The sequence below is a fragment of the Ciceribacter azotifigens genome (assembly GCF_048159625.1).
Lineage (GTDB): Bacteria > Pseudomonadota > Alphaproteobacteria > Rhizobiales > Rhizobiaceae > Allorhizobium > Allorhizobium azotifigens.
In genome coordinates this window covers 56,476-113,514 of record NZ_JBLQTA010000003.1, presented here as the reverse complement: position 1 = coordinate 113,514, position 57,039 = coordinate 56,476, and the positions used below count along the sequence as shown (strand labels likewise).

At 62.3% G+C, this 57,039-nt stretch carries 50 protein-coding genes, 2 tRNA genes and 1 riboswitch (2 of these 53 cut by a window edge); of the genes, 28 read left to right on the top strand and 24 right to left on the bottom strand.

The genetic code is table 11. The features are described 5' to 3' along the window. The 7 genes from ACM6UT_RS05645 to ACM6UT_RS05615 all read left to right on the top strand — a co-directional run. Positions 1-977 carry the 3' portion of an ATP-binding protein gene (locus ACM6UT_RS05645; protein WP_416796382.1) on the top strand. Its footprint begins 1,252 nt before the window's first position, so 977 of the gene's 2,229 nt are visible here — the last part of the coding sequence; its start codon lies beyond the left edge, outside the window; the stop codon is at positions 975-977. Positions 978-994: 17 nt separating this feature from the next. Beyond that, a complete protein-coding gene (locus ACM6UT_RS05640; protein ID WP_416796381.1) occupies positions 995-2,065 on the top strand; it encodes a response regulator in 1,071 nt (356 codons plus the stop codon). 74 nt (positions 2,066-2,139) lie between these two features. Continuing rightward, a complete protein-coding gene (gene pyrC / locus ACM6UT_RS05635) occupies positions 2,140-3,177 on the top strand; it encodes a dihydroorotase (protein ID WP_416796380.1) in 1,038 nt (345 codons plus the stop codon). 116 nt (positions 3,178-3,293) lie between these two features. Beyond that, positions 3,294-3,647 carry a DUF805 domain-containing protein gene (locus ACM6UT_RS05630; protein WP_416796379.1) on the top strand — a complete coding sequence of 118 codons (354 nt, stop codon included), beginning with the start codon at positions 3,294-3,296 and terminating at the stop codon, positions 3,645-3,647. A gap of 140 nt (positions 3,648-3,787) precedes the next feature. Beyond that, complete coding sequence (locus ACM6UT_RS05625) at positions 3,788-4,480, top strand: orotate phosphoribosyltransferase (RefSeq protein ID WP_416796378.1); 693 nt, start codon at positions 3,788-3,790, stop codon at positions 4,478-4,480. Between the two features lie 70 nt (positions 4,481-4,550). Next, positions 4,551-5,477, top strand: coding sequence for a carbohydrate kinase family protein (locus tag ACM6UT_RS05620; protein WP_416796377.1), 927 nt, complete (start codon positions 4,551-4,553; stop codon positions 5,475-5,477). Positions 5,478-5,655: 178 nt separating this feature from the next. Beyond that, on the top strand, positions 5,656-6,411 hold the full coding sequence (locus ACM6UT_RS05615; protein WP_416796376.1) for an SDR family NAD(P)-dependent oxidoreductase: 756 nt from the start codon (positions 5,656-5,658) through the stop codon (positions 6,409-6,411). A 42-nt stretch (positions 6,412-6,453) separates the two neighbouring features. On the opposite strand, the gene pgi is transcribed toward ACM6UT_RS05615, so the two are convergent. Together pgi and ACM6UT_RS05605 are read right to left on the bottom strand one after the other, a co-directional pair. Further along, a complete protein-coding gene (pgi, locus tag ACM6UT_RS05610) occupies positions 6,454-8,079 on the bottom strand; it encodes a glucose-6-phosphate isomerase (protein WP_416796375.1) in 1,626 nt (541 codons plus the stop codon). Between the two features lie 291 nt (positions 8,080-8,370). Then, positions 8,371-10,077 carry a long-chain fatty acid--CoA ligase gene (locus tag ACM6UT_RS05605; RefSeq protein ID WP_416796374.1) on the bottom strand — a complete coding sequence of 569 codons (1,707 nt, stop codon included), beginning with the start codon at positions 10,075-10,077 and terminating at the stop codon, positions 8,371-8,373. A 564-nt stretch (positions 10,078-10,641) separates the two neighbouring features. Between ACM6UT_RS05605 and ACM6UT_RS05600 the strand changes: the two genes are divergently transcribed. Then, positions 10,642-11,958, top strand: coding sequence for a UDP-glucose dehydrogenase family protein (locus ACM6UT_RS05600; protein WP_416796373.1), 1,317 nt, complete (start codon positions 10,642-10,644; stop codon positions 11,956-11,958). Positions 11,959-12,025: 67 nt separating this feature from the next. On the opposite strand, the gene ACM6UT_RS05595 is transcribed toward ACM6UT_RS05600, so the two are convergent. The 9 genes from ACM6UT_RS05595 to ACM6UT_RS05555 form a co-directional block, all read right to left on the bottom strand. Then, the gene (locus ACM6UT_RS05595; RefSeq protein WP_416796372.1) at positions 12,026-14,341 is read right to left on the bottom strand and encodes a polysaccharide biosynthesis tyrosine autokinase; all 2,316 of its coding nucleotides are present in this window, start codon (positions 14,339-14,341) and stop codon (positions 12,026-12,028) included. A gap of 93 nt (positions 14,342-14,434) precedes the next feature. Further along, positions 14,435-15,340, bottom strand: a complete 906-nt coding sequence (locus tag ACM6UT_RS05590; RefSeq protein ID WP_416796371.1) for a UTP--glucose-1-phosphate uridylyltransferase — start codon at positions 15,338-15,340, stop codon at positions 14,435-14,437. A 4-nt stretch (positions 15,341-15,344) separates the two neighbouring features. After that, complete coding sequence (locus ACM6UT_RS05585) at positions 15,345-16,340, bottom strand: glycosyltransferase family 2 protein (protein ID WP_416796370.1); 996 nt, start codon at positions 16,338-16,340, stop codon at positions 15,345-15,347. After that, positions 16,337-17,287 (bottom strand): glycosyltransferase family 2 protein, encoded by a 951-nt coding sequence (locus ACM6UT_RS05580; RefSeq protein ID WP_416796369.1) that lies wholly within the window; start codon positions 17,285-17,287, stop codon positions 16,337-16,339. Before ACM6UT_RS05580 ends, ACM6UT_RS05585 begins: the two co-directional genes overlap by 4 nt. Next, positions 17,284-18,306, bottom strand: coding sequence for a glycosyltransferase family 2 protein (locus ACM6UT_RS05575; protein WP_416796368.1), 1,023 nt, complete (start codon positions 18,304-18,306; stop codon positions 17,284-17,286). The genes ACM6UT_RS05580 and ACM6UT_RS05575 overlap by 4 nt, the downstream gene beginning before the upstream one ends. Then, complete coding sequence (locus ACM6UT_RS05570) at positions 18,303-19,514, bottom strand: glycosyltransferase family protein (protein ID WP_416796367.1); 1,212 nt, start codon at positions 19,512-19,514, stop codon at positions 18,303-18,305. The genes ACM6UT_RS05575 and ACM6UT_RS05570 overlap by 4 nt, the downstream gene beginning before the upstream one ends. A 28-nt stretch (positions 19,515-19,542) precedes the next feature. Then, positions 19,543-20,331 carry an endo-1,3-1,4-beta-glycanase ExoK gene (exoK, locus tag ACM6UT_RS05565; protein ID WP_416796366.1) on the bottom strand — a complete coding sequence of 263 codons (789 nt, stop codon included), beginning with the start codon at positions 20,329-20,331 and terminating at the stop codon, positions 19,543-19,545. 16 nt (positions 20,332-20,347) lie between these two features. Next, positions 20,348-21,478 carry an acyltransferase family protein gene (locus tag ACM6UT_RS05560; RefSeq protein WP_416796365.1) on the bottom strand — a complete coding sequence of 377 codons (1,131 nt, stop codon included), beginning with the start codon at positions 21,476-21,478 and terminating at the stop codon, positions 20,348-20,350. Positions 21,479-21,849: 371 nt separating this feature from the next. Beyond that, complete coding sequence (locus ACM6UT_RS05555; protein ID WP_416796364.1) at positions 21,850-23,337, bottom strand: lipopolysaccharide biosynthesis protein; 1,488 nt, start codon at positions 23,335-23,337, stop codon at positions 21,850-21,852. Between the two features lie 124 nt (positions 23,338-23,461). Here ACM6UT_RS05555 and ACM6UT_RS05550 point away from each other — a divergent pair, with 124 nt between their 5' ends. Further along, a complete protein-coding gene (locus ACM6UT_RS05550) occupies positions 23,462-24,436 on the top strand; it encodes a glycosyltransferase family 2 protein (RefSeq protein ID WP_416796363.1) in 975 nt (324 codons plus the stop codon). Positions 24,437-24,510: 74 nt separating this feature from the next. Beyond that, positions 24,511-25,458 (top strand): polysaccharide pyruvyl transferase family protein, encoded by a 948-nt coding sequence (locus ACM6UT_RS05545; RefSeq protein WP_416796362.1) that lies wholly within the window; start codon positions 24,511-24,513, stop codon positions 25,456-25,458. Here ACM6UT_RS05545 and ACM6UT_RS05540 read toward each other — a convergent pair. Then, positions 25,449-26,468, bottom strand: a complete 1,020-nt coding sequence (locus ACM6UT_RS05540) for a glycosyltransferase family 2 protein (RefSeq protein WP_416796361.1) — start codon at positions 26,466-26,468, stop codon at positions 25,449-25,451. The genes ACM6UT_RS05545 and ACM6UT_RS05540 overlap by 10 nt on opposite strands. Positions 26,469-26,594: 126 nt before the next feature. After that, positions 26,595-26,867, bottom strand: coding sequence for an exopolysaccharide production repressor protein (locus ACM6UT_RS05535; RefSeq protein ID WP_416796360.1), 273 nt, complete (start codon positions 26,865-26,867; stop codon positions 26,595-26,597). Positions 26,868-27,638: 771 nt separating this feature from the next. Between ACM6UT_RS05535 and ACM6UT_RS05530 the strand changes: the two genes are divergently transcribed. Genes ACM6UT_RS05530 through ACM6UT_RS05515 form a run of 4 tightly spaced genes read left to right on the top strand, consistent with a single transcriptional unit; the run spans position 27,639 to position 31,922 of the window. Beyond that, a complete protein-coding gene (locus tag ACM6UT_RS05530; RefSeq protein ID WP_416796359.1) occupies positions 27,639-28,316 on the top strand; it encodes a sugar transferase in 678 nt (225 codons plus the stop codon). Between the two features lie 54 nt (positions 28,317-28,370). After that, the gene (locus ACM6UT_RS05525; RefSeq protein ID WP_416796358.1) at positions 28,371-29,636 is read left to right on the top strand and encodes a polysaccharide biosynthesis/export family protein; all 1,266 of its coding nucleotides are present in this window, start codon (positions 28,371-28,373) and stop codon (positions 29,634-29,636) included. A gap of 7 nt (positions 29,637-29,643) precedes the next feature. Continuing rightward, complete coding sequence (locus ACM6UT_RS05520) at positions 29,644-30,933, top strand: O-antigen ligase family protein (RefSeq protein WP_416796357.1); 1,290 nt, start codon at positions 29,644-29,646, stop codon at positions 30,931-30,933. 11 nt (positions 30,934-30,944) lie between these two features. Next, positions 30,945-31,922, top strand: a complete 978-nt coding sequence (locus ACM6UT_RS05515) for an acyltransferase family protein (protein ID WP_416796356.1) — start codon at positions 30,945-30,947, stop codon at positions 31,920-31,922. Positions 31,923-31,944: 22 nt separating this feature from the next. Here ACM6UT_RS05515 and ACM6UT_RS05510 read toward each other — a convergent pair whose 3' ends face one another. From ACM6UT_RS05510 to ACM6UT_RS05495, 4 genes are all read right to left on the bottom strand, one after another. Beyond that, positions 31,945-32,409, bottom strand: coding sequence for a DUF411 domain-containing protein (locus ACM6UT_RS05510; RefSeq protein WP_416796355.1), 465 nt, complete (start codon positions 32,407-32,409; stop codon positions 31,945-31,947). A gap of 119 nt (positions 32,410-32,528) precedes the next feature. After that, entirely contained in the window at positions 32,529-33,071 is a 543-nt protein-coding gene (locus tag ACM6UT_RS05505; protein WP_416796354.1) for a hypothetical protein, read from the bottom strand. Then, positions 33,046-33,121 (bottom strand) — tRNA-Thr (locus ACM6UT_RS05500). The genes ACM6UT_RS05505 and ACM6UT_RS05500 overlap by 26 nt, the downstream gene beginning before the upstream one ends. Before the next feature lie 126 nt (positions 33,122-33,247). Beyond that, complete coding sequence (locus ACM6UT_RS05495) at positions 33,248-34,207, bottom strand: NAD(P)H-dependent flavin oxidoreductase (RefSeq protein ID WP_416796353.1); 960 nt, start codon at positions 34,205-34,207, stop codon at positions 33,248-33,250. Between the two features lie 308 nt (positions 34,208-34,515). Here ACM6UT_RS05495 and ACM6UT_RS05490 point away from each other — a divergent pair, with 308 nt between their 5' ends. Beyond that, positions 34,516-35,682 carry a hypothetical protein gene (locus ACM6UT_RS05490; RefSeq protein WP_416796352.1) on the top strand — a complete coding sequence of 389 codons (1,167 nt, stop codon included), beginning with the start codon at positions 34,516-34,518 and terminating at the stop codon, positions 35,680-35,682. A 33-nt stretch (positions 35,683-35,715) separates the two neighbouring features. On the opposite strand, the gene ppk2 is transcribed toward ACM6UT_RS05490, so the two are convergent. Then, complete coding sequence (gene ppk2, locus ACM6UT_RS05485) at positions 35,716-36,603, bottom strand: polyphosphate kinase 2 (RefSeq protein ID WP_416796351.1); 888 nt, start codon at positions 36,601-36,603, stop codon at positions 35,716-35,718. A 220-nt stretch (positions 36,604-36,823) separates the two neighbouring features. On the opposite strand from ppk2, the gene phoR reads away from it, so the two are divergent. The 7 genes from phoR to phoB all read left to right on the top strand — a co-directional run bounded on the left by phoR (position 36,824) and on the right by phoB (position 44,438). Beyond that, the gene (gene phoR, locus ACM6UT_RS05480; RefSeq protein WP_416796680.1) at positions 36,824-38,035 is read left to right on the top strand and encodes a phosphate regulon sensor histidine kinase PhoR; all 1,212 of its coding nucleotides are present in this window, start codon (positions 36,824-36,826) and stop codon (positions 38,033-38,035) included. Between the two features lie 195 nt (positions 38,036-38,230). Then, a complete protein-coding gene (locus ACM6UT_RS05475) occupies positions 38,231-39,271 on the top strand; it encodes a substrate-binding domain-containing protein (RefSeq protein WP_416796350.1) in 1,041 nt (346 codons plus the stop codon). Between the two features lie 66 nt (positions 39,272-39,337). Then, a complete protein-coding gene (gene pstC / locus ACM6UT_RS05470; protein ID WP_416796349.1) occupies positions 39,338-40,798 on the top strand; it encodes a phosphate ABC transporter permease subunit PstC in 1,461 nt (486 codons plus the stop codon). Then, positions 40,795-42,150 carry a phosphate ABC transporter permease PstA gene (gene pstA, locus ACM6UT_RS05465; protein ID WP_416796348.1) on the top strand — a complete coding sequence of 452 codons (1,356 nt, stop codon included), beginning with the start codon at positions 40,795-40,797 and terminating at the stop codon, positions 42,148-42,150. The genes pstC and pstA overlap by 4 nt, the downstream gene beginning before the upstream one ends. A gap of 32 nt (positions 42,151-42,182) precedes the next feature. Continuing rightward, entirely contained in the window at positions 42,183-42,971 is a 789-nt protein-coding gene (pstB, locus tag ACM6UT_RS05460; RefSeq protein WP_416796679.1) for a phosphate ABC transporter ATP-binding protein PstB, read from the top strand. Positions 42,972-43,015: 44 nt separating this feature from the next. Continuing rightward, a complete protein-coding gene (gene phoU, locus ACM6UT_RS05455) occupies positions 43,016-43,729 on the top strand; it encodes a phosphate signaling complex protein PhoU (RefSeq protein WP_416796347.1) in 714 nt (237 codons plus the stop codon). A gap of 25 nt (positions 43,730-43,754) precedes the next feature. Beyond that, entirely contained in the window at positions 43,755-44,438 is a 684-nt protein-coding gene (phoB, locus tag ACM6UT_RS05450) for a phosphate regulon transcriptional regulator PhoB (protein WP_416796346.1), read from the top strand. A gap of 70 nt (positions 44,439-44,508) precedes the next feature. Here phoB and ACM6UT_RS05445 read toward each other — a convergent pair whose 3' ends face one another. Beyond that, on the bottom strand, positions 44,509-45,033 hold the full coding sequence (locus tag ACM6UT_RS05445; RefSeq protein WP_416796345.1) for a GcrA family cell cycle regulator: 525 nt from the start codon (positions 45,031-45,033) through the stop codon (positions 44,509-44,511). A 422-nt stretch (positions 45,034-45,455) separates the two neighbouring features. On the opposite strand from ACM6UT_RS05445, the gene ACM6UT_RS05440 reads away from it, so the two are divergent. The 3 genes from ACM6UT_RS05440 to ACM6UT_RS05430 all read left to right on the top strand — a co-directional run bounded on the left by ACM6UT_RS05440 (position 45,456) and on the right by ACM6UT_RS05430 (position 48,718). Beyond that, a complete protein-coding gene (locus ACM6UT_RS05440; protein WP_416796344.1) occupies positions 45,456-46,661 on the top strand; it encodes an aspartate aminotransferase family protein in 1,206 nt (401 codons plus the stop codon). 27 nt (positions 46,662-46,688) lie between these two features. Further along, positions 46,689-47,606, top strand: a complete 918-nt coding sequence (gene argF / locus ACM6UT_RS05435) for an ornithine carbamoyltransferase (protein ID WP_416796343.1) — start codon at positions 46,689-46,691, stop codon at positions 47,604-47,606. Positions 47,607-47,728: 122 nt separating this feature from the next. Beyond that, complete coding sequence (locus ACM6UT_RS05430; RefSeq protein ID WP_416796342.1) at positions 47,729-48,718, top strand: Hsp33 family molecular chaperone; 990 nt, start codon at positions 47,729-47,731, stop codon at positions 48,716-48,718. Positions 48,719-48,790: 72 nt separating this feature from the next. On the opposite strand, the gene apaG is transcribed toward ACM6UT_RS05430, so the two are convergent. Both apaG and ACM6UT_RS05420 read right to left on the bottom strand, forming a co-directional pair. Beyond that, the gene (gene apaG, locus ACM6UT_RS05425; RefSeq protein ID WP_416796341.1) at positions 48,791-49,183 is read right to left on the bottom strand and encodes a Co2+/Mg2+ efflux protein ApaG; all 393 of its coding nucleotides are present in this window, start codon (positions 49,181-49,183) and stop codon (positions 48,791-48,793) included. Between the two features lie 198 nt (positions 49,184-49,381). Further along, positions 49,382-50,566 (bottom strand): O-succinylhomoserine sulfhydrylase, encoded by a 1,185-nt coding sequence (locus tag ACM6UT_RS05420; RefSeq protein ID WP_416796340.1) that lies wholly within the window; start codon positions 50,564-50,566, stop codon positions 49,382-49,384. Positions 50,567-50,613: 47 nt separating this feature from the next. After that, positions 50,614-50,692: riboswitch (SAM riboswitch) on the bottom strand. A 73-nt stretch (positions 50,693-50,765) separates the two neighbouring features. Here ACM6UT_RS05420 and ACM6UT_RS05415 point away from each other — a divergent pair. After that, positions 50,766-51,863 carry a 2'-deoxycytidine 5'-triphosphate deaminase gene (locus ACM6UT_RS05415; protein ID WP_416796339.1) on the top strand — a complete coding sequence of 366 codons (1,098 nt, stop codon included), beginning with the start codon at positions 50,766-50,768 and terminating at the stop codon, positions 51,861-51,863. Here the strand turns inward: ACM6UT_RS05415 and ACM6UT_RS05410 are convergent. Further along, on the bottom strand, positions 51,831-52,640 hold the full coding sequence (locus ACM6UT_RS05410; protein WP_416796338.1) for an ion transporter: 810 nt from the start codon (positions 52,638-52,640) through the stop codon (positions 51,831-51,833). The two genes, ACM6UT_RS05415 and ACM6UT_RS05410, sit on opposite strands and share 33 nt — an antisense overlap. 147 nt (positions 52,641-52,787) lie before the next feature. Here ACM6UT_RS05410 and ACM6UT_RS05405 point away from each other — a divergent pair. Then, positions 52,788-52,861, top strand: a tRNA-Gly gene (locus ACM6UT_RS05405). A 9-nt stretch (positions 52,862-52,870) separates the two neighbouring features. Here the strand turns inward: ACM6UT_RS05405 and ACM6UT_RS05400 are convergent. Both ACM6UT_RS05400 and ACM6UT_RS05395 read right to left on the bottom strand, forming a co-directional pair. Next, positions 52,871-54,109 carry an MFS transporter gene (locus ACM6UT_RS05400; RefSeq protein WP_416796337.1) on the bottom strand — a complete coding sequence of 413 codons (1,239 nt, stop codon included), beginning with the start codon at positions 54,107-54,109 and terminating at the stop codon, positions 52,871-52,873. 74 nt (positions 54,110-54,183) lie between these two features. Then, positions 54,184-56,178 carry a glycosyltransferase family 2 protein gene (locus tag ACM6UT_RS05395; RefSeq protein ID WP_416796336.1) on the bottom strand — a complete coding sequence of 665 codons (1,995 nt, stop codon included), beginning with the start codon at positions 56,176-56,178 and terminating at the stop codon, positions 54,184-54,186. Between the two features lie 58 nt (positions 56,179-56,236). On the opposite strand from ACM6UT_RS05395, the gene ACM6UT_RS05390 reads away from it, so the two are divergent. Then, a protein-coding gene (locus tag ACM6UT_RS05390) for a transporter substrate-binding domain-containing protein (protein WP_416796335.1) crosses the window boundary here: on the top strand, positions 56,237-57,039 show its 5' portion. It continues 73 nt past the right edge of the window; only the first 803 of its 876 coding nucleotides appear in the window; the start codon lies at positions 56,237-56,239; its stop codon lies off the right edge, out of view.

The window sequence follows — 57,039 nt, the reverse complement described above, 5'->3', positions numbered from 1 at the left end:
AGGTCGATGCCAGCATCAGCCGCAGATATGGCGGTACGGGTCTCGGTCTCACCATCTGCAAGCAGATCGTCGAGAAGCTCGGTGGTGAACTCGGCATGAGCAGCACGGTCGGCGTCGGAAGCATTTTCTGGTTCGAGATTGCAGTCGTCGCGGTGGATCGGGACGAGGTCGCGAACCACGCGGCACGTCAGGACGCGGCGGCCGGTCTGCCGCGCAAGCGCATCCTTCTGGTCGAGGATAACCGCGTCAACCAGCAGGTCGCGCGGCGTTTCCTGGAGCGGCTCGGCCAGGACGTCACCATTGCGAACGACGGCGCCGAGGCGGTGCGTCTTTGCCAAAACGAAACATTCGATCTCGTCTTCATGGACATGCAGATGCCCGTGATGGACGGCATCGAGGCAACCCGCCGGATTGCTGCGGGCAGCCTGAACGGACGGACCCCGATCGTCGCCATGACGGCAAACGCCTCGGATGACGACCGCCGGCAGTGTGTCGAAGCCGGGATGGTGGGGTTCGAAGCCAAGCCGATCACCATGAAGAGGTTGCGGAACGTGATCACGAGACTTTCGGAGGCAACGGCCGACGAGAATGTGGAGGCCGAGCCGTATGACACGGGCCTCCCCGATCTGGAGGAAGTCGACATCCCGGTGCTGGCGCCGCTGCCGATCGACGGTTTGGATGGTGAACGGCAATCGGAACTGGTCGAGGCTCTTGGCGAAGACGTCTTCCAGGAACTGATCGTGTCCTTCTTCGACGATGCCGCAAGCCTCGTACTGGATCTGCGTCAGGCCATTCGGGACGAAAGCCCGCAAGACGTCGACCGCGTGCTGCACACGATCAAGGGCGCCGCGATGAACGTGGGCCTCAACGACATTGCCGGGAAGGCGAGCGCCTTGCGCAAGACAGAGCCGAACCTCATCGATGTGGACCGGCTGACCGACGAACTGGAAATCCTGAAGTTCAAGCTTGTGGCCTGATGGCCAAGGAGGTGACGATGCGTATTCTGCTGGTGGACGACAACAATACAAATCTCAAGCTCCTGACGAAGCTCGTCGCGAAACTCGACCAGTGCGAGGCCGTGCCGTTCGCAGGCCCCGACGCGGTCCTGTCCGCTCTGCCGGACCTCGATTTCGACGTCGCGATCATCGACTACCAGATGCCGGTCTACAACGGTGTGGAGCTCTACACGGAGATCGTCCGCTTCGAGAAATATGCCGACGTCCCGGTGATCTTCATCACGGCCGATACGGACATGACGACGCGCATGGCGGCCCTGAATGCCGGGGCGATCGATTTCCTGACGAAGCCAGTGAACCCGATCGAGTTCCAGGCGCGCGTACAGAACATCGTGAGCCTTTCGCGCGCGCGCAAGCAATTGGCGGATCAGGCAGAATGGCTCCGTCGCGAAGTCGACCGCGCCGTTGCGGAACTGCGCCAGCGGGAGCAGGAGATCATTCATCGACTGACGCTGGCAGCCGAATACAAGGACCCGCATACCTCCCGCCATACCTCCCGTGTGGCCGCCTATTCCGAGGCAATCGCCGTCGAGCTCGGCCTCCCGGAGCAAGTCTGCAGCGATATCCGTCTCGCCGCCCCCATGCACGACATCGGAAAGGCTGCGATGCCGGATACTCTGCTCCTGAAGCAGGGCCGTCTCACGGAGTCGGAATATCGGCAGATGCAGGCGCATGCCCAGATCGGCGGAAATATCCTCGCGGAATCCCATTCGTCGCTGTTGCAACTCGCCTCGGAAATCGCCGTCAGCCATCACGAGCGCTGGGACGGGCAGGGTTATCCGAACCGGCTCTCTGGCGAGGCGATTCCTGTCGCCGGCCGGATCGTCTGCATCGCCGACAATTTCGATGCGCTCACGACCGAGCGTCCCTACAAGTCCGCCTGGTCCGTCGACCGCACCGTCGAACACATCCGCGGTCGGGCCGGCTCGCAATTTGATCCGCAATGCGTGGCGGCCTTCGAGCGCGCGCTTCCGAAGATCTACGAGATCATGCAACAGGATCGCGAGGAACAGGCACTGTCGGCTGTCGCTTCGGCCTCTGGCTTCTGACGAGCGAAATGCAGGATTGACCGGCAGGCTGGTCGTGCTATCGACGGCCCATCCACATCTCCCGGAGGCATGCCATGCAATCGCTCACCATCCGCCGCCCCGACGACTGGCACCTGCACCTGCGTGATGGCGCCATGCTCAGAGGCGTGATCGCCGACACGAGCCGGCATTTTGCCCGCGCAATCGTCATGCCGAACCTCGTGCCGCCGGTCGTCACCACGGTCGATGCGCGTGACTACCGCAGCCGTATTCTGGATGCGCTTCCGGAGGGGCACAGCTTCGAGCCGCTGATGACCCTCTACCTGACGGAAGAGACCAACCCAGACGACGTCGAGGAGGGCAAGCGCAGCGGGCTGATAACGGCGGTGAAACTCTATCCCGCCGGTGCGACCACCAATTCTGCGAGCGGCGTGCGCAATCTCGAAAAGGTGATGCCGGTCCTCGAGCGGATGGCAAAGATCGGCCTGCCGCTCTGCGTCCACGGCGAAGTCACCACACCGGATGTGGACATCTTCGATCGCGAGGCCGTCTTCATCGAGACGGTGCTCGATCCTCTGCGGCGGCGCCTGCCGGAGCTGAAGGTGACGATGGAGCATGTGACAACTGCGGACGGTGTCGGCTACATCCGCTCATCGACCGCCAATCTCGCCGGTTCGATCACGACCCATCACCTGATCATTAATCGCAACGCGATCCTCGTTGGCGGCATCCGCCCGCACTACTATTGCCTGCCCGTCGCCAAGCGCGAGAGCCATCGTCTGGCGTTGCGGGCGGCGGCGACGTCGGGTGATCCGCGCTTCTTTCTCGGCACAGATTCCGCGCCCCACGTTGATCCTGCGAAGGAATGTGCCTGCGGCTGTGCCGGCATCTATTGCGCGCCGAACACCGTGAACTGCCTTGCACACGTTTTCGAGCAAGAAGGCGCGCTCGACAAGCTCGAAGCCTTCGTGTCTCTGAATGGGCCGGCCTGGTATGGGCTGCCGCCGAACGAGACGCGGATCACCCTCATCAAGCGTCAGACGCCCGTGGAGTTTCCGAAGAAGATTGAAACGGGTGCCGGTTCGGTTACCGTTTTCGATCCGATGTTCCCGATCTACTGGGACGTCGAGTGACGTCTCTCGGCCCGACCATTCTTGGGTGTTTGTCTGTGGAGCGCCAGTCCCTCGTTGCCGACGCTCGAAAAATCGCCTAGCCGATTCCTTCGGAAAAGTATTTACGGGGGAATAGAATGACATTTCAGGAATCCGTTTCCATTGTCCTGTCGAAGTACAAGGACTTTACCGGCCGTGCATCGCGCTCGGAATTCTGGTGGTTTGCGCTCTTCACCATGATCGTCAATTTTGTGGCATCACTGCTCGATCAGGCGATTATTGGCATCGGCCTTCTCGATACGCTGGCAGCACTCGCTTTGCTTCTTCCGAGCCTCGCCGTCGGGGCGCGTCGGCTCCACGACATCGACAAGTCCGGCTGGTTCATGCTGCTGGCACTGATCCCGATCGTTGGCTGGGTTGTGCTCATCTATTTCAACGTGCAGATGAGCCAGCCGACGGCAAACCGGTTCGGCGCGCCGCCTGTCGCCTGAACGCCCGGCCTCGGTTTCTCTCACGGCCGCCGGTTCATGTCGGTGGCCGACCTCTCTCCCTGATAACTGCGGCTGGAAAGCGCGACGGCTTGCTGCTATTGCGCTTGCAACGCAATCATCAGCCAGAGTGAGGACCCGCCATGATGCCGACGTCGTTTTCCGATCCCGCCGTGATGGCGGAACTCGTTGCGAAGATGTTGTGGGAGATCAAGGCGGTGCACTTCTCCGCCGACAAGCCCTACAAGCTCTCCTCGGGCATGATGAGCCCGGTCTATATCGACTGCCGCAAACTGCTCTCCTATCCACGCATCCGCTCGACGGTCATGGATTTCGCGGCGGCGACCGTCATGCGTAATGCCGGCTTCGAGCAGTTCGACTGCATTGCCGGCGGTGAGACCGCGGGCATTCCCTTCGCTGCACTTTTGGCCGACCGTCTCGGCCTGCCGATGATTTATGTCCGTAAGCAGCCAAAGGGTCACGGCCGCAACGCCCAGATCGAGGGTCACATGCCTGAAGGTGCGCGGGTGCTGGTGATCGAGGACCTGACGACGGCCGGCGGCAGCATGTTCAAGTTCATCGATGCCGTGCGGGCCGCTGGTGGCGTCGTCGATCACGGAATCGCGCTCTTCTTCTATGGGATCTTTCCCGAAGCGAAAGAGCGTTTCGTCAACGGCAACGTCATGCTGCATTACATCGCAACCTGGCGTGAAGTCCTTGCCGTCGCGCGCGCGCAGAAGCTCTTCGACGAAAACACACTTGCCGAGGTCGAGGCTTTCCTGGATGCGCCGCTCTCCTGGTCGGCTCGCAATGGTGGCGTCGCCTCTCTTTCCTGACGAAGGGCTGGCAATCCCGGCCGGATTGCTTTAAATCGATTGAAACGTAAAAGGCGAGCGGGAGGCCTGTATGATACTGTGTTGCGGCGAAGCGCTTATCGACATGCTCCCGCGCGAAACCACGCTCGCCGAAAAGGGCTTCGCTCCCTACGCCGGCGGCGCGATTTTCAACACGGCTATCGCGCTCGGACGGCTCGGGATTTCGACCGGTTTTTTCACGGGTCTCTCCGACGACATGATGGGCGATATCCTGCGGGAGACGCTGAAGTCGAGCAATGTCGACTTTTCTTACTGCGCGACACTGTCGCGGCCGACGACCATCGCCTTCGTCAAGCTCGTCAACGGGCAGGCGACCTACGCGTTCTATGACGAGAACACTGCGGGCCGGATGATCACCACAAGCGACCTGCCTTCCCTCGGTGACGATTGCGAGGCTCTGCATTTCGGCGCGATCAGCCTGATCCCCGAGCCCTGCGGGTCGACCTACGAGGCGCTGATGGCCCGCGAACACGCCACCCGCGTCATCTCGCTCGATCCGAACATCCGTCCGGGCTTCATCAAGGACAAGGCCGCCTACATGGCGCGCATCGAGCGGATGGCCGCGATGTCCGACATCCTGAAATTTTCGGATGAGGACCTGGATTGGTTCGACCTACCCGGCAGCCAGGACGAACGCGCCGCCTATTGGCTGACGCGCGGCGCCAAGCTCGTCGTCATCACCAAGGGCGCCGAAGGTGCTACGGGTTACACGCCCGGCTTCAAGGTCTCGGTCCCGTCGAACAAGGTCGCCGTTGTCGACACCGTGGGTGCCGGCGATACGTTCGACGCGGGCATTCTCGCCTCATTGAAGATGCAGGGCCTGTTGACCAAGGAGAAGGTCGCGGCAATCAACGAAAAGGCCGTCGAAGCTGCGCTGACTCTTGGTGCAAAGGCGGCGGCGGTCACCGTATCGCGCGCGGGCGCAAATCCACCCTTCGCCCACGAGATCGGGATTTAGCATCCTCCGACCGTTGTTCGTCCACACTCTTGGACGGGCGGGCACGTATCGATCCTTAAGCCATCCGACATTAGGAATCCGTGATTGATGTCGGCGTGACTTGTTCGTACCTTCACCTGCGCCGGCAATCTCCGTTGCGGCACTCGTTTCGCGGGTCGGTCGAACAAAGGATGAAGTCATGACAAAGGAATTTTCCGGCAAGGTCGCTCTCGTCACAGGCGGCGGTTCGGGTATCGGTGCTGCATGTGCCCGTCAACTGGCGGAGGAGGGTGCCCGTGTCGTCGTCGCCGATATGAATCTGGCAGGCGCTCAGGAAGTGGTGGATGAGATCGCCGCTGCCGGCGGAACGGCAAGCGCCCGGCAGGCTGATGTCAGCGATCCCCAGGCTGTGAAGGGGATGATCGACTTCGCTGTCGAGACCTACGGCGGGCTGGATTGCGCGGTCAACAATGCCGGGATTGGCGGTCCGTTGAAGCCGATTGCCGAATATGAGATCGACGAATGGCATCACGTCATCGGCGTGAACCAAAACTCCGTCTTCTACTGCATGAAGTACGAAATCGAAGTCATGTTGCAGCAGGTAAAGGGCTCCATCGTCAACATGTCATCGATTCTCGGGACCAATGCCATCGCCAATGCGCCGGCCTATGTGGCGGCGAAACATGCGTTGGTCGGCATGACGAAATCCGCTGCCATCGCCTATTCGGCGAGCGGCGTGCGTGTGAATGCAGTCGGCCCCGGTTATATTCGCACGCCGCTGGTCGAGAACAGTCTGGACGAGGAGAGCATTGCCGCCTTGGTCGGACTCCATCCGATCGGCAGGCTCGGTACCTCGGAGGAAGTCGCAAACCTCACGCTGTTCCTGCTTTCCGACCGGGCATCCTTCGTCACCGGCAGTTACCACCTCGTCGACGGCGGCTACGCAGCCCAATAGCTGACAGGGCAGGTCCGCCGCGGCGGCCTGCCCTTGGATCCGTCATCCGGCGCGTGACAGCAGGCTGGCGACCAGACCTGCGGTCGAACTGTCGTGTCCCGAAGGGGCGGTCTTGCCCTCGACCACAGGAAGCAGTGCGGTCGCGAGTTCCTTGCCGAGTTCTACACCCCATTGGTCGAAGGAGTTGATGCGGAAGAGCACCCCTTCGACGAAGACGCGGTGTTCGTAGAGCGCGATCAGCCGGCCCAGTGCAAAGGGGGTGAGCCGGTCGTAGATGAAGGTGACCGAGGGGCGATTGCCGGCAAAGACCCGGTGCGGCGCAATGCGCTCGATCTCGGCCTCGCTCACGCCCTTGGTTTTAAGCTGTGCCTTCGCCTCGGCGAGGGTGCGGCCCTTCATCAGGGCCTCGGACTGCGCAAGGCAGTTGGCGATCAAAAGCTCGTGCTGGTGACGCAGCTCCGGTTCGAAGCCGTTGGCGGCGATCATGAACTCGACCGGCACGACGGTCGTTCCCTGATGGAGCAACTGGTAGAACGCATGCTGGCCATTGGTGCCGGGTTCGCCCCACACGATCGGACCGGAGTTGCCGGCGACCGGCTTGCCGTCGATTGTTACGCTCTTGCCGTTTGATTCCATGTCGAGTTGCTGGAGATAGGCGGCAAAACGGGAGAGTCGCTGGTCATAGGGAAGGATGGCGCGCGAGGCATGGCCGAGCACGTTGCGGTGATAAAAACCGATGAGGCCGAGCAGCATCGGCAGGTTTTCTCGAAACGGCGCCGTGCGAAAATGGTTGTCCATCGCATGGGCGCCTTCGAGGAAATGGCCGAAGTTCTCACTGCCGATCGCGATCATCAGAGAGAGGCCGATCGCCGACCAGACGGAATAGCGGCCGCCGACCCAATCCCAGAAGCCGAAGACACGTTCCGCTGGAATGCCGAAGGTTGCGACCGCGTCCAGGGCTGTCGAAACGGCGGCGAAATGGTGGCCGACGGCCTCCTCTCCGAGCGCGCCGGCGACGAAACGGCGTGCCGTCCGGGCGTTCGTCATCGTCTCGATCGTTGTGAAGGTCTTGGACGCGACGATGAACAGGGTCGTTTCGGCGGCCAGGTTCTTCAGGGTATCGGCGATGTGCGCGCCGTCGACATTGGAGACGAAATGCAGGCGCGGTCCGTCATGATACGGAGCGAGCGCCAGCGTTGCCATGGCAGGACCGAGATCGGACCCGCCAATCCCGATATTGACCACATCGGTTATCTTCTTGCCGGTCGCACCCTTGGTGCTGCCGCTGCGGATACCCTCGGCAAAACGTCCCATGGCCTCCAGGACGGCGTTGACGTCCGGCATCACGTCCTTGCCGTCGACGAATACCGGCGTGTTCGCCCGGTTGCGCAAGGCCGTGTGCAGCACCGCGCGGCCCTCGGTGAAATTGATCGCTTCCCCGGCGAACATCGCATCCCGTTTTTCGGCAACGCCGGCCGCGGCTGCAAGCTCCTCCAGCAGGACGATGATCTCCTCGTTCACGGCGCACTTGGAATAATCCATCAACAGGTCGTCGAGACTCACACTGAAACGGGAGAAGCGTTTCGCGTCGGCAGCAAACGCCGCCCGGATATCCTCCGCCCTCATGGCAGTTGCGGTGCTGGACAGCTTGTCGATGATCGCCTGCATCTATCTCCCCTCGATGGCGGGACACGGGTCCGAAACGGGCGTGGCGGATTCGAGGTTTGCGTTGCTCATCCGAGCAGATGCGAGGGTAACCTGCAAATCCGAACACCACGCCAGAATCATGGAGCCGCAAGTGTCCTTCGGCTTTTCGGAAGCAGGACACTAGTCTGACGCCCATGAGCGATCAAGGCGGGTTCATGCGCGCTGGCCCCGGCCGGCGATATTCTGGAGTTGGGTGAGACCGATGCGGCACAGTTACGAACCGACGGCGCCGCCGTCGTCCGCGGACCTAGTTCAAGTGTTCGGACGCAGTTCTCGGCGCAAGATCTTGCCGACGTTCGACTTCGGCAATTCACTTCGGAATTCGATATAGCGCGGGCGCTTGTAATTGGTGAGGTTTGCAGTGAAATGCGCCTTCAGTGCTTCCTCCGTAAGGTCAGGGTCCTTCTTCACCACGAAGAGCTTGACGGCCTCGCCGGAGTGCTGGTCCGGGACGCCGACCGCTGCGCATTCCAGAACGCCCGGATGCATGGCCGCCACTTCTTCGATCTCGTTCGGATAGACATTAAAGCCTGAGACCAGGATCATGTCCTTCTTGCGGTCGACGATTTTCACATAGCCACGTTCGTCCATCACGCCCATGTCGCCGGAGCGGAAGAAGCCGTCGTCAGTCATGACCTTTGCCGTTTCCTCCGGCCGTTGCCAGTAGCCCGCCATGACCTGCGGACCGCGAATGCAGATTTCTCCGACATCGCCGACGGGCAGCGTCCTGCCGTCCTCGTCACGGATTTCGATCTCTGTCGAGGGAAGCGGCAGGCCGATCATGCCCGAGAATTCTCTGGAATCGAGCCGGTTGACGGTTGCCACCGGAGAGGTTTCCGAGAGACCGTAGCCTTCGCTGATCGGGCACCCGGTCATCTGGAGCCAGCGCTCGGCAACCGGCCGCTGCACCGCCATGCCGCCGCCGAGCACCAGTAGCAACGAGGAAAAATCGAGCTTCTGGAAGTCCGGATTGTTCATTAGCGCATTGAAGAGCGTGTTGAGGCCGGGGAAGACATGCGCCTTGTATTGCTGCAATTCCTTCACGAAGGCCGGAATGTCGCGCGGATTGGCGATCAGGATATTGTGGCTGCCGGTCGCGATCCCCATCAGCGAATTCACGGTAAGTGCGAAGATGTGATAGAGCGGCAGGGCGCAGATGAAGGTCATGACCTCCGGCCGCGGCCTGGTCGTAAAGATCGCCTCGAGCCACACCATGATCTGCTCCTTGTTGGAGAGCAGGTTCGCATGTGTGAGCGTGGCACCCTTCGAAACGCCGGTCGTGCCGCCCGTATACTGAAGGAAGGCAACATCGCTGCCCTTTATTTCCACGGGTTTCAGTGTCTGGCGGGCACCTTCGGCCAAAACCTGCCGGAAACTCTTGTGTTGCGGGATAGACCAGGCCGGCACCAGCTTCTTGACCTTGCGGACGACGAAGTTGACGATGTGGCCCTTGAGGCCCAGCATGTCGCCCATGGTCGCGACCACGACGTGCTTCAGTTGCAGGTGCGGCAGAACCTGCTCCACCGTATGGGCGAAGTTTTCCAGTACGAAGATCGCCTTAGCGCCGGAGTCCTTGAGCTGATGTTCGAGTTCGCGCGGCGTGTAGAGCGGGTTGACGTTGACGACGACGAAGCCCGCACGGAGAATGCCATAGACCGTTACGGGGTTCTGGAGGATGTTCGGCGTCATCACGGCGACGCGGTCGCCCTTGGCTAATCCTTGGGCCTGTAGCCAGGCGCCTATCTTGCGGGACTGAGCGTCCAGCTCGCGGAAGGTCATGCCGCGTCCCATGCTCGAAAAGGCAAGCCGGTCGGCATATTTGGCGCAGCTGCTTTCGAAAAGGGCTCCAAGCGAAGCATGCTCGAGCGGCGCAATTTCTGCCGGGACGCTTTCCGGATAGGAAGCAAGCCAAATCCTCTCCGCTGCGTGCCCACTGCGGCGGCTTGATACGTCCGACATGCTTTCCTCCCCGATCGCTTCTTACGCTTCGCCCTCGCGGGCGGCGCGCATTTCCTCCTCATTGCCCAACGGCGAGAGTATGCGTTTGATCTCGCCGTTCAAGACAGAACACGTCTATCTGACATTGACGTAAACGTCAACGAGGTGGGATGTTTCGCGCCTGACGTTATTCGTGTGGGTGGTCGTGTTTCCGGTGCAGATCGCGTCATCGTTGACGGAAGAATACGCGTGGTCCGTTTGTCCAGCGATGATATCAGGGGTCCCGGTCCCAATGGCATGTAGCGATTTGGGCTTAGGGTGCGTGCGGCGCGGCGGGCCTTGGTAGGCGCTTTTTTCTTTCGAATCCGTGAGGTTGGGCGGGCATGCGAACCCGCCCGCCCGTGCTAGCCCGGAAGGCTTATACTCCCGCGCTAATGCTTGGTTTTTCCGTCCGATTGCGCTAATCCAGAAGCCGTTCCGCCTTCCGGAACGTTTGTTTGCAGCCGGATTTGGTTGACCGTGCTGCCTTCCCGGCAATGTCGCATCCAGCGGCGTCCGGGTGGTTCTTTGCGAGTGGAGTGCATCTTGCGGATAGCGATCATTGGCACCGGCTATGTCGGTCTGGTTTCTGGAGTATGCCTGTCGGAATTCGGTCACGACGTGGTCTGCATCGACAAGGACGCGTCGAAGATTGCCCGGCTGAACAACGGCGAGGTTCCGATCTACGAACCGGGCCTTGAGGACATGATCGCCCGCAATGTCGCGGCCGGACGACTGCATTTCACGACGGAACTCGCCGGCCCCGTCGCGGATGCGGATGTGGTTTTCCTCGCCGTCGGCACACCGTCGCGCAAGAGCGACGGCCATGCGGATCTGAGCTATGTCTATTCAGCGACGCGCGAAGTGGCCGAGGCGCTGCGCGGTTTCACCGTTCTCGTCACCAAGTCGACGGTTCCGGTCGGCACCGGCGACCAGCTCGAGCGGATCATCGGCGAGGTCAACCCCGATGCCGACGTCGCCGTCGTCTCCAATCCGGAATTCCTGCGGGAAGGGGCGGCGATCGCCGACTTCATGGCCCCGGACCGGGTGGTGGTCGGATCAAACGATGATCGGGCCAAAGCGGTTATGGCCGAGGTCTATGCTCCGCTCGATTCCGAAAGGCATCCGGTGCTCTTTACCTCACGCCGCACGGCCGAGCTCACCAAATATGCGGCGAATGCCTTCCTCGCACTCAAGCTCGCCTACATCAACGAGATCGCCGATCTCTGCGAGGAGGTCGGGGCGAACGTCCAGGACGTTTCGCTGGGCATGGGGCTCGACAGCCGTATCGGCCGGAAGTTCCTGAATGCCGGCCCGGGTTATGGCGGCTCGTGCTTCCCGAAGGATACGCTGGCGCTCGTGAAGACCGCCCAGGATCACAACAAGCCGATCCGTCTCATCGAGACGATCGTCGGCATCAACGAGACGCGCAAGCGCGCCATGGCCCGCAAGGTCGAACGGGCGGTCGGCGGTGACGTCCGCGGCAGGACGATCGGCATCCTCGGGCTGACCTTCAAGCCGGATACCGACGACGTGCGGGAATCTCCGGCCTTGTCGATCGTCCAGGCTTTGCTCGACAAGGGCGCGCTGTTGCAGGCCTACGATCCGGAGGGCATGGAGGCGGCGCGCGAACTGATGCCCGAGATAGACTATCGCGACGATGCGGAAGGCGTGGCACGCGGGGCGGATGCGCTGGTGATCATTACTGAATGGGAAGAATTCCGTTCCCTCGACTTCCCGAAGCTGAAGGACCTGATGAATGCACCGGTCCTGGTCGACCTGCGAAACATATACTCGCCGGGGCACGTCGCCGACCATGGCTTCGTCTACGAAAGCGTCGGGCGTTCGGATCGCTATCGCTGAACCCCGGACGCAACACAGCCTCCGCCGAACATGTAGATGCGTGCGGCGGAGGCTGCCGTTCGTGTGATCAGTAGTATTTGTCGTACTCCCGCCGGAATTTCTCCTGCCCGCCGAAATCACTGTACTTGGCGAGCTGCGTCATGTCGGTCTTGTTGAGCAGCACGCCGAGAATCTTTGCAGCAATGTGCGGCTCGGCGGCGAGAAGGTCTGCGACCAGCCGGCTCGGCGTCTTGCCCCATTCGACAACATAGATGAAGCCGTCGGCGTGGGCCGAAAAGGCTTTCGCATCGACGACCGGTCCGACCGGCGCCAGATCGACGATGACGTAGTCGAATATCTGGCGAGCGTTTTCCAGAATGCTCGCCATGCCCGGCGAGGCGAGCAGCTCGTTTGTGTGGGGATGGGTGTCGCCGTTCGGGCGCGGGGCGACCGGAAGAACGGCGAGCTTGGACTGCTGGTCGACCCTGACTGCGTTCGTCCATGTGATGTCGCCGAGCACGGCTTCCACGAGGCCCGCCTTTGGAACGGGTTTCAGCATCCGGCTGAGCTTGGGATTGCGCAGATCCGCGTCGATCAGAAGCGTCTTTTTACCCGAAGCCGCGAGCAGTGCCGCGAAGTTTGCGGCAACCGTCGTCTTGCCTTCCCCGGGCATGGCCGACACGATGCCGATCACCCGGCTGGGACGACCCTGCAGCACGATGTCGGTCGCGAGCTTGGCGTTCCTCAATGTCTCCGCGAAAGCCGATCGCGGCGTGTCCAGCACGATGCGCGTCATGCGTTCGAGCGGCATGTGGGCCGGTGGCGGCGCGGGGCGTCCCCGTCGGCGGTCGAGCGCCGCACGCAGGCGCTGCAGAGGCGTTTCGGGCGTGGCGCCGACCAGCGGCAAATAACCTAGAGAGGTTTGGCCAAGCGTCGACCGGACGTCGCTTTCCAGCCGGAAATACCGTTCTCGCATCTCCTGGACGAAGGCGAGCGCGCCGCCGGCCATGAGGCCGAGCACGGCCGAAAGCGCCAGAACCAGGGTCTTCTTCGGGCTCGACGGAGAGACCGGCACGCCCGGCTCGGAGATCACGCGCGCCTCTGCGATCGGGAAGGACTGCTGCTGCGAGGCCTGCTCGTAGCGGTCGAGATAGGACTGGTAGAGCGACTTGAGCGCGGTCGCGCGCTGCTCCAGTTCCCTGAGCCGCACCATGGACTGGTTGGCTTCGGAGTTCTTGCCCGTCACACCCTCTATGCTCTTGCGAAGGGATTGCTCACGGGACTGCGTGACCTCGAATTCGTTGCGGTAGCGTTCCGTCAGTCGCTGCATCTCCTGAAAGATCTGCTGGGCGACATCGTCTTTCTCCGCCTTCAGGGCTACAGCCTGCGGATGGTCGGCGCCGAAGCTCGCGGTGATGTCCTTTTCCCGTCGCTCTATCGACAGATAGCGGGTGCGAAGATCCTGGATCACGGCGTTGTCGGAATCACCGGAAGCTGCTGTCGCATTCTTGACCGCGTTGTCGCGTCCCTGGTCGATGATCGCCTTGAACTGGTTGTAACGCGCCGAGGCGCGCGCCGCGTCGGCCTGGGCGATGATGAGCTGGCTATTGAGGTCGGAAAGCTGCTGTTCCGACATCAGCTCTCCGCGTGCCGAGGTTAGCCCGTTCTCCGCCTTGTAGCGCTCCGCCTCGAGAGAGGCTGCCTGCGCGCGCTCTCTCAGGCTGTCGAGACGCTCCTGAAGCCAGACGGATGCGCGCTCGGCTGCTTCGAAATTCGCGTTCAGCTGGTCGGCGAGATAGGCATCACTGTAGCCTTTGGCGACACGGGCGGCGAGCTGTGGGTCGGGCGACTGGTAGGAGAGTGCCACAACGGAGCTGCGGCCGACGCGTTCGACCGTGATCCCCTGCTGAAGAAGGGCGGCCGCCTTCTGCCGGGCGCCGGCGATCGCGGGGTCGTCGGCAGTCGCCGCGCTGAAGAGGCCGACGGAGCCGCGCAGCCAGGTCTTGACGACGGACGGCAGCGACTTCGGTGGATTGAGAATGGTCTCGTTTTCTGCGAGGCCGAGATCATCGACCACCCTCAGGGCGAGCTTGTTCGACTTCAGGATTTCCACCGCGCTCGAGATTTGTGTGTCCGCCTGCTGCTTGCCCTGTGCCGAGGTCTGCTCCTCCTGTGCAAACCGGGAAAGGTTTTCATCAAGGAGGATCTGCGTCATCGACGTGTAGATCGGTGTCGTGAAGACGAGATAGGCGATGCCGAGGACGACGAAGATCGCGGCGGTCAGCGTGATGATGCCCACCCTGCGAAGGACCGCCGCCAGCAGCCGGTCGAGGTCAATGAAGGAGTCGGAATCGTCCTTCTCGCGGGACAATACGCCGTTCAGGGGAATGGTTCGCTGGTGCATAGCTGCGCCTTCATCTGGTGTCGGGTGGGCGGCCCGGATCGCGTCCGGACCGCTCTCGTCGTCTTTCGCCGGCGACGCGCCGGCAGGTCGGCACTATGCAGCGCGGATACGGCCTTCGTGAGACAAGACCATGTCGCGGACGGAATCGAACACCAGCCCGCTGATATCGTCGCGCGCGAGGGCGAAGGCCACGTTGGCCTCGATGAAGCCGTGCTTGCAGCCGCAGTCGAAGGTACGCCCCTCGTAGGGATGGGCATAGAACGGCTGGCTTTCCGACAAGGTCACCATCGCGTCCGTCAGCTGAATTTCGTTGCCGGCACCTCGGGGTTGATGGGCGAGGATTCCGAAGATCTCAGGCTGAAGGATGTAGCGGCCGTTCAGGTAGTAGTTCGACGGGGCTGCACTCGGCTGGGGCTTCTCCACCATTTCGGTTACGGCAAAGCCGTGGGGCACGCCCGTCCCCTTGCCGACGATTCCGTATTTCGACGTGTCTTCCGGCGCACACTGCTCGACGCCGAGGATGTTGCCGCCTGCGGCGTGGTAGAGATCCATCAAGCCCGCCAGGCAGCCGCGGACGCCGTAGGAAATCATGTCTGGCAGCAACAGTGCGAAGGGTTCGTCGCCGACGAGTTCGCGGGCGCACCAGACCGCATGGCCGAGACCGAGCGGCGCCTGCTGGCGCGTGAAGCTTACCGAGCCTGCGGTCGGCAACATGTCGGCGAGTTCGGAGACCTGCGCCGTCTTGCCCGACCGGGTCAGCGAGGAGATCAGCTCCGGCGCATCATCGAAATGGTCCTCGATCGCCTGCTTGTTGCGGCCGGTGACGAAGATGATCTGCTCGATGCCGGCCTCGCGCGCCTCGTCAACCGCATACTGGACGACAGGACGGTCGACGATGGTCAGCATTTCCTTCGGCATCGCCTTCGTGGCGGGCAGAAAACGGGTTCCGTTACCCGCGACGGGGATTACGGCTTTCCTGACGGTCCTCACTGGGTCCATGGCACTATCCTTTGCTAGTGTGTGGGCCTGTTGCCCGGGGTGGATCTTTTCGCGGCGCTGAAGAGGGCGGGCCGATCAGTCGCCGCAGCCGCGCTGCAATCGGCATTCTCAGATGTCTGAGCGCCAGCGGATCGCGAAGTGCGGTGACGATGGCCGGAGCGACGGCTCCCTGCTTGAAATGGTCGATCAAAGCGAGGAAGGAGCGGGCTTGCTCCAGACTTCGTCTGCGCCGCTGCTGCGCCCTGAGGGTTGCCGTGTCGAGCGGATAGGACTGAACGAAGGCCGCGTCGGCTGCGAGCATGGCTTCGACGTGATGGCGCTTGAGAACGCTCGAGATCGAACCGTCCGTGAGATGATAGGCATAGCCGACACGGGGGTTAACGGCGCACCGGCCGCCGGCGGCGAGGGCTGATGCGAGCAGAATGTAGTCCTCGCCGATCTTCAGGCTCTCGTTGAAGCGCAGCCCGTGTCCTTCGAGGAAACTGCGCCTGAAGACGGGCTTCATGTAGCCGTAGTTATAGGTCGACTGGAAGAGCACATTCGAGGAGATGAAGGCTTCGAGTGTCATCCACGGCTGACGGGAGAGCTCGGCCGCGGGGAACATGGCGCGGCGCGCGCCCTGCGGCGAAACGATATCGAGATTGTCGACGATCACGTCGGCGCTCATCTCCTCCGCTTGGCGGACGAGACGGGAAAGACGGTCGCCGTAGATTGTGTCGTCGGCGTCGAGGACGGCGAGCCACCGGCCCGAGGCGGCGTCGAACGCCGTGTTGCGCGCCCCGCCCGGTCCCTTGTTGCGCTCGTGCGCGATCAGACGGACGCGGGGATCGTCGATCGCCAGGACGATCTCGCGGGTCGCGTCGCGGGAGCAGTCGTCGACGACGATGACCTCGACGCTGACATCGTCCTGCATCAGTGCACTCACCACCGCGCGCTCGATCGTCGCCTCGGCATTGAAGGCGGCGATCACGACAGTGACGTCACACGTCGGCTCGATCATGGGGTGCTCGCCTCCAGCTTTCCGTATTGATGAATGATGCGGGCGCCCGCCAGACCGGTGACGACGCCGGCATGCATAATGGCCCGCAGGAGATATCGGTTCCGCGGCACGGCAAGAGGCGCGAAGAGCAGTGCCGCGGCCGCGCAATAGCCGGACTTCGCGGCGGCGAGGGTGATCTGCAGCGGGCGCGCGGTTGCCGACGTGCCCTCCGCCAGAAGGCGGCCGTGGGTCTGACCCATGCGATAGCGCCGGACAGCAAGCCAGCCGAACCGCGCCCGCTGCTCCGGCACGGGTTCGAACACCAGCGCCACGGGCGAGAAGGCGATCTTGCCGCCGGCCCGGTTCATCTGCGTGAAATACGCAGTGTCCTCCCCGCCGCTCTTGCCGAGGGCGAGATTGAAGCGGCGTCCCGCGACGACCGGTGATCCGAGCCGCAGCAGGACATTGCAGGTATAGCCGGTGCGGATTTCACCGCCGACCCAGACCGGCCGGGTCGAATGGAAGTCCCCACGCCGCATCCAGCCCGGTGCGCGTTCGTCGTAACGTGCCGCGACGGGGCCGAGAACCGCATCGGCGCCGCTCGTTCGGGCTGTCGCAAGCAGGTTGGAGAGCCAGTATTCGGATGCAGTCTCGTCGTCATCGATGAAAGCGAGGTAGTCGCCAGTCGCCTCGTCGAGGCAAGCATTGCGCGCGATCGAGATGTTGCCGGCGGGGCAATGAACATAGGAAAGGTCGTATGGCAGCCGCCGTCTTATCCGTTCGACGAGCGGTTCTGCGCTCGGCTCTACGTCATTGTCGGCGACGATGACGCGAAGGGTGACACCTTCCGGGATATCGATGGTTGCGAGCGACAGCAGCGTTCTCTCGAGCGTCTGCCGCCGAAAGGTGCAGACGCCGATGTCGATCCGCGTTGCCGCCGCTGCTTCTATGGACTGAAGCTGTGTCATCGCGACATCTCCCCGCCCGTCGCCCGGACCGGCGTGCGATTGCGGGCCGCGATCACCTCGCGCCAGAAGCCGGCGGACCAAGCGAAATGCATGACCATCGCGGAGATGGCCGCGAGCGGTCCGTGCGGATTGCGGTCCCCGATCGCCAGCCAGGCGCCGTAGCCAAGGCAGGCGGCGGCCCACAGAGCAAACGGAATGGCGGCGGCGGCGTTGAAGACGGCGAGCGCTGCGCCGACGGTCACCGGAACAACTGAAAGCGGGATCATCTGGCGGATGCTCGGCCATGAGCGATGCTTCAGGAAGTTGCGTGCGCGGCCGCGGCCGTAGCCGAAATATTGCCGGTAGAGCGAGACCGGATTGGTCCGCGGATAGTAGACCATGCTGGTCTTGTCGGTCATCCAGATGCGGTATCCCGCCTGGTTCAGCCGATAGTCGAGCTCCGCATCCTCGTTATGGTTGAACGCCTCGTCGTAGCCGCCCATCTTGCGGAAGACGGCAATCTTCATCAGCGCGTGGTGACCGTGATCGGTCCAGTGGCTGGCGGCACCGATGCGGTGACGCGAACCGCCGTTGCCGAGACGCGAGTTCTGGGCAAGCGCCGTCGCCTTCTGGAACAGTCCGAACCCGACGGTCCGCATGCCGACCACGACGGAATCCGCTCCCGTGGTGAGTGCCTCGGCCACCAGCGTCTGGCAGTAGTCTTCCGGGTAGCCGCCATGGGCGTCGATGCGGATCAGATAGTCGCAATCAAGACCGTAGGTCGCGACCGCGAGATTGACCCCCGCACTCTGGATTTTTCCCGGGTTGGTGAGAAGTGTCACTTTGGGATTCTCGCGCTCGATCCTTTGGACGATCTCACGGGTTCCGTCTGTGCTGCCGCCGTCGGCGACGATGATCCGGGCGTCGAGGTCGGCGAGTGCCTTGTGCAAGTTGGCGATGACCGCTTCTATGTGCCCCGCCTCGTTGAGGCAGGGTATGGCGATGAGGCACCGCACCGGCTTCAGCTGTTCGCCCGTCATGATAGTCCTCCTTGATCGCGATAGGTTGGGGAACGGGTCACTGCCACGGTTGCAGCACCGTCCGTATTGGTCGAAAGCGTCGCGAGCCGTCTGACGAAGGCTTCACAGTCGTCGCGCCGCACGCTCCAGAGAGAAGGATGTTGTTTGGCCACGGCCTCGAAAGCGTGCCGATAGCTCTCTTCATCCATGCCTTCGAACAGCTCCTGAAGGCGGGAGCCATCAGCATCGGGAAGCACGAGCCCGATTTTCCTGTCCTCGAGGAAATGAGCCGTCTCCGTGCCGGCAAGGGCGATCGGTACCGCACCGTGGCGGCAACCTTCGTACAGGCGGTTCGGCAGCAGCCAGGTGGAGTTCTGGCCCTCCTCGAAGAAATCGATGGTCCAGACGAAGTCCACGCCGGCATAGATCGCCGGGAGATCCTCGGGGTTGCGGTAAGGACCTTCGAAGGTCATGTAGGGCTCTGCCGCGACGACATCGTCGAAGTCTTTCAACTCCGATCGCGCGGGGCGGCCGCGCAGGACGATCTCGACTCGTCCGCTCGTGACGCGTGAAAGCGTCGAGAGCATCGCCAGCGAACGGCTGCACCGCAGCGCCCCGAACCAGCCGACCCGCCACGGATCGCCCTTCCTGCGTTGCCGCGCCGGCGGCGGAGCGTCGTCCTCCTCCCCGAGCGCCAGGACCTGGTTTTGCAGGAGGAGAACGGGGAGGTCGAGCCCGGAAAGGGGGCGGAAATAGTTCTCGACGAAGGCCGGGGAACTGGTGATCAGAAGCTTTGCTTTTCGCCCGAGACGCGCTTCCGCACCGCGCAAAACGCGACCGACGAAATCGCCGCGGAGCAGGAGACGATGGATGTCGAGGCTCTCGTACACGATCGGAACACGGCCGCCGAAGGCCGTGACTGCCCGGTTGGCGACCGCGAGCATTTCGAGATTGCGTGCGATGATGACGTCCGGCCTGGCCACGTCACGAAGCTCCCGGCTGATGCTGATGCAGGCCTTTCCCACCGCGCCGAGACGTTGCGCGAAGCGGCCGTCGGCAGTGACGCCGAGTTCGATTGGCCGCAGACCCTCCACCGCTGCCAGCGCATTGTCGCCGCGGCGGAAGCCGGCAAGCGTTACCCGCGCGCCACCAGCCGACAGCATCAGCACCCGGCGACGAACGGCGGGGTCGGCGAGATCATGGACGAGGTAAAGCACGTGAAGCGTCATTGCATCCGTTCTCCAGGACAGGGGCGGTTCACTTCAGCTTGCAGACGAGAGAGCCCTCGAACTGGCACTTGTCGCCTGCGGCCGTGAATGCGACCTGTTCGATCTGCATCCGCGCCGGGCCGGAGAAAGCGAAATTGCCCATCCAGTCCTTGAGAGTGTCGGTGCCCCAGAGGCTCACGAAGATCTTCTGTGCGTTGACCGGCAGCTTTGTCGGATCCGTGACCTCGTGGGCCATTTCGCCGTTGACGAAGAAGCGCAACCGGTCCTTCTCCCAGACGAAGGCATAGTCGTTGAAGCCTGTGTCGGCGCCGCCGGGCACGTCGACCAGAGCCTCGTTGCCACCCTTGCGAGAGACGTACTGGTTGACCTGAACCTTCGACGTGTCCCTGCCGAGCACCTCGAAGTCGATTTCATCATGCGGCTTCTTGTCGGCGGGGCCGATATAGCTGAAGAAGGCGGAGTTCAGGCCAGGTCCGGTTGCCGCCTTCATCCGGATCTCGTAGGTCCCGTAGCCGTACCGCTTACGAGTCTGGATCTCGCCGCAGGCATAATCGCGGTCGCCGGTCTCCTTCTGGTCGAGCGTCAATGTCAGGAGCCCGCCTGCCACGGATACCTGCGACTTCGACCAGGTGCAGTTCTGGTGCGCACCGTTGTTCCAGCCGTCCGACACGAACCAGAACGAAGTATCGAGCTTGTCGAAGGTTTCGACGAAAGATGCCCCGGTCACGCCTTCCTGAGCACCGGCGGCGGTTGGCGCCAGTGCCAGGAGGCCGATGATTGCAAGGCGGTGGCATTCTGTCTTGCGGAGAAATGTCATCGTCTTTCACCTTTGCCTACGAAGAGTATTCGGAGCGGGAGGCCACGGCCTCGCTCGGCGGATAACGTCGCTCGCGGCCGCGGTCTGTCCGGTTGCCGGTGAGGATGGCGTGAAGCCCGGGAGTTGCGCGTTTCACAAGGCCGTGGGTCGTGGTCAGGAACACCAGCGTCAGCACCGGCGCCGTGAGATAGAAGAGTGGATAGGAAACCGAGCCCATCCGGTTCCAGGCCATCCATAGGAGGATGAGGAGTGGGTAGTGGCCGCAGAAGATCCAGAAGCTCAGGCCGCCGCCGGACGCGAGCCGGGTCCCGAAGCGGGTACGGACGAGGAGGCTCGACAGTGCCCAGGCGCCGAGAATGCCGGCAATTGCCGTGAGATTGCGCAACATTTCGAGCCATAGAGGATATTCGGGCCCGGTTGCGTAAAGTCCTGCCGCCAACAGCAGCGACGCCGCGCCGACGGCGAGCGTTATGGACATGGCGTGCTCGTCGAGACGCTTGATGTCGATCTGGTGAAGCGAGGCATAGATGCCGAGGCTGAAACCGAACAGGATCGACTTCTTCAGGAAGATCAGGTTCGGGACCGGCAGCACGGCATAGGCCAGGAACAAGGCCAGCGTGAGATGCGGAAAGCGCATGACAAGCTGTCCGAGAAGTGGAGAGAGCGCGATGCAGAGCAGCAGGTCGCGCAGGAAATAGAGCGGCAGGTTGATCGGCCAGTCCTGGACGGCAAAGGCGAGGCTCGCCAGTTCGTGCGGCGGGGCACCTGCGACGTCCGGAAGGTAGCCGACGGCAACGCCGTTTCTCTGGGCCGCGAAGACGAGGAGCAGAAAAGCGCTGTTCCAGATCATGAAAGGAAGAAGGACCGTCACCGCCTTGCTGCCGAGTACCCTGCGGTAGTCGAACTGCGTAAGGCCGCGGCGGAAAAGCAGATAGCCGGAGATCGCGCTGAGGCACGGAACACCGATCCGGAAGAGGCTGTCTCCGAGATAGACTCGCAGCCAATCCACGGTGCCATAGCTCCCGAGATAGGGACTTCTTTGCGGATCGTAAGGTATGTGGACGAAAACGATCCCTGCGATCAGCAGGAGCCGCATCAGATTGATCCGCGATGAGACGTTCGCGTCGACGTTCACGATGGCAGTCACCCCTATTGGGCCGCTCCCCCTAAGCAGCCGTTTCAACCAGAGCAGACTTGAGCCCGCATCCCTAAGCTAGGGGTGTGAAGAGGTAGAAAATATGGCAGTGCAGCGAGAAAACGCCGCCGATTATGTTGCGCTGCACAATTGTTCTGATGAGGTTCCCTGCCCAGGAAAGGTCTTGAACTCTTGAATATCGTCAAAAAACGCAGGATTGCAGACGGTTACGATAATCAACGATATGGTTGTACATCGGGGCAATAACGGCCGTTGGCAGCCAGATTTTTTCTTCGTGAGAAGCCCGGAAGGCCCGCACCGTCTCAATGACCGGGTCCCAATGGAATAGATCGTGCCCCAATTGAGGCACGCATCGCCGAATCCTATTCCGCGAGCGCCGCCGCCGGCTCTGCGGCGGGTGCGGTCTTGCGGGCAAGCGCCACAAGCGTCCGCAGCAGGGGCCGTTCGGTGAGCAGGATGAGAACCGCGTAAATCACGCCTCCGGCAAGGATACCAACCATCATCTGGAGCGCCGGATGGGGGACGAGGTGCCCGTAGGTATCAAGAAGCGCCCGCACCGCGACCGCCATGACGATCGAGGTGAACATGGGGCGACTCGCCTGGAGGAAACCGCGCAGGAACGGCTTGTCGTCGGCCCTGAAGACGATCCATGAGTAGCCGGCAAGGACGATTGCGTTGACGATACAGAGCGCGATCATCGCCTCGACCAGCGATCCCCGCAACGCTCCGGCCGCGACGGCGGCAGTGGTGACGGCCGCGCGCAGGAGCGCCCACCAGAAGAGGACGCCCCCACGGCCGATGCCCTTCAAATAGGGAATGAAGGTACTGCAGGGCGTAAGAATACCCTTGGATATGGCAAGCAGGCCGAGCACAGGCCAGGCATAAGCCCACTGTTCGCCGAACAGCACGCGCATTGCAGGTTCTGCGACCGCCCAGAGACCGAACATCATCGGGGCGAGCAGCACGGTCGTCACCTGCGTGCTCAGCATCAGCGCCTGTGACCGCCGTTCGCGATCATGCATCATCGAGCTGAAGGCCGGGAAGAGAACGCCCATGACCGCGGACAACACCACCTGGTTCGGAATGCTCGAGAATCGGTTGGCCGCGGAATAGGCCCCCGCATCCGCCAAACCGAGATGGCGGGAGATCACCACCATCGGCGACTGGAACGTAACGAAATTGGCGACCTCGGAGCCCATCATGCCGAGACTGAAACGGGTGAGCGCGAGCACGCGGCGAATGCTGAAGGCGAATCCCGGGCGATAGCCCGAGACGGCGTAGAGACCCCAGATGCGGATGAGGGCGGAGGAGAAGAGTTGTGCGACCAGCGCCCACACACCGACGCCCGCGAGCGCAAGCACCAGCGCGATCGCGGCGCCGAGCGACTCCGAGATCATGCTCCAGAGCGCGTCCTTGGAGAACTGCATGCGCCGGGCAAGAAGCGCATAGGCGACGTCGCCGCCGAGTTGCAGGGGAATCAGCAGACACATCGTCCGCAGGAGGTAGGCGGCCTCCGTGGCTCCCAACATGCCGGCAATGGGTTCCGCGTAGACATAGATGACGAAGGCCAGCAGCGCCGAAATCGCGAGATTTGTCCAGAAGACGGAGTGGACCGTGACTGCGTCCTCGTCCTCCTGGAGTATCAGTGCGGAGGCAAATCCGGCCCCGCCGATCATCGCGAGGAACTGAACGGCGGCGAGCGCGACGGCGACCGCGCCGAACTCGTCGGGTGACAGGATGCGGGCCAAAATCGGCACGGTGACAAACTTAAGCCCGAATGTCCCTGTCTTGGATAGGACGCTCCAGCCGACGTTACGGGTCACCGATTTCGCGTTCACTGCTGGGGGCATGACGACATCCTTTGTAGACGAACCAGCGAACGACGACGACAAAGACGTAAGCGCCGGGCGAGAGCCGCAACCTGTCTGGAGGAGGCCAGGCAACCTCTTTTAGGTAAACTGCAGGGGCAAAAAGATGGCGAAGTTTTCAGTTATCATTCCGTACTATCAGAAGGAGCCGGGCATTCTCAGACGCGCGCTCGGTTCTGTGTTTGCCCAGACCTACCGTGATTTCCATGTCATCGTGGTCGATGACCAGTCGCCCTATCCGGTCGCTGACGAGCTTGCACCGCTTCCCGCCGAAGCGCGCGACCGGATCACGGTCATCCGTCAGGCTAACGCTGGACCCGGCGGTGCGCGCAATACCGGCCTCGAGCATGTGCCGGGTGACGCCGACTTTGTCGCCTTTCTTGATTCCGACGATTTGTGGACGCCTGATCACCTGCAGAACGCCTTTGTGGCGATGACGCAGTTCGGAGCGGACTGTTATTTCGCCTCGATCACCGGCGGCGATGCCTTCTATTATCACTTCGGCATGGCAGAGCTCGAACGGAGCGAACGGGCGGTGCGCCTTTCCGACGATCCGCTGATGATCGAGCTGCCGGAACTGTCACGGGTCATGCTCAAGAACTGGAGCTTTCTACACTTGTCGTGCATGGTTCTAGGGCGGCCGCTCTTCGAGACCGTGCGCTTCGAGGCGGAACTGCGTCTCGCCGCTGAAGACGTCCTCTTCTTCTGCGATAGCGTGCTTGCCGCCCGTCGGACGGTCCTCTGCGATGCAGCCGGTGCGGTCCGCGGCGAGGGCGTCAATATCTTCCACAGCATCGACAACGACTCGCCGCAGTTCCTCAAGCAGCAGTTCAACACGTGGGTGGCGCTCGACACGCTCGAGGGCCGTTTTCAGGGGCGCCCGGACGAGGTCGCCTCCATCCGAAGCTACAAGCAAACGGCGCGAAGGCAGGCACTCTGGAGCCAGGCTCGCCTCGTCAAGCGACGCAAAGTCCCACAGGTCAGCCTGCTCGCACGATGGTTCTGGCGCGATCCCGCCATCCTGCAGAGTGTCATGCAGCTGGCGGTCGGTAAACTCGTTCGTCAGTCATCCGCCAATTGATTTCGAAATGTTTTCCGCCGTCCGGCGGGACCGCTTTCTCGCGGCCCCTGCGGCAACCTGGAGGATCAGATCAGATGCAGCCCTTCTACTGGCAATCGCAGTACGGCAATTTCGGCGACGACCTGAACCTGTGGCTATGGGATCACCTGCTCCCCGGCTTTCGTGATGTTCACCCCGACGTCCTGCTCGTCGGGGTCGGCACAGTCCTCGACTGCGCGCTGCTGCCGTCCGGAATACGCAAGCTCGTCGTCGGCAGCGGCTTCGGCTACGGGACCTTGCCGGACATGTCCGACGGAGACGAGTGGGACGTCCGCTGCGTGCGCGGACCGCTCACCGCCGAGGCCGCAGGCCTCCCTCTCGAAAAAGGCATTGTCGATCCGGCGGTCATGGTCGCCGACATGCCGGAGTTTCGCAATATCGAAAAGAAGCATCGCAAGAGCTTCGTGCCCCATTGGGAATCGGCCGTCGCCGGCTTGTGGCCGGCGATCTGCGAGACGGTAGGGCTCAACTATATCGATCCGCGCGGGGAAGCCGGGGAGGTGATCCGCGAGATTGCGGCATCCGAGATGGTGGTGGCCGAATCCATGCACGGCGCGATCCTTGGGGATGCGTTTCGAATCCCATGGGTTGCGGTGACGACGTCGCGCAGCATCAACAGCTTCAAGTGGCGGGATTGGGCCTCCACGCTCGGCGTTTCCTACCACCCTCGCCAGGTTCCCGTCTCCAGCCGCGCCGAGGCGATCATCAAGGGAGCGAGGTTCTGGGGCGTCGATTTCAGGGAAAATGTCCCCGCCGGAAGTGAGGTCCGTCGCTCCGATCTCGGCGATGTCGCCGTTCTCAATCGCGAGCCCCGCCAGACCTCACTGCGCACGGCGGCCAAGCATGCGCTCGCCGCTCCCTCGACGCTTGCACTCTGGCAGGCGAGCCGGGCGACGCCACAGATGAGCAGCGACGCGCTCCTGAGTGAACGCAAGGAACGGTTCGCGGCCGAACTCGAGCGGGTGCGCCGCGACTACCTCTGAGCGGAAACAGGTACCGCAGAGAGTAGGTAGCGCAGGCCCGGCGAGTCGCGGTGCCCTGCCGCGCCGATACCCGGCGGACGGCGGAACTGCTCCGTCTTGTCCGCGAGAATGCCGCCGGCAATGGCCGGAAGGGCCGCAGGGCGGGCGAACGCGTAGCGGAGCGCGGCGAACGCGCCCTCGTCCCTCTTGAGATCAAGGAAGCGGCGCAGGTCATATTTCGCCCGAACGTGCCGCTCATGCCGCCGGATCACGGCGACCATCCCGCCAGAAAGGGAGCTGTCGGCAAGGATTGCGCGGTCGGCTTCATAGAGACGGCGCAGATCCTCGGTGCGGTGACGCCCGCTGAGCGAGTCGCTCCGCACCACGGCACAGTAACCGCAAGCGTGAATCAGGCGATAGCGGGCCCCCTTTGCGAGGGCGCGCGCATAGAGTTCGTAATCCTCGCCCAGGCGAAGATCCTCGCGGTACCGCAGGTCATTGGACTCGAGGAAGGCGCGGCGCATCACCGGTTTCAGGAAGCCGATCTCGCCGCGACGTACCCCGCGTCTTGAAATATTGCCCTCAATGAAGCTCTCAAGATCGATCATCCGCGGTTGCGGATGAAAATCCGGTATCGTTGGAGGTGTGCCCGTCACGCGCGACTCCTCGATGAATGCGATATTGTCGGCGACGAAATCCCACCCATCCTCGGCGAGGAGCCTGCCGAACCGGCCCGGAAGGAAGAAATCGTCGGCGTCGAGAATGGCGATGAAGGGAGAGGATGAGCATGCGATCGCGGCGTTGCGTGCGGCGGCGGGCCCGCGGTTTCTCTCGAAGCGCAGGATTCGGAGCCGACCGCTGCCGTCGTCCGCCGTCTGTGCGGCCGTCGATGTAGCGTCGGTGGAGCCGTCATCGATGACGACGACCTCGGCGGTCTCGGGTTCCGCAAGGGCGGACGCGACGGCTCTTTCTATCGTTGTCGATGCATTCCTGGCCGCGATGACGACGCAGATGGCCTGTGTTTGAGGCATGCCACACTCCTGAACCGGTTGACGGGCGAGGTGAGCACTCGAAAGGCTCTACCGGAGAGTGGCGGACGATCATGACGCAAACAGGGCATGCGGCGGTTACGAGGCGACGCTGCGTTTCGTGGAAGCTCAGAGCTTGGAAGGGCCGGGATTGTTGAGACGCGAGACCGGGGTGCTCTTCGGTTTGTCGTCCGTCGCAGACGTTTCTAAGTCGGATTTGCGCTGCCGCGCCTCCTTGGCGACCAGATAAAGAACCGCCAGGAAATACCCGACCTGCAGCAATACGGCGCTCACTGCCGTCTGAATCAGGGTAGTGGTGAAGGAGCCGGTCAAGGCATAGGTGACCAGACCGAAAACGATCAGGACACCCACCATGCTCATCATGACACGAGGTCCATACATCTGGTCACCTCATATCCGAGTCGAGTGACGTAGTATTCATCGCCGGATCGCCTTCTCCTCTTAAGGCTCAAACGAATATATTGATCATCGCCCGTCGTTTCAACGTGCATGCCCTTGGAAAGTCGGGAATTCTCCCCTGTTCTGCAACATAGGCTCACGTCCTTTCGGTTGTGTTACGAGGTGGAGGTAAAAAGGCGCACATCCTCGTTTTGTTGCCTCAGATTCGCCACAGAGCAGCGCTGTGGCCTCTCAATTGAACGCTCGAAGCCCGCTTTGGTTGCATGAAATCGTATTTGTGACGCCGGGAGTTGCGCTACCAAGGCGGGAAATCAGTGCCTCTGCAATCACGTTTTGTTACAATTTTAGAAAGTTCGAATTGAAAAATGTGCGGCGCAACATAATGATGCGCCGCAAAAATATTCTTCAGCAGCGGCCGTTTTCCTGTGTTCCGGACGCCTCTGCCAGAATGCCGGGTGCCGGAACCTGTATACCGTAAGCCGCCGATTTCGGAATTTATGAATTAATATAATGTTACAGAGTATTAATGATCGGATCATCTCGTCCTCGGACGGGCGGAGACGATGGCTCTAGTTGGAAGGACCAGTAATCGGACCGACCGCGAGTGGCCGGCGAAGGGGGCACGGGGTTCGGAGGGAACCTTTTCCGGGTGCCGGTGGCGCAGCAAGACAAAATCTGACCACACACTCCGTCTTGGATACGGGTCGCGTCCCCAGGGACCGACCAATCGCCAACGTAAATGGAGTCATCTCTATGAAGTACGCGACTCGATCGGCCAGTTCGCCGTTGTTGCACACGCTTGAGGCCGGCACGCCGCCGGTTGGGGGGGTATCCAAGAGGGTTTTCGATATTGTCGCCGCCTCGGCGGCGCTGCTGCTTTTCAGCCCTCTTTTTCTTCTGATCGCGGCTCTCGTCAAATTCTCGGACGGCGGCCGGGTCTTCTACGGCCACCGCCGTGTCGGGCATAGTGGCCGGAGCTTCCACTGCCTGAAATTCCGAACCATGCGGGAGGATGCGGATCGGATATTGCAGGAGTATCTGCGAGACAATCCGGCCGCCTACGAGGAATGGCGCACCACCCGAAAGCTGCAAGACGATCCGCGGGTGACCGTTGTCGGCAGTGTGCTCCGCAAACTCAGTCTCGACGAGCTGCCGCAGCTCATCAACATCATCCGAGGTGAGATGAGCGTGGTCGGACCGCGCCCTGTCGTGGAAGAGGAGCTCGAACTCTATGAGGTCGCCGCCCAGTTCTATCTGCAAAGTCGTCCCGGTCTCACCGGCCTCTGGCAGGTCAGCGGCCGCAACGACGTCTCCTATGCTTCGCGCGTCGCGCTCGATTCTCACTATGTACAGAACTGGTCGCTCATTAACGACCTCATCATCGTAGGCCGAACGGTCCCCGCCGTCTGCCTGTCGCGCGGAAGCTACTGACGTCCGGCGGCCATGCCGCCGGACGAGACGACAGAAAAGAAAACGGGGTATCGCATGCATACTTTCATCTACCGCCGGACGTCGAAAGACGCCGGCTCGAGAGCTTTGGTTTGGCCGCTCGCCCTCTCGCTGTGCGCGGTTCTTGCCTTTCACGGCACGCTGCGCGCCGAAGAGTATCATCTCGGCGTCATGGACAAGCTGCGGGTCCGCGTCGCCGAGTGGCAGACGGCGGAAGGGGCTGTCCGGGACTGGTCGGCCGTCAGTGGCGATTACACGGTCGGCGCTTCGGGCAAGGTCTCGCTGCCCTTTCTCGGTGAACTCGCCGCATCCGGCAAGACGACCGAGGAAGTCTCCGCAGAGATCGGCGAAAAGATGCAGCAACTGTTCGGGCTGCGCGACCGTCCCTCCGCCTCCGTCGAGATCGCGCAGTACCGACCGATCTATATCTCCGGTGAGATTCAGTCTCCGGGACAGTACGCCTATGTGCCCGGTATGACCGTGTTGAAAGCCCTAAGTCTCGGAGGCGGAATGCGTCGTCCCGATCCGGGGCAGCGCGTCGCGCGCGACTATATCCGTTCCGAGGGAGATGCGTCGGTTCTTATCGCCGAACGTAACCGCCTGCTCGCACGCCGTGCCCGCCTGCAGGCGGAGATTGCGGACAAGGACAGCATCAGTCTGCCGAAGGAGCTCGAAGGTGTTCCCGAGGCAGATCAGTTGCTCGCCAGCGAAACAGCACTCATGAAGTCGCGCAACAAGCGCCTGACGCTGCAGCTGCAGGCGCTCGCCGATTTGAAGACCCTCCTGAACAGCGAAATCGAGTCGCTTGCAAAGAAGTCCGACACGCAGTCCAGGCAGCTGGAGCTCGTTCAGAGCGACCGGGAAAAGGTCTACAACCTGACCGAAAAGGGCTTGGCGGTCAGTTCCCGCCGCCTGTCGATCGAACAGCAGGTGACGGATCTTCAGGCCGGTCTGCTCGACATTGACACAGCCTCGCTCAAGGCGCGCCAGGACATCAACAAGGCCGGTCAGGACGAGACAAACCTGCGCAATGACTGGGATGCGCAACTTGCCCAGGAACTGCAGAACACCGAACGCGAGCTGGAAACCAACACACTGAAGCTCGGCACCAGCCGCGACCTGATGAGCGAGGCGCTGATGCAGTCGGCAGCCGAAGCGACATCCGCGAAGGAGACCGCGACGGTGACCTACGCGATCGTCCGCGAGGTGGATGGCAAGGCCCGGGAAATGACGGCCGATGAAAACACGCCTGTGCTTCCGGGCGATGTCGTCAAGGTCAACGTCGGGATCGCCATGAGATGAGGTGCGGATGAGGGTCGCGAAGTCCAGCCTGATCGGACCAGGTGAAAATGCACTTTACGGGACCGCGGCGGTTGCGCTCTCGTTCTTCGTTTTCGCCTATTCAGCGCGGTTCGGACAGATTTCCATCCTCTTCTATTACGGGCTGTGGTTGCCGCTGGCGCTGGTCGATTATCGGCGAGTGCTCGGCAACTACGTCCGGTACCTGTGGATCTTCGCCTTTGCGATCTTCGCCTGCCTTTCCGTCTTCTGGTCCGCGGCACCGGCCCAGACCGCCCGTACCGGCATCCAGTATCTCTCGCATGTGGTCTGCGCGCTGATTGCGATGCGTGTCATAGACCTGCGAACGCTCATCAAGGGTGCGATCGCCGGAATCGGACTGGTCCTCGTCTACTCACTGCTCTTCGGCGTCTACCACTATGACCCGCTCGACGGCTCCTACAGCTTCGTCGGCGCCTTCGCCTCGAAGAACCAGCTCGGCTTCTACGCCTCGCTCGGGGTCTATTTTGCCTTCGCTGCGGTCATCCTGCTGGCCGATGGAAAACTGTGGCTCCTTGCTGCTGCCACTGTCGGTCTGCTCTCTGCCTACTCGCTTGCCGCCTCGCAATCGGCAACGTCGGTACTGACCGGGGCGGTCGTCGTGGCGCTGGCGATGGTAGCGCGCGGGTTGCAGGGGCTTTCGCCGAGGCGGCGCAAGGGACTCTTCCTGGCGGTCGCAGCCTTTGCTCTCGTCGGCGTCCTTGCCTTCGTCTACGGCGACGGCTTTTCGCTCATTCTCGGCGCTTTCGGCAAGGATGCGACCCTCACCGGCCGGACCTATCTCTGGCAGCAGGGTATGGAGGCCGCCCGTCCCACCCCCTACTTCGGCGTCGGATATCAGGCCTACTGGGTCCAGGGCTTTTCGGAAGCTGAACGGTTATGGGAAGAGTTCTTCATCACCACCCGGACCGGTTTTCATTTTCACAACACCTTCATCGAGGCGACGGTGGAAACGGGTCTGGTCGGCGTTCTGCTGCTCATGCTCGTCCTTCTCGTGACGCTTGCCGGACATACATGGCAGATGCTTTCCCGTGCGGCAGGCCGGGAATCGGTGGTGCTGTTCGGGATATCGGCGCTGCTTGCCATGCGTGCCTTCGTGGAGATCGATATTCTGACCCCTTATCACGTCGGCTCCTTTCTACTCTATTTCTGCGCAGGCAGGCTGACACTGCGGCAGGTCTCCCAGCCGCGTCGGCGACCTGCCGCTCTTGTTCCGGTGCCGGTCCGGCCGGCTCCAGCGTATGGCGGGGTGGGCAGGTGAGGGAGGTGCCGTTGAACACGCTCTACGGGATTCAGTATCTGCGTGCCGCTGCGGCAATCGCCGTCGTGCTGTTTCACGCCGCCGAAAAGCTCGGTTACTCCTTCGCGATCGGTGCCGTCGGCGTCGATGTCTTCTTTGTCGTCAGCGGCTTCATCATGTGGGTGCTCGCCGAGCGCCGCAGCCCGACGCCGGCAAGCTTCCTACGCGGTCGTATTCGTCGGATCGTGCCGGTCTACTGGATGGCGACGGCGGTGATGATCGCGGGAGGTCTTGCCGGGCTCTTTCCAAATCTCCGGCTGAGTATCGGCCATGTCCTCGCCTCGTTTCTCTTCGTTCCGGCGCGCTCGCCGAGCAATGGCGAAATCTGGCCGGTTCTCGTGCAGGGATGGACGCTGAACTACGAGATGTTCTTCTACGTCGTCTTCGCGGCGGCACTCTTCCTGCCGAGGCGATGGCGATTTCTTGCGATCGGACTGCTGTTCGCGACGCTGGTTATCGTCGGTCAAATGGTCGAGAGCGACAACGTTTTCCTCCTCACCTATACCCGTCCCATTATTCTGGAGTTCGTGGCCGGCATGGCGATCGGGATGCTCTGGCTGCAGCGTCGCATGCCGGGGCGCTTGACGGGTATCCTGCTGATTGCCGCGGGCCTCGGCGGATTTGCCGTGATCCATCTGCTCGGATTGCCGTTCGACGCCTGGAACTGCGGTCCGCTGGCGACGGCGCTGGTCCTCGGTGTGGTGACGTTGGAGGCGCATGGCGCGGTCGCCCGGGCGGCCCTTCCCGCGTTTCTCGGTGACGCGTCGTATTCCATCTATCTCTGGCACACCTTCGCGATTTCGGTGGTTGCTAAGCTGGGTATGGCGGCCGGCATCCCGATGCCGGCCCTCATGGTTTCGGCCGTCGCAGCCGGTATTCTGGCCGGCGCGATCGGCTATGCGGTGCTGGAACGTCCGGCGACCCGCCTGTGGCGCCAGCCTGCCTGGTAACCGACGCCGGCGTGCGCTGCCGTCAGCCCTTCGACCCCGCCCGGAAGTAGATGGTCGGCTGCTTCGACGGGTCCTTGTAGACCGCATAGACTTCGAACGAGGCGCCGGGATCGTCGCCCATGCCGGGCGAGCCGGACGGCATGCCGGGAACGGTAAGCCCCGCAATGTCCGGCCGTTCGGAGAGGAGCCTGGCGAGTGCCTGCTCGGGGACATGGCCCTCGACGAAGTAGCCGCCGATCACGGCGGTATGGCAGGACTGCATGTCTTCCGGCACGCCGTAGCGCATCTTGACCGGCGTGAGATCCGGCTCGTCGATCGTTCGGATGCTGTAACCGGCGCGCTGCATGGCCTCGCCCCAGAGGTGGCAGCAGCCGCAATTGGGGTCCTTGTGGAGCGTAATGATCTCACCGGCTGCGAAAGCAGCATCGGCTACGACGAGTCCGCCTGCGGCGAGAACGGCGGTGCAAAGAAATTGTCTGCGGTTCATTGTCTTGTCCTAGATCTGGTCTGCCGGTGCGGCATCCTCCGCATCGCCGGCATCGAAAGCATGGGAAGCGGTCGAGAACGGCGCATGCCGAACGAAAACCGCCACGAGAAAAGATCGTGTCAGGCTTTCGGAGGCTCGGTCGGCGGCTTCACCGGCGTCCCGGTGGCGAGAACGTCGGCATCGGTCTTTTCGCTCCCTGGGCCGGCTGGGACGGCAGCGCTGGAGACATCAGCCAGAATCGCCGGAGCCGCGCAGGCAGCTTCGCATGAGCGGAGGTTCACGCAGTCCGGGCAGCTTCGGGACTGTTCCTTTGTGCAGCAATCGCCTTCGCCGGGAGCGGCCATTGCCATCGATGGGCCGTGCATGTGAGCGGACGCCGTTGGTGCTCCGGCCATTTCCCGAAATGCATCCGCGGCGAACCCAACGTCCACACGTGCCGGCCCGAGTGTGAGGACCAGCATGGCAAGAAACACGACAAGGCTGCGCCAGACAGATTGTGCCATGTCCTTAATCTGCCACGGACCGGCAAAAGCGGAAAGAAAATCCTCGGCGCTGATCTTTGGAAAAATGTCGCAGCGACATCGCCGGAGCACTACCGTGCTCTTCTGGCGGTTCGATTTCGAAGAAACAAGGAAATGGTGCCGCTTACGTGACTCGAACACGTGACCCCATCATTACGAATGATGTGCTCTACCGACTGAGCTAAAGCGGCCAAGGCGAACCGCGTTTGCCGCGGTTCGTCGATCTGTGCGCGCTGATACAAGCATCGCGCAGGAATTTCAAGCCGGGATTTTCTCCTCTCGGTGTTTTCCGTCTGGAGCCCGGCTTCCCGGCAGGGTCAGAGCGAGAGACGGCTGCGGGCCGCCTTGTACTCTTTCTCGAGCCGGTCCACGATGGTGGCAACCGGCTCGACCGCCTTCACCGCGCCGACCCCCTGGCCGCAGCCCCAGATGTCCTTCCAGGCCTTGGCGCCGGTGGTCGCCTTGTCGAAATCCATCTTCGACGGATCGGCGACCGGCAGGTTGTCCGGGTCCATGCCGGCAGCGACGATCGACGACTTCAGGTAGTTGCCATGGATACCGGTGAAATAGTTGGAATAGACGATGTCGTTGGCACGGGCCTCGACGATCGCCTGCTTGTAGGCGTCGGATGCCCGTGCCTCGGTCGTTGCGATGAAGGGGGAGCCGATATAGGCCATATCGGCGCCCATGGCCTGTGCGGCGAGAATGCCGCCGCCCGTGGCAATGGCTCCGGCGAGCAGCAGCGGCCCGTCGAACCATTCGCGGATTTCCTGTACCAGCGCAAAGGGCGAGAGCGTTCCCGCGTGGCCGCCGGCTCCCGCCGCGACGGCGATCAGGCCGTCGGCACCCTTGCGGATCGCCGAATTGGCATGGCGATTGTTGATGACGTCATGCAGTACGACGCCGCCGTAGGAATGCACGGCCGCGTTCACCTCGGGGACTGCCCCGAGCGAGGAAATGACGATCGGCACCTTGTACTTCACGCACATCATCAGGTCGTGCTCGAGCCGCTTGTTGGATGTGTGGACGATCTGGTTGACGGCGAAGGGTGCCGCCGGACGCTCCGGATGCGCTGCGTTGTAAGCTGAAAGATCCTCGGTCATCATGGCGAGCCATTCGTCGAGCTGGCTCTCCGGCCGTGCATTGAGCGCCGGAAAGGCACCGACGATGCCGGCCTTGCACTGCGCGAGCGTCAGTTCCGGATGCGAGATGATGAAGAGCGGCGAGGCGACCACCGGTATGCGGAGGTTCTCGGAAAGGACCGCGGGAAGTGCCATGAAAGACCTCGGTGTTTTTACGTTTACGCAAACGTCAATTTATTTAGCAGAGGATCGGGGAATGGAAAAGACCGTGTCCGCAGGTCAATTCGGACCCTGTCGCGCAGAGAATGCCAGCCGGTTGGTTTAGGCGCGGCCGGAGCCCGATCGGGCCCATCGACGGCGGATCGGCCGAAACCTGGCCACTTTTTTTTGAGTATCGTCCCTCCGGCGGACGCGAGGCCTTGCGGATTGGTGGGGCAGCCGTTACCGAATCGTTAAGCAACAGCAACGGGATCGGCCCGATTGCCGATCAATGAGGGACGCCAGTGAACGGATTGGAAGCGGCCATCAGGAACGCTCTAGAGCGATCGGATCGCACCAATGCGGAGGCGCGTGCCCGGATCTATCAGTCGGCGCGGCACGCGCTGGAAACCGGGCTGCAGAAGCAGGGCATCACCGATGCCGAGATCATCGCCCAGCAACGGCATAAGCTGGAGGCGACGATCCACGCGATCGAGCTGGAGGAACGCAGCCGGCTCCCGGCCGTCGAGTCCGAGGTGAGGCGTCCGCCGTCGGGGGATGTGGCCGCCGAATTGCCGCAGCACCCGGCCGCACCTGCGGTGCAGGCGGTCCGCGAGCCGGTGGCTCCCTCCGTCGAGGTCGGTCCGGGCGAGCGCCGCGAAGGGGCAGGTGCCGCGGCTGATTTCGGTGATTTGCGGGCGGAGCGTCTGCATCGAGGTGCAGAAAGCGTCGATACCTCGATGGATCGGAATGAGATCCGGACTGCGGCTGCGGCGATGGAGGTCCGTCCCGAGGCGCCGATCCGCCCGCGGAAAAAACGGCGCGGCCTCTTTGCCCGGCTTTTCATGTTCGCCGTCCTTCTCGGAGCGATCGGTACGGGGGCATGGTGGGTCTATACTTCTGGCCTCATGTTGAGCGAGGCGGAGCGGGATACCAGTGTCCCCAATCCGCCGCCTCAGGCCGTGGAGGAGGACTTTTCCGGCACGCAGGAGCCGAAACCGCTGGAAACCCGTAACGGCTTTACGGACGAATGGATCGAGATCTTCGAGCCAAAGCGCATCGACGCCATTCGGCCGCGCGCCAATGCCGCCATCGATGTCGTCACTGCCCGCGACGGAACGGCCATGAATGTCGTTTCGCGTTCGGCCGACGCCGACGGAAATGTCGAGATCACCGTGCCGACGGATGCACTTCGCGAAATGGCGGGCAAGACGTCGACCTTCGCCCTCACCGTGGAAGCTTCTGGCGACCAGTCTGTGCAGATCGCCGTTGAATGCGATTTCGGCAGGTTGGGTGACTGTGCGCGCCATCGCTTCACGGTCAATACGCAGAAGACGGACGTACTCTTCCGTGTGACCTTCGACAGGTCCATGGCCCCGGCGACGCCCGGCCGGCTCCTGCTGAATGCCGGCCTCGGCGGAGCCGGCCAAGGCGTTAATCTCTATTCCGTCCGCCTGCTGCCGGGGCAGTGATCGCCGAAAGCCGCCGCGCCATGCGGCCGCTCCTCACGAACCGGCGAGGAAGTCCGGTCCCTTGCCGATGATCTTCTTGTCCATCTTGCCGATCTTCTCCTCGTCCTTGCCTTCGTAATCTATCGAGGTGAGGATGTGACGGATGGCGTTCAGCCGGGCGCGACGCTTGTCGTTTGCCCGAATTATGGTCCAGGGGGCATGATCGGTATGCGTTTCCTCAAGCATCCGGTCGCGTTTATTCGTGTAGTCGTCCCACTTGCCGAGCGCGGCGATGTCCATCGGAGAAAGCTTCCAGACCTTCAGCGGGTCGTGGCGCCGGTCGTGAAAGCGCTCGATCTGCATTTCCCGGCCGATGTCCAGCCAGAACTTGAAGAAATGGATGCCGTCGGCCGCGATCAGTTTCTCGAAATGCGGAACCTGCTTCAGGAACTTCTCATATTCTGTTTCCGTACAGAAGCCCATGACCGGTTCCACGACCGCCCGGTTGTACCAGGAGCGGTCGAAGAGCACGAATTCGCCGCCGCTCGGAAAATGCGGCACATAGCGTTGAAAATACCACTCCGTTCGCTCCGTTTCCGTCGGTTTCGTCAGCGCCACCACGCGTGCCGAGCGGGGGTTCATGTAGGAGAGGGTCACATGGATGGTGCCGCCCTTGCCCGCCGCGTCCCGCCCCTCGAAGAGAGCCATCACGCGCTGGCCAGTCTTCTGCAGCCAGAATTGTACCTTGACGAGTTCGATCTGCAGGAGCTGCAGTTCCTTCTCGTAGTCATCCTCATCGAGTTTCTTGTCGTACGGATAGTGCCCGGAGGTAAGCGACTTGTCGTCGATCCAGTCGGGAAGGTGCGGGTCGTCGATGTCGAAGACCCTTTCCTTCCCGCCGATGTTGAGTATTACCGCACGGCCTTCTGCTGGCGTATCCATTGGCACTTCCTTCGTCGCCGACCGGAGATGTACCAGTGAGGGCATATTCGCGCCGCCGACGCAAGCGTCGGCCGGGTCCTATCCCGGGGGATATCCCGTAGCGGCCGTGGCAGATGCCGTAAACATCTGTCATGAATTGTGGTTATCAGGGGGCGCATGGGTTCCTGGAAGTGGCAGGCGAGGGCGCGTGGCTGAAGATCTCGATGCTTTGAAAGTGGTGATGGCGCGCTTTCGCGCAGGTTGGAGCTTTCTGGCCGCGGCGGCTCTTGTGGCGGTGGCCGCCTACTTTGCCGGCGCGCAGCCGCTGTTTTCTTTCGTTCTCTGGTTCCTGGCGGCGCTCGCCGTGCTCGTTCGTGAGCCGGCTCCTCCGCGTACGCAGGAAGAACCTACACAGCATATGGAAGCCGTAGAATCCACGCTCTCTCAGGTGGCGTCCGTTCTCGGAGCGCTCGATCTGCCGGTCGTGGTGATCGATGGCGACGCGACCGTGCTCGCCCAGAACAAGGCTGCCGAGAAGGCTTTCGGTCCTTTGCTCTCCGGCCTTCATATTTCCACTCGCTGGCGTTCGCCCGGCATCCTCGACATGATCCGCGAGACGATCGAGACAGGCGAGCCAAATCAGATCGAACATTCCGAGCGGCTTCCATCCGAGCAGGTCTATATCGTCCGCTCGGCGCAGGTCGAGAAACTCGCCGGCACGCTGCCGCCGCTCTTCCTCGTGTCCTTTCGCGACATATCCGAACTGCGTCGGCTCGACCGGATGCGTAGCGATTTCGTTGCGAATGCCAGCCATGAGCTGCGAACGCCGCTCGCTTCGCTGCGCGGCTTCATCGAAACCCTCCAGGGACCTGCCCGCGGGGACCCGAAGGCCCAGGAGCGATTTCTCGCAATCATGCTGGACCAGGCGACGCGCATGAGCCGGCTGGTCGACGATCTCCTGTCGCTTTCCCGGCTCGAGCTCAAGGCGCACATCGCTCCGGACCAGACGGTCGATCTCGTCCCCGTTCTGGGGCATGTGCGGGATTCGCTGGCGCCGCTTGCCGCCGATCTCGGCGTCGAGATTCACCTACATTTGCCGGAGGGCAAGGTCGAAGTTCTCGGCGACCGCGACGAATTGGTGCAGGTTTTCGAGAACCTCATCGAGAACGGCTGCAAATACGGGCAGGAGGGCAAGGTCGTCGACGTTTACCTTCGCCGCGGCGACGGCGTACCGGTGGAAGTGAGTGTCGTCGACCACGGGTCCGGCATCCCGGCCGAGCATGTTCCCCGCCTGACGGAACGCTTCTATCGTGTCAGCGTGGCCGACAGTCGCTCCAAGAAAGGTACCGGTCTCGGTCTTGCGATCGTCAAGCATATCCTGACGCGTCACCGTGCACGCCTGATCGTCCGCTCAGAGATCGGCAAGGGAACCGACTTTACCGTCCGCTTCTGACACAAAAGCATAGGCGGAATGTGGACGGTTTCTGAAAACATAATAGATATCAATGCGCTAAGATGTCACAAATCTTTCACCAAAGTGACATAAAAGGGAAGGGTAACAGTGAGTATGAACGTGCTGCTGATGCACGGGGACGGTGAGGCCGTTTGCGGCTGCATCCACACACTAGCCCACTCACGGGAGATTGAGATGAATACCCTGAAACTTTCCCTGGCAGCCATGGTCGCCTCGGTTGCTTTTGCCGGCGCTGCCGCCGCTCGTGACCAGATTCAGATTGCCGGTTCTTCGACCGTTCTGCCTTACGCCTCGATCGTTGCCGAAGCCTTCGGCGAAAACACCGATTTCCCCACCCCGGTTGTCGAGTCCGGCGGTTCGGGCGCCGGCCGCAAAAAGCTCTGTGAGGGCGTGGGCGAAAACACCATCGATATCGCCAACTCCTCGTCCCGCATCAAGCAGTCCGATATCGACCTTTGCGCCCAGAATGGCGTGAAAGAAATCCAGGAAGTCCGCATCGGCTATGACGGCATCGTCTTCGCCTCGGACATCAACGGCGCCGAATTCGCCTTCACCCCGGCTGACTGGCATATGGCGCTCGCTGCCAAGGTCGTGAAGGATGGCCAGCTCGTAGATAATCCGTACAAGAAGTGGAACGAGATCCGCGCCGACCTGCCGGATCAGGAAATCCTTGCCTTCATTCCGGGCACCAAGCACGGCACCCGCGAAGTGTTCGACGAGAAGGTCATCGTCGACGGCTGTAAGGAAGACGGCGCTTATGACGCCCAGCTCGCCGCCAACGGTGGCGACAAGGACAAGGCTTCCAAGGCTTGCATGGCGATCCGCACCGACGGCGTCTCGGTCGACATCGACGGCGACTACACCGAAACGCTCGCCCGCGTTGATGCCAACAAGAACGGCATCGGCGTCTTCGGCCTGTCGTTCTACCAGAACAACACCGACAAGCTGCGCGTTGCCACGATGTCCGGCGTAACGCCGTCCGTGGAAACGATCGCTAAGGGTGAATATCCGGTTTCCCGTCCGCTCTACTTCTACGTCAAGAACGCTCACCTCGACGTGATCCCTGGCCTGCAGGAATACATCGAGTTCTTCGTCTCCGACGAAATGGCCGGTCCGGACGGCCCGCTGGCGGCATACGGTCTGGTTCCCGATCCGGAACTCGCCAAGACCCAGGCGGCCGTGAAGGCTCGCACGCCGATGGGCGCGCTGAACTAATCCACTCTGACCGGTGGCGCGGCGATCGCGCCGCCGGTCTCGCTCTTACTGGAGGTTGCTGGCGAGATGAGTCCGGGCATCGTTGTCCTTGTCGTGGCGGCAATTTCGGCCGTCGGGTATGTTCTCGGCCGGCGTCGTGCCGTGTCTCTCGCGGCGAGTGAGCACGTCAAGCTTCACTCTCTCCCAGGCTACTATGGTCAGACCGTCGCGCTGTTTGCGGCCGTTCCCGCCGTTATCGTGCTTGTCGCGTGGCTGGTCGTTCAGCCTCTCCTCGTCGAAACGCGCGTCACCGGCATGATACCTGACAGCGTTATCCCCGAAGGCGGCGCGCGCAGCCTCGTCATGGCCGACGTCCACCGGATCGCGGGCGGCATTGACGCCGTCCTGGCGCGCGGCGGCATCAGCGAGAGCGAGCTTTCGCAGATGCGGGCGGACGCCACCGATATCAGAGGTCTCCTGGCCAGCGTCGGGGTGGCGCTGGGTAGCGACGTACCGCCGCCCGTGTTCGAGGCAGCCAAATCCTACCGCCAGATTTCCAAGACCGGCAACTTCGTCGCCGGCGCTTTGGCCCTGGCCGTGTCGATCGGCTTTGCTCTCTGGGCCTATCGCCGCATCGCGGTTGATCTGCGGGCGCGAAACATCAGCGAGCGGTTCGTCCGGGCCTTGCTTGTTTCGGCGTCGACGATCGCCATTCTCACGACGCTCGGCATCATCGCCTCGCTGTTCTTCGAAACCTACTCCTTCTTCAAGGTCTATCCGGCGCAGGAGTTCTTCTTTTCCACCGTCTGGAACCCGCAGTTCCGGGGTGGTTCGGAACTGGGCATCCTGCCGCTGCTGTGGGGCACCTTCTACATTTCTCTGGTGGCACTCGTCGTCGCGGTTCCGCTCGGCCTGATGATCGCGGTCTACCTGGCCGAATATGCTGGGTCATCGGTGCGCAGCACGGTCAAGCCCGCAATCGAAGTCCTCGCCGGTATTCCGACGATCGTCTACGGCCTCTTTGCGCTCGTCACCGTAGGGCCGTTCCTGCGCGACTGGATCGCGCAGCCGCTCGGCCTCGGAAACTCTTCGTCTTCGGTGCTGACGGCGGGCATCGTCATGGGGATCATGATCATCCCGTTCGTGAGCTCGCTGTCCGACGACATCATCAACGCCGTCCCGCAAGCTCTGCGCGACGGCTCGTACGCCCTTGGCGCCACACAGTCGGAGACGGTCAAGCAGGTCGTGCTTCCGGCCGCCCTGCCCGGGATCGTGGGTGCCGTGCTCCTGGCGGCGAGCCGCGCCATCGGGGAAACGATGATCGTGGTGCTCGGCGCGGGCGCGACCGCCAGGCTTTCACTCAACCCATTCGAGGCGATGACGACGGTGACAGTGAAGATCGTCAGCCAGCTGACGGGCGACACTGAATTTGCAAGTCCCGAGACGCTGGTTGCCTTTGCCCTCGGCCTTACCCTTTTCGTCCTGACGCTGGGGCTGAACGTGCTGGCCCTCTATATCGTGCGCAAATACCGGGAGCAGTACGAATGACCGAGATTTCCAAATTCGGCGCCTCGGCCGCCGAATCTCGAGGCAAGTCGCTGTTTGCTGCCGATGAAAGAACCCGCCGGCGCAATGCTGCCGAAGCGCGCTTCCGGATGATGGGCCGCATTGCCGTCATCATCGGTATTGTCGCTCTTATCGGGCTACTGGCGTCGATCCTGTCGAACGGCGTGTCGTCCTTCCAGCAGACATATATCTCGCTTGATATTTTCCTCGATCCGGCCAAGTTGGACAAGGCGGGTGACCGCAATCCGGAAGCGATCGCCAAGGTGTCCACCTTCGGTTATGCGCCGCTGATCCAGAAAGCTCTCCAGGATGCGATGGCCGGGAAAGGCATCGCTGGCGAGGGGGTAAACGCAAAGGCAGCCGCGGAACTGATCTCCAAGGAATCCCCGGCGGACCTGCGCAGGTTCGTTCTCGCCGATCCATCGGCGATCGGCCAGACGATCCACTTCGATCTTCTCGCCGCTGGCCGCATCGACGGATACTACAAGGGGCGCGTGACGATGGAGAGCGCCAAGCTCGACCGGAACATATCGCCCGAGCAGTTGATGCTTGCGGACAAGCTGAAAGAAGCAGGCATTCTGACCACCAGATTCAACTGGTCGTTCTTCACGGCGCCGGACGCCTCGGACACGCGCCCGGAGGCCGCCGGTCTCGGCGTCGCCATCATCGGCTCCGCCTACATGATGCTCATCGTCTTCGTGCTCTCGCTGCCGCTCGGTGTCGCGGCCTCGATCTACCTCGAGGAATTCGCGCCGCAGAACAGGTTCACCGACCTCATCGAGGTGAATATCGCCAATCTCGCCGCCGTGCCTTCCATCGTGTTCGGCATTCTGGGGCTGGCGGTTCTCATCAACTTCGTCGGGCTGCCGCAGTCGGCGCCGATCGTCGGCGGCCTCGTGCTGACGCTGATGACGTTGCCGACCATCATCATTGCCACGCGTGCAGCGCTGAAGGCAGTGCCGCCGTCGATCCGCGACGCGGCTCTCGGCGTCGGCGCCTCGAAGATGCAGGCAACCTTCCACCATGTGTTGCCGTTGGCTATGCCCGGCATCCTGACGGGAACGATTATCGGCCTGGCCCGCGCCCTCGGAGAGACTGCGCCCTTGCTCCTCATCGGCATGGTGGCGTTCGTGCGCGAGTACCCGGCTGGTCCGCCCGAGGGCTTCTTCGATCCGGCCTCCGCCCTGCCTGTCCAGATCTATAACTGGACGCAGCGTGGCGATCCGGCGTTCGTGGAGCGCGCCTCCGGTGCGATCATCGTGCTCCTCGTATTCCTGATGATGATGAACCTGATCGCGATCATTCTTCGCCGTCGCTTCGAGCGCCGTTGGTAAGAGGGCTGACAATGAGTAACATGCCGACCACAATGACGATCACGACGAAGGCTGCAACAATGAACGACTCGAAGATCTCGGCCCGCAAGGTTCAGGTGTTCTACGGCGACAAGCACGCCATCAAGGACGTAGACATCGAGATCCCGCCTCGCTCGGTCACCGCCTTCATCGGACCTTCCGGCTGTGGCAAGTCGACATTCCTGCGCTGCCTAAACCGCATGAACGACACGATCGCCAACTGCCGGGTCGAGGGCCATATCTCCATCGACGGCGAGAACATCTACGATCCCAAGGTGGACCCGGTTCAACTGCGCGCCAAGGTCGGCATGGTGTTTCAGAAGCCGAATCCGTTCCCGAAATCGATCTACGAGAACGTCGCCTACGGGCCGCGCATTCACGGGCTTGCCCGCAAGAAATCAGACATGGATGACATCGTCGCGTCGGCACTGCAAAAAGCCGGTCTCTGGAACGAAGTGAAGGATCGCCTCGATGCACCGGGCACCGGGCTTTCGGGTGGCCAGCAGCAACGTCTCTGCATCGCCCGCGCCGTCGCCGTCAGCCCTGAAGTCATCCTGATGGATGAACCTTGCTCGGCACTCGATCCGATCGCAACCGCCAAGGTGGAGGAACTCATCCACGAGCTTCGCGCGAACTACACGATCGTGATCGTCACGCATTCGATGCAGCAGGCGGCGCGTGTGTCGCAGCGCACGGCGATGTTCCACCTCGGCGAGCTCGTCGAGGAAAACGATACCGACAAGATGTTCACCAATCCCGACGATCAGCGCACGCAGGACTACATCATGGGCCGCTTCGGCTGACACCCCGTCCAACCGCGCAGACGCACTCATTCGAGGATCACGACATGTCATCGACGCATATCTACTCCGCCTTCGACGAGGAACTGAAATACCTGATGCGCCGCATCTCCGAGATGGGCGGACTTGCCGAACAGATGGTGAGCGACAGCGTCCGGGCGCTGGTCCAGGGCGACTCCGCACTCGCGCACAAAGTCATCTCCGAAGACGTCATCATGGATGCAGCGGAGCGCGAAATCGGCGACAAGGCCGTCATTACCATCGCCCGTCGTCAACCCGTCGCCAGCGACCTTCGCGAGATTATCGGTGCGCTCAAGATCGCCAGCGATCTCGAGCGGGTCGGCGATCTCGGCAAGAACAACGCCAAGCGCGCCATGGCGGTCCAGAGCGCCGGCATTCCGCGCAAGCTGGCCCGCGGGATCGAACATCTCTCCGAACTCGCGCTCGTGCAGCTGAAGGAGGTCCTGGACGTCTACTCGACCCGCTCGGCGGAAAAGGCGAAGTCCATCCGCGACCGCGACGACGAGATCGACGCCGTCTATACGTCCCTGTTCCGGGAATTGCTGACCTACATGATGGAAGATCCCCGCAACATCACCAGCTGCACGCATCTTCTCTTCTGCGCCAAGAACCTGGAGCGGATCGGCGATCACGCGACCAACATCGCCGAAACCATCTACTACATGACTACCGGCGCTCAGCCGGAAGGCGAGCGCCCGAAGGAAGACCTGACGACAGACGTCGGCGCGGTCACCGAATGATGCCGCTGCGGAGGACGAGCAAGCGATGCAGCCGAGAATAGTGGTAGTCGAAGACGAAGAGGCGCTGAGCGTACTCCTTCGTTACAATCTGGAAGCCGAAGGCTACGAGGTGGAGACGATTCCGCGCGGAGACGAGGCGGAACTGCGCCTCCAGGAGAGGGTTCCCGATCTCCTGCTTCTGGACTGGATGCTGCCGGGCGTTTCCGGGATCGAGCTTTGCCGCAGGCTGCGTATGCGACCGGAGACCGAACGCCTGCCGGTTATCATGCTGACGGCGCGGGGCGAGGAAAGCGAACGGGTGCGGGGGCTTGCGACCGGTGCCGACGATTACGTCGTCAAGCCGTTTTCCACGCCGGAGCTGATGGCGCGCGTGAAGGCCATGCTACGGCGGGCGCGTCCGGAAGTCCTGTCGAGCGTTCTTCGCTGCGGTGACATCGAGCTTGACCGCGAAACCCACCGCGTTCATCGCAAGAGCCGCGAGGTTCGCCTTGGCCCGACCGAGTTCCGGCTTCTGGAATTCCTGATGACGTCGCCCGGCCGTGTCTTCTCCCGTTCGCAGCTTCTGGACGGCGTGTGGGGGCACGACATCTATGTCGACGAGCGTACTGTCGATGTCCATGTCGGCCGTCTGCGCAAGGCACTCAACTTTTCCAACATGCAGGATGTCATCCGCACCGTGCGTGGCGCAGGCTACTCAATGGAAGCCTGATCTGGTGGCATTTCAGATAAGAAAACGGGCCCTGCAGGGCCCGTTTTTTGTTTTCTGTGTCCGCAGAAGCTTACCGTTCCGCCTTGCGACGATCGGAAACCGGCTGGTAGGCGAGTTTCGCGTGGTAACTGCAGTAGGGCGAGGCATCGAGAGACTCGCAGCCGCAGAAATGAAACTCGTCGCTCATCGGATCGCCGATCGGCCACTTGCAGGTACGCTCTGTGAGTTCCGTCAGGCCGAGGCGGCGGGAAATCGGAATAACGACATTCGAGGAGGTTACGGCGCGGACCGCTTCGACGACATCGGCATGGCCCTCTTCCTTGAGCATCGCGCCGCTTGCCGGACGCGCGTTCGCGCGGGTCGGGATGCGCGCAGCAAAGCCCGTCGGACGAGGGGCTGGTGCCGGACGTTTCGGTGTGCGCGCCGGTGCCGTGCCACCGCCCGACTTCGCGCGTCCCGGCAGGTTCAGACGATGGACCTTGCCGATCACCGCATTTCTGCTGACACCGCCGAGCTGCGCAGCGATCTGGCTTGCGCTCAGGCCTTCGGCCCAAAGCCTCTTCAGTTTTTCGACGCGCTCATCTGTCCAATTCATGCCATTATCTCCGCCGTCGCGATTTTGATGGCAGAATCCGTCACCGTTGCTTCGGACGAATCCGAAGCAAGACTTCCTCGATACTTTCGGTGACTACTTCTGCCGCATGCAATCTTTTAATGTAAATTTAACCTAGTGTGGCGCTGACTCCGTGACAAGAGTCGGGAGAATCAACGGGAATCGATTTTCAAGTTTTCCCCAACTTGCTGGTTCGCGGCGGTGGCGAGAGTCAAAGCTGTGAAAGCCGTCCCGACATCACAAAAATCCTTTGCCTGTCGCAGTTTTGTTGACAGCGCAGTGGGAAATGCCGATAGTGCCAGCCGCCGCCGAAAGGCGGCATTTTTGATTTTTTCGGGGATTTTTCTCCGGGAAATCGGAAGATCGTTCTTGACATCTATCGGTTGCGAAGGAGCTGCTCCGCCATGGCTGAAGCCACACCGCTTTACGAAACCTACCTGCGCGCGCCTCTGCGTTTCGAGCGCGGCGAAGGGGTTTGGCTGATTGCGGAGAATGGCGAGCGATATCTCGATTTCGCGGCTGGTGTCGCGGTGAATGCGCTCGGACATGCCCATCCGCATCTCGTCGAGGCGCTGAAGGCGCAGGCCGAGAAGGTGTGGCACCTGTCGAACCTATATGAGGTGCCGGGGCAGGAAACGCTGGGCGAGCGGCTGACGAAGGCGACCTTCGCCGACAAGGTGTTCTTCACCAATTCGGGCGCCGAGGCGCTGGAATGCGCGATCAAGACCGCGCGCCGCTATCATTTCTCGAAGGGGCACCCGGAGAAGTTTCACATCATCACCTTCGAGGGCGCCTTCCATGGCCGCACGCTGGCGACGATCGCCGCGGGAGGACAGGCAAAGTATCTCGAAGGTTTCGGACCCAAGGCACCGGGCTTCGACCAGGTGCCGTTCGGCGACATCGAGGCGGTAAAGGCCGCGATCACCGATAACACAGCTGCGATCCTCATCGAACCGGTGCAGGGTGAAGGCGGCATCCGTGCTGCGTCCAACGAGTTCCTGCGGGCACTTCGCCAGATCTGTGACGACAAGGGGCTTCTTCTGATCCTCGATGAAGTCCAGTCGGGCGTCGGCCGCACGGGCAAGTTCTTCGCGCATGAATGGGCAGGCATCACGCCCGATATCATGGCCGTCGCCAAGGGTATCGGCGGCGGCTTTCCGCTCGGCGCCTGCCTCGCCACCGCGGATGCCGCGTCCGGCATGAAGGCCGGCACGCACGGCTCCACCTATGGCGGCAATCCATTGGCGATGGCCGTCGGCAACGCCGTACTCGACGTCATTCTCGCCGATGGCTTTCTGGAGCATGTGCGAGACGTGGCGCTGGTCTTGCGGCAGGGCCTGGCGGCGCTTCATGACCGCTTTCCCGATGTCATCGAGGAGATCCGCGGCGAGGGCCTGATGCTCGGCATCAAGGCGAAGGTGCCGAACGCCGAACTGCTTCAGGCCATGCGCGCCGAGCACATTCTCGGCGTCCCGGCCGGCGACAACGTCATTCGCCTGCTGCCGCCGCTCATCACGACGGCGGAAGAAGCGCGCGAGGGCCTCTCGCGGGTCGAACACGCGGCCGAACGGGTGCGCAGCGCCCACGCAAAGCAGGCGGCGCAAGCCTAAGCAGCAGAAGTTCAGACAGGTTTTCCCATGGCATCTCCGAAGCATTTCCTCGACCTCTCGGCCGTCTCGTCCACAGAGTTGCGTACCATCATGGATGACGCCCGCGTGCGAAAGCAGGCGACCAAAGCCGGAACGGCGGACAAGCCGCTTGCCGGCAAGATGCTGGCGATGATCTTCGAGAAGCCGTCCACGCGCACGCGTGTGTCTTTCGACGTCGGCATGCGCCAGCTCGGTGGTGAGACCCTCTTCCTTTCCGGTACGGAAATGCAGCTCGGCCGCGCCGAAACGATCGGCGACACCGCAAAGGTCCTTTCGCGTTACGTGGATGCGATCATGATCCGCACGACCGATCATTCGCGCCTCCTGGAGATGGCGGAGCATGCGACCGTTCCCGTCATCAATGCGCTGACGGACAGCACGCATCCTTGCCAGATCATGGCCGACATCATGACCTTCGAGGAGCATCGCGGTCCGGTGAAGGGCAAGACGCTCGCCTGGACCGGCGACGGCAACAATGTCCTGCATTCGCTCGTGGAAGGCGCCGCCCGCTTCGGCTACCGCATGAACATGGCCGTACCGCTCGGATCCGAGCCGGACGACAAGTATCTCAACTGGGCACGCGACAACGGCGGCGAAATCATGCTGTGCCATGAGGCCGAGCGCGCCGTTGAAGGTGCCGATGCGGTCATCACCGACACCTGGGTTTCGATGAACCAGGAGCATAAGGCCAGGGGGCACAACGTCTTCCAGCCCTATCAGGTGAATGGTGCACTGATGGCGCGCGCCAAGCCCGATGCCCTGTTCATGCACTGCCTGCCGGCGCATCGCGGCGAAGAGGTCACCGACGAGGTGATCGACGGTCCGCAATCCGTCGTCTTCGATGAGGCGGAAAACCGCCTGCATGCACAGAAATCGATCCTCGCCTGGTGCCTTGGCGCGATCTGAAGCGGTTTGCGCGGGTCTGCAGCGTCCGGCTTGATCTTCTCGCTTGGCGACCCCATGTGAGCGGTAAATTCGGGGTTTTTGCATCCCGACAGTCAAGCGTCTTCGGCGCAAGGAGTACAATAATGACAGACAGGGCCTCTGAACTCGGCGAATTCGGTTTCGCCGGAGATGACCGGGTTGTTCCGTTTCAGGTGGAAGGTCTCGATGTGCGCGGACGAGCCGTGCAGCTCGGCCCCCTGGTCAACACCATTCTCGCGCGGCACGAATATCCGGCGCCCGTCGCACGTCTTCTGGCCGAGGCGATGGTCCTCACGGTGCTGATCGGCACTTCCTTGAAATTTCAGGGAAAGTTTACCGTTCAGACGAAGAGCAACGGGCCTGTGGATCTGCTGGTCGTCGACTTCTCGACGCCTGAAGACGTGCGCGCCTATGCCCGCTTCGACGAGGAGGCGCTGGCCGCCGCGGTCGCAGACGGCAGGACATCACCCGAAGCTCTGCTCGGTGAGGGCATTCTCGCCTTCACCATCGACCAGGGAAGCTTCATGCAGCCTTATCAGGGGATCGTGCCCCTCGACGGTACGTCGCTTGAGGAGATCGCCGGGGTCTACTTCCGTCAGTCGGAACAGATTCCGACACGGGTGCGCCTCGGCGTCGCCGAGTTCTTCGATCGCGACGAGGACGGCCATCCGCGCCGCGGCTGGCGGGCCGGAGGGCTGATTGCCCAGTTCCTGCCCGAGGCGCCGGAGCGGATGCGCCAGCCGGACCTGCATGGAGGCGACGGAGACGACGGCGAGTATGTCTTTTCGGAGGACGATGCCTGGTCGGAAGCGCAGGTGCTCGTCGACACCGTCGACGCCGACGAACTGACCGATCCGCAGATCGGCATAGAGCGTCTCCTGTTCCGCCTCTTTCACGAGCGGGGTGTGCGGGTCTACCAGCCGCAGCCGGTCTTCGATCGGTGCAGCTGCTCGCGGGAGAAGGTGAAGGGCGTCTTGAAGAGCTTTTCCGACGAGGAGATCGAGCAAAGCCAGGAAGACGGCGCCATCACCGTCACCTGTGAATTCTGCTCGATCACCTACCGCTATGAAGCGGCCGAGGTTCGTGAAGGCTGAAATTGATGACGGCACCGTCCAGGCGGGTGGCGCCGTTTCTGATTGCGGTCAGGTGCTGGATCCAATCGGGTCTCAGTTGAGGACTCGCAGCATGCCCGGCGCGTCGAGCGAGAAGGCCGGGATCGCCACCTCGAAGAGGTCGCCTTCATCGGTCTCCATCTGGTAATGACCGAACATGACGCCTGAGGGTGTGTCCAGAGGGCAGCCCGAGGAATATTCGTAGGTGTCGCCGGGCCTCAGCTGCGGCTGCTCGCCGACGACGCCCGGGCCGGTGACCTCATCGACCTGACCGTTCTGGTCGGTAATGTGCCAATAGCGGTTTACCAGTCGAACCGACCTGTCCGAGTGATTGGTGATCGCCACCCGATATCCCCAGACATATCGTCCGTCGTCCGGATCGGATTGCTCCTCCAGATAGTAAGGCTCGACACTGACTTCGATGTCCCGCGTCAGGGCTCGATACATAGGGTTGACCTTCTTTATGTCTCGCTAACCATATCTATCAGCTCGCCGCATCGGTCAAGGAATGCGGGCGCGCGAGCACGCAAAGTGCCGTGACTTCGTAAAATTGCTCCTAACGGCGCGACCAGTGGCTTTTGCCGCTCGGTCCGCTGACGGGCTTGCCCGGCGCTCGCAGGGGCGCCGGACAACAGGGGCTGTGGCTCAGGCCGGAACCTTGCGGAGTGCCTGTGCGAAGTCTTCCAGCAGGTCGTCGGTGTCCTCGATGCCGCAGGAGAGCCGCAGGGTGCCGCCCGAGATGCCGAGTTCGGCGCGGGCTTCGTCAGTCAGGTTCTTGTGCGTGGTCGTTGCCGGATGGGTAATCAGGCTCTTCGAGTCACCGAGATTGTTCGAGATCTCGACGATCTTCAGTGCATTCTGCAGGGCGAAGGCGGCGGCCTTGCCGCCCTTCAGTTCGAGGGCTACCAGCGTCGAGCCGCCCGACATCTGCTTGGCAATGATGTCTGCCTGCGGGTGGTCGGCGCGACCGGGATAGACGACGCGCGCGACCTGTCCCTGCTCGGCAAGGAAGTCGGCGATTTTCGCGGCGCTCTGCGTCTGCTGGCGCACACGCAGCGGCAGCGTCTCGACAGCCTTCAGAAGAGTCCAGGCGTTGAACGGCGACATCGCCGGCCCGGTATGACGGAAGTAGTCCTGGAATTCCTCGTCGATCCACTCCTTGCTCGAGAGCACGACGCCGCCGAGACAACGGCCCTGGCCGTCGATATGCTTGGTCGCGGAATAGACGACGACGTGCGCGCCGAGTTCGAGCGGCTTCTGGAAGAGGGGAGTGGCGAAGACGTTGTCGACCACCAGCTTGGCGCCGACCTGATTGGCGAGCCTGGCAACGCCGGCGATGTCGATCACTTCCAGCGTCGGGTTCGTCGGGCTTTCAAGAAACATCACCCTGGTGTTCGGACGGATCGCCTTTTCCCAGTTTTCCAGATGGCGCCCGTCGACCAGCGTACACTCGATGCCGTATTTCGGGGCGAGCGTCTCGACGACCCAGCGGCAGGAGCCGAAAAGTGCACGGGCCGCGACGATGTGATCGCCGGCTCTCAGCTGGCAAAGGATGGCGGCAGCGACGGCAGCCATGCCGGATGCGGTGGCACGAGCCTCCTCCGCCCCTTCCAGCAGGCACATGCGTTTCTCGAACATGTCGTTCGTCGGGCTGCCGTAGCGGGCGTAGATGAAACCGTCGTCCTCACCCTTGAAGCGGGCTTCCGCCGCCTCGGAGGTCTCGTAGACGAAACCCTGCGTCATGAAGATCGCTTCCGAAGTCTCGCCGTACTGAGAGCGAAGGGTGCCGCCATGGACCAATCGCGTTGCGGGACGCCAGTTCTTGCTCATGCCACTCAGCCTTTCAAACACAAAAAAACCGGTCGCGATTTCGGACCGGTTTCAAGCACCCGGTCTCTTTAGCCATTTGTTTAACGTGGCTGCAAGCCGACCGGCCAAATCACCACGGGATAAGCTTGCCTTACGCCGATCCCGGGCTTGCGTCAATTCCTCGACTTTGGTTTTGTCGGGCCAAACGGGATGGGACAAGATGACAAGGACCACGGGTATCCTGGCGGATCGCGCCATTGACGCGCTGTTCGGTGAAGGCCGGCTGAAAAGCGAGGCCCCCCTCGACGCCGACCAGGTGCAGCCGGCAAGCCTGGACCTGCGCCTCGGTTCGAAGGCGATGCGCGTCCGCGCGAGCTTCATGCCCGGTCGGGAGCACAAGGTTGCAGACAAGCTCGAACGCCTGACGTTGCACGAGATCGATCTCGAAGACGGGGCCGTTCTGGAAACCGGCTGCGTCTACATCGTACCACTGATGGAGAGCCTCGACCTGCCGCAGGACATGTCGGCCTCGGCCAACCCGAAGAGCTCGACCGGACGGCTCGACATCTTCACTCGCGTGATGGTCGACCACGCCCAGGAGTTCGACAAGATCCCAGCCGGCTACCGTGGACCTCTCTATCTCGAAATCAGCCCACGGACGTTTCCGGTTATCGTGCGGCGTGGATCACGCCTGTCGCAGATCAGGTTCCGCGTTGGCCATTCCTTGCTGAGCGACACCGAGCTGCTCGATCTGCATCAGGCGGAGACGCTCGTCGCGAGCGAAGTGCCGAACGTCTCGGGCGGTGGCATTGCGCTGTCGATCGATCTCAAGGGCAGCGGCCCGGACGGTCTGATCGGTTATCGTGGCAAACACCATACCTCCGTGATCGACGTCGACCGCAAGGCGGCCCATGACGTGCTCGATTTCTGGGAACCGCTCTACAGCCGCGGACGCGACGAACTGATCCTCGATCCGGACGAGTTCTACATCCTCGTTTCGCGGGAAGCCGTCCACGTACCCCCGCTCTTCGCAGCAGAGATGACGCCCTACGATCCGCTGGTCGGCGAATTCCGCGTGCACTATGCGGGCTTCTTCGATCCCGGTTTCGGTCATGCGAGTGCCGGTGGCGCCGGCAGCCGCGCCGTCCTCGAGGTCCGCAGCCACGAGGTGCCATTCATCCTCGAACACGGGCAGGTGATCGGACGGTTGGTCTACGAACACATGCAGGAGCGTCCGGCAGGCCTTTACGGCACCGGTCTCGGCTCCAGCTACCAGGCGCAGGGGCTAAAGCTGTCCAAGCATTTCCGGACTGGCTGACGCGCGCCGCAAAGCCGCGACTTCGCTGCGCAGTTCTCTCAACTCCGCAAGGATGAGGTCCTGGTTGTCCTTGAGGTCTTCCTGGTCGCCTGCGCTCGGAATCTCATGCTCAGCCTGCATGGACGAGACGATGATCCCGATGAAGAGATTGAGCACCGTGAACGACGTCGCGACGATGAACGGAATGAAGAAGACCCAGGCGAGCGGGTGAAGCGTCATGACCGGTCGCACGACGTCGCCGGTCCAGCCTTCGAGCGTCATGACCTGGAAAAGCGTGAAGGCGGACTTGCCGATATTGCCGAAAAGTTCAGGAAAATCCGCGGCAAATAGCTTGGTTGCGGCGACGGACGAGACATAGAAGACAAGCCCCAGCAGAAGGAAGATCGAGCCCATGCCGGGGAGCGCGGAGAAGAGCCCGCCGACCACCCGCCGCATGGAAGGCACGACGGATATCAGCCGGAAAAGACGTAAGACCCGCATCGCGCGCAGGATTGATACCGTTTCCGTGGCCGGCACGATCGAGACGGCGATCACGAGAAGATCGAAAACCCGCCAGGGGTCGTGAAAGAAGCGACTGCGATAGACCACGAGCCTCGCCACGATCTCCAGGACGAAGAACGCGAGAAGCGTGTGATCCATCGCGTAGAGCAGGGATCCATAGCGAGCCCACAGGACGGGTGAAGTCTCGAGTCCCAGTGTGACGGCATTCAGCAGGATGAGGGCGGTGATGGCCGTTTCGAAGCGGTTGGATTCGAGAAGGCGACGGAGCAATGGCATAGTGGTAATCCGGATGTCTGGCAGTCGCCGCCACATTGCTCCGGGAAAGTAAAAACTTGGTGGCTTTCGTGCGTGTCATGCAAAGCGTCGCCGTGCCGCTCTTCACACTTGACAGACCGGGGGAACTGTTGGATTTGTGCCCCTGTCGCGGGTGTAGCTCAATGGTAGAGCAGCAGCTTCCCAAGCTGAATACGAGGGTTCGATTCCCTTCACCCGCTCCAGCTTTTCCCTTACCCTGCATCGTTCCTGCGTTCTGTCCGTCTTCCGTGTTTCCCTCTCCGCAAGGCGGCGAGGCCGAACAGCGTGCAAAGCGTGAACACGGCGCCGCCCAAGAATGTGCCCTCCGCGCCGGCGAGGTCCCATAGGCCGCCGGCGATCATGCTGGCGGCAAGCAGCGCCATTCCGGTAATGAGGTTGAACATTCCGAATGCCGTGCCGCGCAGTTCGGTCGGCGCCGTGTCGGCGACGAGTGCCGAGAGGAGCCCCTGCGTAAATCCCATGTGCAGGCCCCAGAGCGTCGCCCCGACAGCCAGCCCGATCAAGCCGGAGCTGAACGCCAGGACAAGGTCCGCGGCAAGCAGCAGGAAAAGTCCGGCGACCAAAAGGGTCATGCGGTCCATCCTGTCCGACAGGGCACCCGCCGGATAGGCGGAAAGCGTGTAGGCGACGTTCATGACCACCATCACCAGCGGGACGAATGCAATGGGAAGGCCGATGTCTTGCCCCTTGAGCACCAGGAAGGCTTCGCTGAAGCGCGCCAGGGTGAAGGCGGTCGCAACCGCGACGATCTTCCAATAGGCCGCTCCGAGACGAACGAGTTCGGCACGGTGGAGCGGCATGCGCGCGGTCCGTCGCGCGGCGATGTTCGGTGGCTCTCTCACCGCGAACATTATGAGCCCGGCCGAGAGAAACGCCGGAGCTACGGCGATCCAGAAGACGGTCGTGAAGTTGTCGGCGAAGAGCCACATGAAGAGGATGGCGAAGAGCGGCCCGAGCAGTGCGCCGAGGGTGTCGAGCGACTGTCTGAGACCGAAGCTTGCGCCTCTGAGCTCCGGAGAGGCGATGTCGGCGACCAGCGCATCGCGTGGTGCCCCGCGGATGCCCTTGCCGATCCGGTCGACGAAGCGGGCCGCAAGCAGCCATCCGATATTCGGTGCGAGCGGGAAGACCGGTTTGGTCACGGCGGCGAGTGCATAGCCGAAGGCGGCAAGCAGCTTGCGTTTGCCGAGCCAGTCGCTGAGAGCGCCGGAGAAAACCTTCGTGATGGAGGCAGTCGCCTCGGCGATCCCTTCGATGACACCGACGGCGAGGGTCGACGCGCCGAGCGTCCCGACGAGATAGAGAGGCAACAGGGCATGGATCATCTCGGATGAGACATCCATGAACAGGGAGACGAAGCCTATGGTCCAGACGGCACCGGGTACGCGTTTCCAGGTGCCCCAGCCGGACCCTGCCTGTTCTTCTCCCATGCCCTTCTTCCTTTTGCCGGCATGTGACCCGCACACTCGCCTGCGCGCATCCTTTGCGGCAGCGCCTGTGACAGTCAAGCCTGGCCGCCTTCAGGTGTGGCGCCGGGCTGGTCGGCCGCGGCCGTAGTCGTTGTTGGGTTCGTCGGCGGCATCGTAACCGGGCGCGGCTCATGCGGCGTCTTGTTCCAGAAGAACGGCTTCGCCTTCAGCTCGAACGCCGCGCGCCAGGCGGCATAGGAAACCATCATCCAGTAAACGGGTATGGCGAGCCAGCGCCAGCCGAGAAGGCGTCGCTCATACTCGATCATCGCGGAGACGCCGAGCGCGAGAAAGATGCTGTAACTGCCGAAGATGTTCATCGCATCGACACTGAAGAGCAAGTTCTTCAGGGGATGGATGCTCTCGGCAGGGCTTTGAAGCATCGCGGCGGCCGAAGCGCTGATGAAGACGAGGATGGCGGGGTGCCCGAGGGAGGAAATGAGCATGCCGCCGATCAGCAACTGGAAGACGATGAAGGCGCCGGTCCCCATCTCCCGGCGGGCCCTTCCCGGATCACGCATCACAACCAGCCAGGTCTGCAGCCAACCCTTGAACCAGCGCGTTCTTTGCCCGACCCAGACGCGTGCCTTGATCGGCGCGTCCTCGAACGTGTGACGACGGATCGTCTCGGAGCGGTAGCCGAGCCGATAGAGACGCATGCCGAGGTCGGCGTCTTCGGTGACATTGTAAGGATCCCATCCACCGGCGGCGCGTAGTGCGGCTGTCCGGAAATGGTTGGAAGTGCCGCCGAGCGGCAACGGCATGCGGTAGCGGGCAAGCAGCGGCAGATGCGCGCGGAAGAGTGCCGCGTACTCGAGCGCGAAGACCGCGCTGATGCACGATTCACGCATGTTGGTAATGATGAGCGGCGCCTGCAGGCAGGCAACCTCGGGAGCCGCCGTCCGGAAGCGGGCGTGGGCTTCCTTCAACTGACCCGGATGCGGTCGATCTTCGGCGTCGTAAATTGCGAGATAGTCGCCGCGCGCACCGGCGAGTGCATAGAGGAGCGCCTTGGGCTTGGTGCGCGGTCCGCCTGGCGGTACGGCGATGATCTCCATGTGCGGTCCGGGGCGCAGCTTGCGGATGGCCTCGATGGTATCATGGTCGTCGGCCTCGCAGACGAGCTTGATGTCGAGCCGGGACCGTGGCCAGTCGAGCCGCTCCAGGGCAGCGATCAGCTGGGCCACGACCGGCGCCTCGCGATAGAGTGCCACCAGCACCGAATAGACCGGCAGCGAGTCGTCGGCGATCAGCGTCTCCGGCAATATCTCGCGACGGCGAGGGCGGAAGAATGCCCCGAGCCGCAAGATCATCGCCGCGAAATAGAGGGAGGACAGCAGTACATGGAGTGTCAGCGCGACCGGCCCGGAGGCGAGCAGTAGCGCGGCCGCGCTGCCGGTCAGGAGCGTGCCCGCGACGAAACCCTGCCGACCGGTCATGACGATGCGCGCCGAGTGCTGCGGGTTTTCGTCGAACAGGGCGTTGGAGACGGAGGCAACCCGGCGTGTCGCACCTGCCTGCCAGACGGCCCGGCGGAGAGAGGAAGCCGATGCGACCGACAGTGCGGCCTTGAGCGTCGGATGGCGAACAAGCCGTTCGGCAAGATCGGCGAGATAGCGCGCTTCCGGGGCTATGGCTGTCAGTGGTGCCTTGTCCGGAGCATGCAGGCGCAGGATGGTCGGACGTTGCAGTAGCACATCGAGCGCCGTTCGATCCATGATCTGGTCGGGCGGGATCTCCTCCATGAAGGGCAGGCCGAGCAAGCGCGCCATCGCCGCATAGTACACCTGCTCGTCGACGCTACCGTCGGCCAGCAACTCCTGTTCGATGGTACTTCCGTTTGCGCGCGCCCGGCGCGCCATGTTGTTGATGAAGGGTTTGGAGAAGCCGAGTTGGCGCAGCGCCAGCGCCTCCGTCTGAAATGCATGGGAAAAGCCTGCGCCGGCAGCGGCTTTGCCGCTATCGGAACGCGCAATCGCCACCTGCCAGGCGGCGCCGTTCGGCTCCCCTTGGTATTCCCCGGCTTGCATGCTTCTGATAAACCGTCATCGGATTGATGACGCCCCAGCCTATCCCGGATGGATCATAATGGCACACGCAAAAGTTTCATCCCTGAATTTACAGGGTGTGCTCGCATTCCTTGTGTATGGTTGCATCATTCTGTCCTCGTTGGTTGTGCCGGTGTCCGCGTCGGCGCAGCAGCTTCCCGTACTTTTCGATGCGAACGAACGGCTGCCGCGCCCCGACCTGTCGACGCTGCTGCGTCTGCGCTTTCTGACCACGACGGACTTTCCGCCGTTCAACTTCGCCGACCAGACGGGGCGCCTTGCCGGCTTCCACGTAGAGCTCGCCCGTGAGATTTGCGCTGAACTCGCTATCGAAGCCAAATGCCAGATTCAGGCGATGCCGTATGGCGATCTGGAGAAGGCTCTCTCGGAAGGGCAGGGGGAGGCGGTCATTGCAGGCGTGGGAGTCACGACGGAACTCCGGCGTCGCTTCTCGTTTTCTCGCCCCTTCATGCAATTGCCTGCGCGTTTCGTCCGTAATGCCGGCGTCAATATCCCCGGCGGAGAGGTTGCGGGCCTGGCCGGTCGCCCCGTCGGCGTGGTGACGGGCACGGCTCATGAGGCCATGCTAAAGGCCTTCTTCCCCGATGTCCGCGCGACCGGCTTCGCCGACCGCGGCGCGATGCTGCAGGCGCTGAAGGAGAAGAAGGTGGACGCGGTCTTTGCGGATGCGCTGCAGCTGTCTTTCTGGACGGCCGGCGAGGCTTCCGGTCATTGCTGCACGATGATGGACGGCGCCTACGTCTCGGAAAAGTTTCTCGGCGAAGGGCTGACGATCATGCTGCGGCAGGACGACGTATCGCTGACCGCGGCCGTCGATAGCGC

Bases quoted from the DNA above. Each gene is read 5' to 3' on its own strand.
- ACM6UT_RS05545 (WP_416796362.1), top strand. From the start codon at position 24,511: ATGCAGCCCTTCTACTGGCAATCGCAGTACGGCAATTTCGGCGACGAC.
- phoU (WP_416796347.1), top strand. From the start codon at position 43,016: ATGTCATCGACGCATATCTACTCCGCCTTCGACGAGGAACTGAAATAC.
- ACM6UT_RS05420 (WP_416796340.1), bottom strand. From the start codon at position 50,566: ATGAGCAAGAACTGGCGTCCCGCAACGCGATTGGTCCATGGCGGCACC.
- ACM6UT_RS05445 (WP_416796345.1), bottom strand. From the start codon at position 45,033: ATGAATTGGACAGATGAGCGCGTCGAAAAACTGAAGAGGCTTTGGGCC.
- ACM6UT_RS05550 (WP_416796363.1), top strand. From the start codon at position 23,462: ATGGCGAAGTTTTCAGTTATCATTCCGTACTATCAGAAGGAGCCGGGC.
- ACM6UT_RS05575 (WP_416796368.1), bottom strand. From the start codon at position 18,306: ATGACGGGCGAACAGCTGAAGCCGGTGCGGTGCCTCATCGCCATACCC.
- ACM6UT_RS05535 (WP_416796360.1), bottom strand. From the start codon at position 26,867: ATGTATGGACCTCGTGTCATGATGAGCATGGTGGGTGTCCTGATCGTT.
- ACM6UT_RS05640 (WP_416796381.1), top strand. From the start codon at position 995: ATGCGTATTCTGCTGGTGGACGACAACAATACAAATCTCAAGCTCCTG.
- pstA (WP_416796348.1), top strand. From the start codon at position 40,795: ATGACCGAGATTTCCAAATTCGGCGCCTCGGCCGCCGAATCTCGAGGC.
- pyrC (WP_416796380.1), top strand. From the start codon at position 2,140: ATGCAATCGCTCACCATCCGCCGCCCCGACGACTGGCACCTGCACCTG.
- ACM6UT_RS05520 (WP_416796357.1), top strand. From the start codon at position 29,644: ATGAGGGTCGCGAAGTCCAGCCTGATCGGACCAGGTGAAAATGCACTT.
- ACM6UT_RS05400 (WP_416796337.1), bottom strand. From the start codon at position 54,109: ATGGGAGAAGAACAGGCAGGGTCCGGCTGGGGCACCTGGAAACGCGTA.
- ACM6UT_RS05495 (WP_416796353.1), bottom strand. From the start codon at position 34,207: ATGGCACTTCCCGCGGTCCTTTCCGAGAACCTCCGCATACCGGTGGTC.
- ACM6UT_RS05625 (WP_416796378.1), top strand. From the start codon at position 3,788: ATGATGCCGACGTCGTTTTCCGATCCCGCCGTGATGGCGGAACTCGTT.
- ppk2 (WP_416796351.1), bottom strand. From the start codon at position 36,603: ATGGATACGCCAGCAGAAGGCCGTGCGGTAATACTCAACATCGGCGGG.
- ACM6UT_RS05570 (WP_416796367.1), bottom strand. From the start codon at position 19,514: ATGACGCTTCACGTGCTTTACCTCGTCCATGATCTCGCCGACCCCGCC.
- argF (WP_416796343.1), top strand. From the start codon at position 46,689: ATGGCATCTCCGAAGCATTTCCTCGACCTCTCGGCCGTCTCGTCCACA.
- ACM6UT_RS05585 (WP_416796370.1), bottom strand. From the start codon at position 16,340: ATGATCGAGCCGACGTGTGACGTCACTGTCGTGATCGCCGCCTTCAAT.
- phoR (WP_416796680.1), top strand. From the start codon at position 36,824: ATGGCGCGCTTTCGCGCAGGTTGGAGCTTTCTGGCCGCGGCGGCTCTT.
- ACM6UT_RS05555 (WP_416796364.1), bottom strand. From the start codon at position 23,337: ATGCCCCCAGCAGTGAACGCGAAATCGGTGACCCGTAACGTCGGCTGG.
- phoB (WP_416796346.1), top strand. From the start codon at position 43,755: ATGCAGCCGAGAATAGTGGTAGTCGAAGACGAAGAGGCGCTGAGCGTA.
- ACM6UT_RS05630 (WP_416796379.1), top strand. From the start codon at position 3,294: ATGACATTTCAGGAATCCGTTTCCATTGTCCTGTCGAAGTACAAGGAC.
- ACM6UT_RS05615 (WP_416796376.1), top strand. From the start codon at position 5,656: ATGACAAAGGAATTTTCCGGCAAGGTCGCTCTCGTCACAGGCGGCGGT.
- ACM6UT_RS05525 (WP_416796358.1), top strand. From the start codon at position 28,371: ATGCATACTTTCATCTACCGCCGGACGTCGAAAGACGCCGGCTCGAGA.
- ACM6UT_RS05605 (WP_416796374.1), bottom strand. From the start codon at position 10,077: ATGTCGGACGTATCAAGCCGCCGCAGTGGGCACGCAGCGGAGAGGATT.
- ACM6UT_RS05475 (WP_416796350.1), top strand. From the start codon at position 38,231: ATGAATACCCTGAAACTTTCCCTGGCAGCCATGGTCGCCTCGGTTGCT.
- ACM6UT_RS05510 (WP_416796355.1), bottom strand. From the start codon at position 32,409: ATGAACCGCAGACAATTTCTTTGCACCGCCGTTCTCGCCGCAGGCGGA.
- ACM6UT_RS05415 (WP_416796339.1), top strand. From the start codon at position 50,766: ATGACAAGGACCACGGGTATCCTGGCGGATCGCGCCATTGACGCGCTG.
- ACM6UT_RS05590 (WP_416796371.1), bottom strand. From the start codon at position 15,340: ATGGACCCAGTGAGGACCGTCAGGAAAGCCGTAATCCCCGTCGCGGGT.
- exoK (WP_416796366.1), bottom strand. From the start codon at position 20,331: ATGACATTTCTCCGCAAGACAGAATGCCACCGCCTTGCAATCATCGGC.
- pstB (WP_416796679.1), top strand. From the start codon at position 42,183: ATGACGATCACGACGAAGGCTGCAACAATGAACGACTCGAAGATCTCG.
- ACM6UT_RS05410 (WP_416796338.1), bottom strand. From the start codon at position 52,640: ATGCCATTGCTCCGTCGCCTTCTCGAATCCAACCGCTTCGAAACGGCC.
- pgi (WP_416796375.1), bottom strand. From the start codon at position 8,079: ATGCAGGCGATCATCGACAAGCTGTCCAGCACCGCAACTGCCATGAGG.
- ACM6UT_RS05440 (WP_416796344.1), top strand. From the start codon at position 45,456: ATGGCTGAAGCCACACCGCTTTACGAAACCTACCTGCGCGCGCCTCTG.
- ACM6UT_RS05580 (WP_416796369.1), bottom strand. From the start codon at position 17,287: ATGACACAGCTTCAGTCCATAGAAGCAGCGGCGGCAACGCGGATCGAC.
- ACM6UT_RS05540 (WP_416796361.1), bottom strand. From the start codon at position 26,468: ATGCCTCAAACACAGGCCATCTGCGTCGTCATCGCGGCCAGGAATGCA.
- ACM6UT_RS05620 (WP_416796377.1), top strand. From the start codon at position 4,551: ATGATACTGTGTTGCGGCGAAGCGCTTATCGACATGCTCCCGCGCGAA.
- pstC (WP_416796349.1), top strand. From the start codon at position 39,338: ATGAGTCCGGGCATCGTTGTCCTTGTCGTGGCGGCAATTTCGGCCGTC.
- ACM6UT_RS05530 (WP_416796359.1), top strand. From the start codon at position 27,639: ATGAAGTACGCGACTCGATCGGCCAGTTCGCCGTTGTTGCACACGCTT.
- apaG (WP_416796341.1), bottom strand. From the start codon at position 49,183: ATGTATCGAGCCCTGACGCGGGACATCGAAGTCAGTGTCGAGCCTTAC.
- ACM6UT_RS05395 (WP_416796336.1), bottom strand. From the start codon at position 56,178: ATGCAAGCCGGGGAATACCAAGGGGAGCCGAACGGCGCCGCCTGGCAG.
- ACM6UT_RS05595 (WP_416796372.1), bottom strand. From the start codon at position 14,341: ATGCACCAGCGAACCATTCCCCTGAACGGCGTATTGTCCCGCGAGAAG.
- ACM6UT_RS05430 (WP_416796342.1), top strand. From the start codon at position 47,729: ATGACAGACAGGGCCTCTGAACTCGGCGAATTCGGTTTCGCCGGAGAT.